Source organism: Streptacidiphilus monticola (genome assembly GCF_042658505.1).
GTDB classification, from domain to species: Bacteria; Actinomycetota; Actinomycetes; order Streptomycetales; family Streptomycetaceae; genus Streptacidiphilus; species Streptacidiphilus monticola.
The window spans coordinates 1-41,893 of sequence record NZ_JBHSQJ010000173.1; the positions used below are offsets into that span (position 1 = coordinate 1).

The 41,893-nt window shown below is 70.8% G+C and carries 29 protein-coding genes and 1 tRNA gene; 17 read left to right on the forward strand and 13 right to left on the reverse strand.

Going from position 1 to position 41,893, the window contains the following annotated elements; all coding sequences use genetic code 11:
• Nucleotides 1-77: 77 nt before the first annotated feature.
• Nucleotides 78-1,631 (reverse strand): APC family permease, encoded by a 1,554-nt coding sequence (locus ACFP3V_RS30360; protein WP_380590558.1) that lies wholly within the window; start codon nt 1,629-1,631, stop codon nt 78-80.
• 136 nt (nt 1,632-1,767) lie between these two features.
• Here ACFP3V_RS30360 and ACFP3V_RS30365 point away from each other — a divergent pair, with 136 nt between their 5' ends.
• Nucleotides 1,768-2,367 (forward strand): TetR/AcrR family transcriptional regulator, encoded by a 600-nt coding sequence (locus ACFP3V_RS30365; RefSeq protein ID WP_380590561.1) that lies wholly within the window; start codon nt 1,768-1,770, stop codon nt 2,365-2,367.
• Nucleotides 2,368-2,468: 101 nt separating this feature from the next.
• Nucleotides 2,469-4,217 carry a malto-oligosyltrehalose trehalohydrolase gene (gene treZ, locus ACFP3V_RS30370; RefSeq protein ID WP_380590564.1) on the forward strand — a complete coding sequence of 583 codons (1,749 nt, stop codon included), beginning with the start codon at nt 2,469-2,471 and terminating at the stop codon, nt 4,215-4,217.
• A gap of 135 nt (nt 4,218-4,352) precedes the next feature.
• Here treZ and coaE read toward each other — a convergent pair whose 3' ends face one another.
• The 3 genes from coaE to rpsA all read right to left on the reverse strand — a co-directional run bounded on the left by coaE (nt 4,353) and on the right by rpsA (nt 8,868).
• Nucleotides 4,353-4,952: a dephospho-CoA kinase gene (gene coaE, locus ACFP3V_RS30375; protein ID WP_380590567.1), complete on the reverse strand. Its 600-nt coding sequence runs from the start codon at nt 4,950-4,952 to the stop codon at nt 4,353-4,355.
• Between the two features lie 5 nt (nt 4,953-4,957).
• On the reverse strand, nt 4,958-7,051 hold the full coding sequence (locus ACFP3V_RS30380) for an MMPL family transporter (RefSeq protein WP_380590570.1): 2,094 nt from the start codon (nt 7,049-7,051) through the stop codon (nt 4,958-4,960).
• Nucleotides 7,052-7,380: 329 nt separating this feature from the next.
• Entirely contained in the window at nt 7,381-8,868 is a 1,488-nt protein-coding gene (gene rpsA / locus ACFP3V_RS30385) for a 30S ribosomal protein S1 (protein WP_380590573.1), read from the reverse strand.
• A gap of 324 nt (nt 8,869-9,192) precedes the next feature.
• Here rpsA and ACFP3V_RS30390 point away from each other — a divergent pair, with 324 nt between their 5' ends.
• Nucleotides 9,193-10,035 (forward strand): class I SAM-dependent methyltransferase, encoded by an 843-nt coding sequence (locus ACFP3V_RS30390; RefSeq protein WP_380590576.1) that lies wholly within the window; start codon nt 9,193-9,195, stop codon nt 10,033-10,035.
• On the opposite strand, the gene ACFP3V_RS30395 is transcribed toward ACFP3V_RS30390, so the two are convergent.
• Both ACFP3V_RS30395 and polA read right to left on the reverse strand, forming a co-directional pair.
• On the reverse strand, nt 10,028-10,747 hold the full coding sequence (locus ACFP3V_RS30395; protein ID WP_380590579.1) for a hypothetical protein: 720 nt from the start codon (nt 10,745-10,747) through the stop codon (nt 10,028-10,030). The two genes, ACFP3V_RS30390 and ACFP3V_RS30395, sit on opposite strands and share 8 nt — an antisense overlap.
• Nucleotides 10,748-10,892: 145 nt before the next feature.
• Nucleotides 10,893-13,640: a DNA polymerase I gene (gene polA / locus ACFP3V_RS30400; protein WP_380590582.1), complete on the reverse strand. Its 2,748-nt coding sequence runs from the start codon at nt 13,638-13,640 to the stop codon at nt 10,893-10,895.
• Between the two features lie 144 nt (nt 13,641-13,784).
• Between polA and ACFP3V_RS30405 the strand changes: the two genes are divergently transcribed.
• From ACFP3V_RS30405 to ACFP3V_RS30430, 6 genes are all read left to right on the forward strand, one after another.
• The gene (locus ACFP3V_RS30405) at nt 13,785-14,225 is read left to right on the forward strand and encodes a PaaI family thioesterase (RefSeq protein ID WP_380590585.1); all 441 of its coding nucleotides are present in this window, start codon (nt 13,785-13,787) and stop codon (nt 14,223-14,225) included.
• A gap of 968 nt (nt 14,226-15,193) precedes the next feature.
• A complete protein-coding gene (locus ACFP3V_RS30410; RefSeq protein WP_380590587.1) occupies nt 15,194-16,423 on the forward strand; it encodes a branched-chain amino acid ABC transporter substrate-binding protein in 1,230 nt (409 codons plus the stop codon).
• A 108-nt stretch (nt 16,424-16,531) separates the two neighbouring features.
• On the forward strand, nt 16,532-17,461 hold the full coding sequence (locus ACFP3V_RS30415) for a branched-chain amino acid ABC transporter permease (protein ID WP_380590590.1): 930 nt from the start codon (nt 16,532-16,534) through the stop codon (nt 17,459-17,461).
• A gap of 4 nt (nt 17,462-17,465) precedes the next feature.
• Nucleotides 17,466-19,241, forward strand: coding sequence for a branched-chain amino acid ABC transporter permease (locus tag ACFP3V_RS30420; protein WP_380590593.1), 1,776 nt, complete (start codon nt 17,466-17,468; stop codon nt 19,239-19,241).
• A gap of 9 nt (nt 19,242-19,250) precedes the next feature.
• Nucleotides 19,251-20,063 (forward strand): ABC transporter ATP-binding protein, encoded by an 813-nt coding sequence (locus tag ACFP3V_RS30425; RefSeq protein ID WP_380590596.1) that lies wholly within the window; start codon nt 19,251-19,253, stop codon nt 20,061-20,063.
• Complete coding sequence (locus ACFP3V_RS30430; RefSeq protein ID WP_380590599.1) at nt 20,060-20,776, forward strand: ABC transporter ATP-binding protein; 717 nt, start codon at nt 20,060-20,062, stop codon at nt 20,774-20,776. The genes ACFP3V_RS30425 and ACFP3V_RS30430 overlap by 4 nt, the downstream gene beginning before the upstream one ends.
• 83 nt (nt 20,777-20,859) lie before the next feature.
• On the opposite strand, the gene ACFP3V_RS30435 is transcribed toward ACFP3V_RS30430, so the two are convergent.
• Nucleotides 20,860-21,507, reverse strand: a complete 648-nt coding sequence (locus ACFP3V_RS30435) for an ANTAR domain-containing response regulator (RefSeq protein ID WP_380590602.1) — start codon at nt 21,505-21,507, stop codon at nt 20,860-20,862.
• A gap of 92 nt (nt 21,508-21,599) precedes the next feature.
• On the opposite strand from ACFP3V_RS30435, the gene ACFP3V_RS30440 reads away from it, so the two are divergent.
• The 3 genes from ACFP3V_RS30440 to ACFP3V_RS30450 all read left to right on the forward strand — a co-directional run bounded on the left by ACFP3V_RS30440 (nt 21,600) and on the right by ACFP3V_RS30450 (nt 24,375).
• Nucleotides 21,600-21,682 (forward strand) — tRNA-Leu (locus tag ACFP3V_RS30440).
• A gap of 93 nt (nt 21,683-21,775) precedes the next feature.
• Nucleotides 21,776-22,540, forward strand: coding sequence for a helix-turn-helix domain-containing protein (locus ACFP3V_RS30445; protein ID WP_380590605.1), 765 nt, complete (start codon nt 21,776-21,778; stop codon nt 22,538-22,540).
• A 191-nt stretch (nt 22,541-22,731) separates the two neighbouring features.
• Nucleotides 22,732-24,375: an APC family permease gene (locus tag ACFP3V_RS30450; protein WP_380590608.1), complete on the forward strand. Its 1,644-nt coding sequence runs from the start codon at nt 22,732-22,734 to the stop codon at nt 24,373-24,375.
• Nucleotides 24,376-24,552: 177 nt separating this feature from the next.
• Here the strand turns inward: ACFP3V_RS30450 and pyk are convergent, their stop codons facing one another.
• A complete protein-coding gene (pyk, locus tag ACFP3V_RS30455) occupies nt 24,553-25,995 on the reverse strand; it encodes a pyruvate kinase (RefSeq protein ID WP_380590611.1) in 1,443 nt (480 codons plus the stop codon).
• A gap of 203 nt (nt 25,996-26,198) precedes the next feature.
• Between pyk and ACFP3V_RS30460 the strand changes: the two genes are divergently transcribed.
• From ACFP3V_RS30460 to ACFP3V_RS30470, 3 genes are all read left to right on the forward strand, one after another.
• The gene (locus ACFP3V_RS30460) at nt 26,199-27,386 is read left to right on the forward strand and encodes an EfeM/EfeO family lipoprotein (protein ID WP_380590613.1); all 1,188 of its coding nucleotides are present in this window, start codon (nt 26,199-26,201) and stop codon (nt 27,384-27,386) included.
• A gap of 2 nt (nt 27,387-27,388) precedes the next feature.
• A complete protein-coding gene (gene efeB, locus ACFP3V_RS30465; RefSeq protein ID WP_380590654.1) occupies nt 27,389-28,612 on the forward strand; it encodes an iron uptake transporter deferrochelatase/peroxidase subunit in 1,224 nt (407 codons plus the stop codon).
• 104 nt (nt 28,613-28,716) lie between these two features.
• Nucleotides 28,717-30,534, forward strand: a complete 1,818-nt coding sequence (locus ACFP3V_RS30470) for a phospholipase C (RefSeq protein WP_380590616.1) — start codon at nt 28,717-28,719, stop codon at nt 30,532-30,534.
• A 361-nt stretch (nt 30,535-30,895) separates the two neighbouring features.
• Here ACFP3V_RS30470 and ACFP3V_RS30475 read toward each other — a convergent pair whose 3' ends face one another.
• The 5 genes from ACFP3V_RS30475 to ACFP3V_RS30495 all read right to left on the reverse strand — a co-directional run bounded on the left by ACFP3V_RS30475 (nt 30,896) and on the right by ACFP3V_RS30495 (nt 39,878).
• Nucleotides 30,896-32,359, reverse strand: a complete 1,464-nt coding sequence (locus ACFP3V_RS30475; protein ID WP_380590619.1) for a glutamate synthase subunit beta — start codon at nt 32,357-32,359, stop codon at nt 30,896-30,898.
• The gene (gene gltB / locus ACFP3V_RS30480) at nt 32,352-36,935 is read right to left on the reverse strand and encodes a glutamate synthase large subunit (RefSeq protein WP_380590622.1); all 4,584 of its coding nucleotides are present in this window, start codon (nt 36,933-36,935) and stop codon (nt 32,352-32,354) included. The genes ACFP3V_RS30475 and gltB overlap by 8 nt, the downstream gene beginning before the upstream one ends.
• 374 nt (nt 36,936-37,309) lie before the next feature.
• The gene (locus ACFP3V_RS30485) at nt 37,310-38,032 is read right to left on the reverse strand and encodes a VIT1/CCC1 transporter family protein (RefSeq protein ID WP_380590657.1); all 723 of its coding nucleotides are present in this window, start codon (nt 38,030-38,032) and stop codon (nt 37,310-37,312) included.
• 104 nt (nt 38,033-38,136) lie between these two features.
• Nucleotides 38,137-38,829, reverse strand: coding sequence for an ABC transporter ATP-binding protein (locus ACFP3V_RS30490; protein WP_380590625.1), 693 nt, complete (start codon nt 38,827-38,829; stop codon nt 38,137-38,139).
• Nucleotides 38,826-39,878: an FtsX-like permease family protein gene (locus ACFP3V_RS30495; protein ID WP_380590628.1), complete on the reverse strand. Its 1,053-nt coding sequence runs from the start codon at nt 39,876-39,878 to the stop codon at nt 38,826-38,828. The genes ACFP3V_RS30490 and ACFP3V_RS30495 overlap by 4 nt, the downstream gene beginning before the upstream one ends.
• Before the next feature lie 159 nt (nt 39,879-40,037).
• Between ACFP3V_RS30495 and ACFP3V_RS30500 the strand changes: the two genes are divergently transcribed.
• Both ACFP3V_RS30500 and ACFP3V_RS30505 read left to right on the forward strand, forming a co-directional pair.
• Nucleotides 40,038-41,186, forward strand: coding sequence for a sensor histidine kinase (locus ACFP3V_RS30500; protein WP_380590631.1), 1,149 nt, complete (start codon nt 40,038-40,040; stop codon nt 41,184-41,186).
• Nucleotides 41,183-41,818: a response regulator gene (locus ACFP3V_RS30505; RefSeq protein ID WP_380590634.1), complete on the forward strand. Its 636-nt coding sequence runs from the start codon at nt 41,183-41,185 to the stop codon at nt 41,816-41,818. Before ACFP3V_RS30500 ends, ACFP3V_RS30505 begins: the two co-directional genes overlap by 4 nt.
• Nucleotides 41,819-41,893 lie beyond the last annotated feature (75 nt).

Genomic DNA, 41,893 nt, shown 5'->3' on the forward strand with positions numbered 1-41,893 from the left:
GGGGCGCCTCCCGCCGTGGGGGCACCCCCGGCCGAAGGCCGGGGGTGGGTGCGGGATCCTCGCGCCCCTGAGGGCGCCTACCGGCGCCCGCGGCGGCCCGACGCGTAGAAGGCGCAGCCGACCAGCAGGAAGGCGAGCAGCGGCACCACCTGCGAGAGGGTGTACTGCAGCCGCTCGCCGGCGAAACTGGTGGGCAGCGAGTCCGCGGGGTTGCCCGCCGTGCCGAACCAGCCGACGCCGAGGCCCGGCCAGATCAAGTCCGCGACGGTGAACGCGACCAGACCCGTCGTCAGGACCGTCACCGCCCACGCACCCGCCGTCCCGCCGGGGACCCGGTAGGGCCGGGGGGCGTCGGGGAACTTCCGTCGCAGGACCACCAGCGCCGGGAAGGTCACCACGTAGGAGACGAACGTCGTCGAGATCGCCAGTCCGAGTCCGGCGGCGAAGTACTTCTCGCTGTTGCCGTGCGTCAGGTTGAGCGCCGCGACCATCAGCAGCGAGGCCAGCACTCCCGAGAGGACGTTGACCCGCACCGGCGTGCCGCGCTTCTCGTCGATGACGCCGAGCCAGGCGGGACCCGCGCCGTCCGCGCAGGCGACGGCCTGGCCGCGGTCGCCGCCCATGGCCCAGCTGACGCCGCTGGTGAGCAGGCCGACGATCAGGCCGAGGGCCGCGATCGCGCCGAGCACGCTGCCCGCGCCGGTCAGCGTCACGGTGCCGTCGGCCGCGACGTTGCCGCCGTAGACCGTGAAGACGGCCTTGCAGGCGTCGATGAACCCGCCGAGGCTGCCGATCTGCCTGGCCGGGAGCACGAAGAGGATGCCGAGCACCGGTCCGCCGTAGAGCACGAAGGACGCGAGACCCGAGCGCAGGATGGACAGCGGGATGTCCCGGCGCGGGTCGCGCATCTCCTCCGCCGCCGCGCTGGGGAGTTCGAAGCCGACGTAGTTGAAGATCAGCACGGGGACCAGGCCGACGAACCCGGCATAGGTGGGCGTGAAGTCGTGGGCCGTCAGCCCGTGCACGCCGTGCCGGGCGGCGTAGACGGCCACCGACACCAGGAAGAAGCCGAGCAGCACGATCCGGGCGACGGCACCGGCGATGGGGACCCACTTGCCGAGCCGCACGGCGAGCAGCACGGCCAGCACCCCGGCCCAGATGAAGGCGAGCCCGGCGACGTAGCGCCACAGCCCGGGCAGCGGGGTGAAGAACTGCTCCCAGGTGGCCAGTGCGATCACGCACAGCGTGCCGCCGACCCACACGGGATTGGAGATCCAGTACAGGACCTGGTTGAGTCCGGCGACGAAGCGGCCGAAGGCGAGCCGGGTCCACACGTACGGGCCGCCCTGGACCGGGAACGCGGAGCCGAGTTCGGACACCAGCAGGCCGTAGGGGAGGAAGAAGACCAGGGCCAGGATCACCATCCAGCTCAGTCCCTGCGGCCCCTGGGCGGCGACCGACCCGATGGTGTCGAGTCCGACGACGGTGCAGATCAGGAAGAACAGCAGGTCGGTGCGGCGCAGATCCTTGCGCAGCCGGCCGCGTTGCTCGCTCCAGCCGCCGTCGAGGCCGGGCCCTTCGGGGGCCGGCGCGGGGACCGGGGCGGAGGCGTGGGTGGGGGTTTCGGCCATGCGCGACTCTCCTTCGAGCGGCGGACGACTATTAACTGAACATGCAGTTAGTAGTGGGCACTGTGGCCCCGGCCACACCGGCCTGTCAATACTCCGGGCGCACTCCGGGCAGGGGCAGCCGGATAGTCTTGCCGCCGTGGCGAGAGTGCGGTTGACCGTGGAGGCGCGGCGCGAGGAGATCCTGCGCGCGGCGGTGTCCCAGATCGAGGCCCGCGGCCTGGCCGCGTTGCGGATCGCGGACGTGGCACAGGAGTTGGGCGTCAGCAACGCCCTGGTCGTCTACCACTTCGCCAGCAAGGAGAAGCTGGTCGCCGCCGCCTACGCGCACGCCGCCGAGGCCGACCTGGCCCACCTGCGCGCGCTGCTCGCCGCCCCGGACAGCGCCCTGGCCCGGCTGCGCGCCGCCGTCCGCTGGTACGCCCCCACCGGCGAGGCCAAGGGCTGGCGCCTGTGGATCGAGGGCTGGGCGGCCGCCCTGCGCGATGCCGAGCTGCGCGAGGTCGCGGCGGAACTGGACCGGGCCTGGAAGCAGGCCATCGCCGAGGTCATCGAAGCGGGCGTCGCCGCGGGCGAGTTCAGCGTCGCCGACCCCGCCGAGGCGGCCTGGCGGCTCACCGCCCTGCTGGACGGCCTGGCCGTCCAGGCCACCGCCTACCCCGGCAACCTCCCCGGCGCCCGGCTGGCCGAGTGGGTGGACGCGGCCCTGGAGCGGGAACTCGGCCTGGACCCCCGGTAGTGCAACCGGAGGGCCGCAGGCCCGCGGACGGTACCGGGGCAGCGCGGCCGGGTAGGTAGACAGACCGGTACACCTGCCGATGACCGCCGGGAGCCCCTGACATGACGTCAACCGTCCAGCCGCCGCACCGCTTCTCCGTCTGGGCGCCCCATGCCCGGGAGCGGGTGGACGTCGTCGTGGACAGCACCGTCCACACCATGGCCCGCGATCCGGACCGCACCGGCTGGTGGCTGGCGGACCTGCCCGCCGTCCGTCCGGACGCCCGCTACGGCTTCCGCCTGGACGGCGAGGAGACGCTGCTGCCCGATCCACGCAGCCGCCGCCAGCCGGACGGCCCTGACGGCGCGTCACAGCTCGTCGACCACCGGGCCTTCCGCTGGACCGACCACGACTGGCCCGGACGCCCGCTGCCCGGAGCCGTGCTCTACGAACTGCACGTCGGCACCTTCACCCCCGGGCGCACCTTCGACGCAGCCGCCGAGCGCCTGCCCCACCTGCTGGAACTGGGGGTCACCCACGTCGAGTTGATGCCCGTCTGCCCCTTCCCCGGGCGCCACGGCTGGGGCTACGACGGCGTCGCCCCCTGGGCCGTGCACGAGCCCTACGGCGGCCCCGAAGGCCTCAAGCGCTTCGTCGACACCGCGCACGCGCTCGGGATCGGCGTCGTCCTCGACGTCGTGCACAACCATCTGGGGCCGTCGGGCAACTACCTGCCCCGCTTCGGGCCGTACTTCACCGACCGCCACCACACCCCCTGGGGCGCGGCGATCAACCTGGACGACCACGGCTCCGACGAGGTCCGCGCCTACTTCCTCGGCAGCGCGCTGGCCTGGCTGCGCGACTACCACCTGGACGGGCTGCGCCTGGACGCCGTGCACGCGCTGGCGGACATGCGGGCCAAGCCCTTCCTGGAGGAGCTGGCCGAGTCGGTGGACCGGCTCGCCGCCCGGATCGGCCGCCCGCTGTTCCTGATCGCCGAGTCCGACCTCAACGACCCACGCACGATCACCTCACGGGAGTCGGGCGGTCTCGGCCTCGCCGGCCAGTGGAGCGACGACTTCCACCACGCCCTGCACGCCGCCTTCACCGGCGAGTCCGGCTCCTACTACGGCGACTTCGCGGTGGCCCCGCTCGCCGCCGTCGCCAAGACGCTGACCGAGGGCTTCTTCCACAACGGCACCTGGTCCACGGTCCGCGGCCGCCACCACGGCCGCCCCCTCGACCCGGCGCGCACCCCGCTGCACCGGCTGCTCGGCTACACCCAGACCCACGACCAGATCGGCAACCGCGCCCAGGGCGACCGCCTGTCGGCGGCCCTCTCCCCCGCCCAACTGGCAGGCGCGGCCGCGCTGGTGGCCGTGTCGCCGTTCACCCCGATGCTCTTCATGGGCGAGGAGTGGGGCGCGTCCACCCCCTGGCAGTACTTCACGGACCATCAGGACCCGGCGCTGGCCCAGGCGGTGCGGGAGGGGCGCCGCCGGGAGTTCGCCACGGCGCCGGACGTCGAGGTTCCGGACCCGCAGGACCCGGCGACGGTGGAGCGCTCGACGCTGCGGTGGGACGAGCGCGAACGGGAGCCCCACGCCTCCCTGCTGGAGTGGCACCGCCTGCTGTTGCGGCTGCGCCGCGAGCACGCCTCCGGCCCGGCGGAGGTCGTCTTCGACGAGGACGAACGCTGGATCACGGTCCGCCGCGGACGCCTCCAGGCGGCGCTGAACCTCGCCCCGCAACCCCGCAAGGTTCCTGCGGCGCCCGGCCACCCGCTGGCCGCCTACCCCGAACCCCCAGCCCGCGCCGAGGACTCGCTTCTCCTCCCCCCGCACGGAGTGGCACTGCTGCTGACCGCCTGAGTTGCACCTCCCCCAGGGGCGCGGGGAACGGCGCGGCCGGCCCAACCCCCGGGGAGGTCCGACCCGCAGACGGGGACGGACCTCCCTGGGTGGTGGGCCGGTCGCGCACGTCCTCGCGCCCCTGGCGGGGGGCGGCTAGCGCGCCGCGCGGAGGCTCAGCTCGTGCCAGAGGGAGTCGACCTGTCGATCCAAGGCGTCCAGCGGGCCGTCGTTGTCGATGACGTAGTCCGCCACCGCGAGCCGCTGCTCGCGCGTGGCCTGGGCGGCCATCCTCGCGCGGGCCTCGTCCTCGGTCATGCCGCGGATCCCGACCAGCCGCCGTACCCGCGTCTCGTCCGAGGCGTCGACGACCACCACCACCTCGTAAAGACCCTGGAGGCCGTTCTCCACCAGCAGCGGCACGTCGTTGACCACGACCGCCTCCGGCCCGGCGGCCGCCTGGAGTTCCGCACTCCGCTGCCGCACCAGGGGGTGGACGATCCCGTTCAGCACCGCCAGCTTGTCCGCGTCGCCGAAGACGATCGCGCCGAGCGCCGGGCGGTCCAGTGAACCGTCGGGCCGCAGCACGCCCTCACCGAACGCCGCCACGACCTCCGCGAGACCTCGCGTTCCCGGTTCCACGACCTCCCGCGCGATCAGGTCAGAGTCGATGATCACCGCGCCGTGCTCCGCCAGCCGGCGGGAGACCTCGCTCTTGCCCGCGCCGATCCCGCCGGTCAACCCCACTGTCAGCATGCGCGTCAGGCTACTGGAACGTCCGACGCCGGCCGCGTGCGCGGTCGCGGCAGCTTCACCAGCTGCACCGGGGGCCTGATGATCGGCGGCAGCGTCACGTGCTCGCTCAGCCCGATCCGCCGGTGCAGCCGGGCCAGCCAGCCCGGCGCCCACCAGTTGCCCGCCCCGAACAGCGACATGGCCGCGGGCACCAGCAGCATCCGCACCAGCGTCGCGTCCACGAAGACGGCCACCGACAGGGCGATGCCGATCTCCTTGATCTGCAGCATCGACCCCGACGAGAAGCCCGCGAACACGATGACCATCAGCAGCGCCGCCGAGGTGATGATGCGTCCGCTGCGCTGCACCCCCAACTGCACGGCGGGACGGCAGGCGTGGCCCTCGTCGTGCAGTTCCTTGATCCGGGACAGCAGGAAGACCTCGTAGTCCATGGAGAGCCCGAAGGCGAACGCCACCACCAGGACCGGGATCCACGACTCCAGGCCACCGGTCGGCGTGAACCCGAGCACCGAGCTGAACCACCCGTACTGGAACACCAGCGTCAGCACGCCCAGCGCCGAGCCGATCGACAGCAGGTTCATCACCAGCGCCTTGACCGGCACCACCAACGACCCGGTCATCATGAACAGGAGCAGGAAGGTGGCGGCGACCATCAGGCCGAGCGCCCACGGTCCGCGGGTGAGCACCTCGTGCTTGAAGTCCACCACCTCGGCCGCGCTGCCGGTCACCCATGTCGTCAACCCGCCCCGGTCGGCGCGCAGTTCGTCGACCACGTGCTGCGCGGTCGTCCCCTGCGAGCTGCCGTCCACGGAGACCGACACGGTGCTCAGCCCGCCCCCTGCCGCGGCCGCCTCCGCCGAGGAGACGCCAGGGAGCCTGGTGACCTGCTGGGCGTAGCCGTCGGCCTGCGCGAGGGTGCCCTGGACCACCACCGTGACGTCCGCGGACTGCTGCGCGGGAAACTTCTTGTCGATCGCGTCCGCCACCGCGCGGCTGCTGAAGGAGGTGGGCAACTGCTGCGACGTCGCACTCTGGGCATGCGCGCCGATGAACGGCGCGGCCAGGGCGACCAGTACCGCGGTCACGGCCAGGGCGACCGGAAGTGCGCGCTTCTGCACTCGTTTGACGGTCCGTGAGAAGACGCCGTCGTCGCTGACGCCGCGCTTGGGCGGCTTGAGCCGGTGCCCGACCACCCCGAGCAGCGCGGGCACCAGGGTGAGCCCGGAGAGCACGGTGATCACCACGACGCTGACGCCGGCCGCGCCCACCGCCCGGAAGATGGGGCTGACGAAGACGAAAAGCCCGGACAGCGCGGCGGCCACGGTCAGCGCGGAGAAGGCGATGGTGCGCCCGGCCGTCGCGCTGGTCCGTTCGATGGCCTGCTCGACCGTCGCACCCTGCGCCCGCTCCTCCCGGAAGCGGTTGACGACCAGCAGGGCGTAGTCGATGGACAGTCCGAGCCCCAGGACCGTCGTGATCGGCAGCACGCTGGTGTCCATCGGCATGATCCGGGAGAAGCCGAGCAGCGCCAGCAGCGCACCCGCGACCGAGCCGACCGCGCCGATCAGCGGCAGCCCCGCGGCCAGGAAGCCGCCGAAGATCAGCACCATCACGACCAGGGTCAGCGGCAGGGTCAGGTACTCGCCGCGCTCGGTGTCGGACCGGGTCTGCTGCTGCACCTGCGAGTCGAGCACCATCTCGCCGCCGAGGTGCACCGCCGTGCCCTTCGCGTCGTCGGCGATGGCCTGGAGCTTCGCCTCCACTTGGCTCAGCGCCGAGTCCTTGCTCAGCTGCACCTCGACCAGCCCGGCCGTGCCGTCGGTGGACCGCAGTGCGGTGCCGCCCGCGCTGTAGGGCCCGGCGACGCTCGCGACGCCGTCGGTCCTCTCCAGGCCCGTGACGGCCTTGGTGACGGCCTGCTGCACCTGCGCGCTGTTCAGCGACTGGCCGTCGACCAGGGCGACGACCGTGTGCGCGGAGGGGTTGACCGAGGCCAACAGCGCGCTGCCGGTGGCGGATTCGGAACCGGCCGCCCGCGCGGAGGGGGCGGCCGTGTCGAAGACCTTGGTACCGAAGACCAGTCCGATGGCGATGAACAAGGCCCAGAGGCCGAGAACGACGCGTCGGTGGCGGAAACAGAACCTGCCTACAGCGGCGAAGGGTCCGCCGACGCGCGTAGAGAAGCGGTGCATGTACGGGCCTTGCGTCAGGTGGTGCAGCGGTGCATTCGAGAACCAACTGTGACCTGAAATCGCCGTGATCGGAAGGTTTCGGACTTATGTCCTACGCCATATCAAGAACTGCCTTACCCGGGAACTTCCGACGAGACGTCAACTACCAGCACTGATACGGACATGTATGACAAAAGGCCCCCTCCCCGTGATTCCCGGAGGGGGCCTTTCTCAGTCAGCTCTCACACTGCGTGAGTTCAGCTCTGGCCGCCGGCCAGCTTCTCGCGCAGGGCGGCGAGGGCCTCGTCGGTCGCCAGGGCGCCCGAGGTCTCGTCGCTGCTGGAGGAGTACGAGCCACCGGACACGGCCTCGGCAGCCTGGGCGTCGCCCTCGGCCGCAGCCTGGGCGTCGGCCTCGCGGCTCTTGATGACCTGGGCCTGGTGCTGCTCGAAGCGGGCCTGCGCCTCGGCGTACTGGCGCTCCCACTCCTCACGCTGCTTCTCGTAGCCGGGCAGCCAGTCGTTCGCCTCGGGGTCGAAGCCCTCCGGGTAGATGTAGTTGCCCTGGTCGTCGTAGGAGGCAGCCATGCCGTACAGGGTCGGGTCGAACTCGACGGCGGACGGGTCCGCGCCGAAGGACTCGTTGGCCTGCTTCAGCGAGAGGCTGATGCGACGACGCTCGAGGTCGATGTCGATGACCTTGACGAAGATCTCGTCGCCGACCTGGACGACCTGCTCCGGGATCTCGACGTGGCGCTCGGCCAGCTCGGAGATGTGGACCAGGCCCTCGATGCCCTCGTCCACGCGGACGAACGCACCGAACGGAACCAGCTTGGTGACCTTACCCGGGACGACCTGACCGATCTGGTGGGTCCGGGCGAACTGCTGCCACGGGTCCTCCTGGGTCGCCTTCAGCGACAGGGAGACGCGCTCGCGGTCCATGTCGACGTCGAGGACCTCGACCGTGACCTCCTGGCCGACCTCGACGACCTCGGACGGGTGGTCGATGTGCTTCCAGGACAGCTCGGAGACGTGGACCAGACCGTCGACGCCACCCAGGTCCACGAAGGCACCGAAGTTGACGATCGAGGAGACCACACCGGAGCGGACCTGACCCTTCTGCAGGGTCGTGAGGAAGGTCTGACGGACCTCGGACTGGGTCTGCTCGAGCCAGGCACGGCGGGACAGGACCACGTTGTTGCGGTTCTTGTCCAGCTCGATGATCTTGGCCTCGAGCTCCTTGCCGACGTACGGCTGCAGGTCGCGGACGCGACGCATCTCGACCAGGGAGGCCGGGAGGAAGCCGCGGAGGCCGATGTCGAGGATGAGACCACCCTTGACGACCTCGATGACGGTACCGGTGACGATGCCGTCCTCGTCCTTGATCTTCTCGATCGTGCCCCAGGCGCGCTCGTACTGGGCGCGCTTCTTGGACAGGATCAGGCGACCCTCCTTGTCCTCCTTCTGGAGGACCAGGGCCTCGATGCTGTCGCCGACGGCGACGACCTCGTGCGGGTCGACGTCGTGCTTGATGGACAGCTCGCGGGACGGGATGACGCCCTCGGTCTTGTAACCGATGTCGAGGAGCACCTCGTCACGGTCAACCTTCACGATGGTGCCTTCGACGATGTCACCATCGTTGAAGTACTTGATGGTCTCGTCGATCGCGGCGAGGAAGGCCTCGGCGTCGCCGATGTCGTTGACCGCAACCTGCGGAGTGGTGATGGCCTCGGTGCTGCTCGTCATTAGGAAAGGGGCTCCGGTACGGACATGAAGTCGTAGGTACTACCACGCCGGGGGCCCGTGTCGCTCCACCAAGGACCGGACAGCAGAAGCGGCACGCCAAGCGGGCCGACTGCGGCTGTGGGGTCTTCAACAGATGCGAGCGCGACCTGCTCCGTCCGAGGCGCGCAGGCCCGCAGCGCAACTTGTAGCATACGGGGACTGCCATGCCCGGTCAATGCGGTATTCCGGCGCCCGAACGGGACAAATGCCCCAGCCCGACCCGCCGCCCGGACCGTCTCCGGCGACCCTCGAAGGCCACGGCCAACAGGTTACGCTACCGCCGAGATGATCGATGACGAGACCCCCGGCACCGCCGACGACGACGCCGAGGCGGTGCGCCGGCCGGCCGGTACCGGCGAGACCGTGCGGGCCAACCGCGGCTGGTGGGACCGCAACGCGGACGAGTACCAGCAGGAGCACGGTGCCTTCCTCGGCGACGACCGCTTCACCTGGTGCCCCGAGGGCCTGGACGAGGGCGACGCCCAACTGCTCGGCCCGACCGCGGAGCTGCGCGGCAAACGGATCCTGGAGATCGGCGCGGGGGCCGCGCAGTGCTCGCGCTGGCTCGCGGCTCAGGGCGCGCTGCCGGTGGCGCTGGACCTGTCGCACCGTCAACTCCAGCACGCGCGGCGCATCGACGAGGCCAGGGGTGGGGTGCCGGTCCCCCTGGTGGAGGCGGACGCGACCGTGCTGCCGTTCCGGGACGGCAGCTTCGACCTGGTCTGCTCCGCCTACGGGGCGGTCCCCTTCGTCGCGGACTCGGCGCGGCTGATGCGGGAGGCGGCCCGGGTGCTGCGGCCGGGCGGGCGCTGGGTCTTCTCGGTCACCCACCCGATCCGCTGGGCCTTCCCCGACGAGCCGGGCCCCGAAGGGCTGACGGCCTCCTCCTCGTACTTCGACCGGACCCCTTATGTGGAGCAGGACGAGGACGGCCGGGCCGTCTACGTCGAGCACCACCGCACCCTGGGCGACCGCGTGCGCGAGCTGTCGGCGGCGGGTTTCGCCCTGCTCGACGTCGTCGAGCCGGAGTGGCCCTCGTGGCTGACGCAGGAGTGGGGCGGCTGGTCCCCACTGCGCGGCGCGCACTTCCCCGGGACGGCGATCTTCGTGTCGGTGCGGGTCAGCTGAGCGTGGCCGGGGTGGACGAGCCGCTGCCGTTGAGCGTCTGGTCCGCCTTGGTCACGGCCTGCTGGTAGAAGGCGTTCGCCTGCTGCGACGAGGTGCTGCCGACCTGGATGAAGGTGAACAGCATCGCCGCGTTCTGCAGCTTGGTCAGCGCGACGTACCCGTTGATCGCGACGCCCTGGTAGCTGCCGTCCATCCGCTTGGCCGTGGAGGCCACACCGCCGCCGGCGTTGACGGGGGTGAGCGTGAGGGTCACCCGGACCTGGCCGGAGGTGATGGTCAGGCGGCTGCAGTCCTGCAGCGCGTGGGCGGCCTTGGTGTAGGCGGCGTCCAGAGTGGCGGCCGGACCTGCGCCGAGGTGTTCCTCCACGAAGGGGCCGTTGTCGCTGGCCTGGAAGGAGGCGTCGGCCTTGGTCAGCCCGCTCGCCCCGCCGAGGTTCTGCATCTCGGTGCAGCCCTGGACGGTGCTCGGCGACGAGGTGTCGCTGGGCGCGGGCGAGTACGGCGACTGCAGGTCGCCCGCGGTGAGCAGGGCGGACTGCAGTTGCTGCTGGCTGATCACGGCCGGACTGGACGAGGCGGCCGAGGTGGAGCTGCCGATCACGGCGTTGTTCGTGGACCCGCCGCTGCTGCAGGCGGCCCCGACGAGACCGAGGGCGACGACGGTGGCGCCGGCTGCTGCCGCGCGGACCGTCCGGTGCTGACGAAGGCTCATACGGGCCTCCTTCGACGGAGGTGGTTCGCCTATCGACGATTCTCCGCCCCGGCCCCTTCCGGGGCGCGAGGAGCGCGTGACCAGCTCACCACCCGCACACGGGCCGGACCTCTGGGGGTGGTGGGCTGGGTCCGCCACTCACAGCTCAGTGCCCCGCGATCTCCCAGTTCGGGCCGGCCCCCACCGACACGTCCAAGGGCGCGCGCAGCGGGTACGCGGACGCCATCTCCTCACGGACGATCCTCTCCACCCGCTCGCGCTCGCCGGGGGCCACCTCCAGCACGATCTCGTCGTGCACCTGGAGCAGCATCCGGGACCGCAGGCCCGCCCCGCGGATCGCCTCGTCGACCTTCAGCATCGCGATCTTGACGATGTCCGCCGCCGAGCCCTGGATGGGGGCGTTCAGCGCCATCCGCTCAGCCATCTCCCGCCGTTGGCGGTTGTCGCTGGTCAGGTCGGGCAGGTAGCGGCGGCGGCCGAGCAGGGTCTCGGTGTAGCCGGTCACGCGGGCCTCGTCCACCACCCGCTGCAGGTAGTCCCGGACGCCGCCGAAGCGCTCGAAATAGGTGTCCATCAGCCGCCGGGCCTCGCCTGCGTCGATGCCCAGCTGCTGCGACAGGCCGAACGCCGAGAGCCCGTAGGCCAGGCCGTAGGACATGGCCTTGACCTTGCGCCGCATCTCCGCGTCCACGCGCTCCGGCTGGACGCCGAAGACGTAGGAGCCGACGGTCGTGTGCAGGTCCTCGCCGCTGGTGAAGGCGGCGATCAGGCCCGCGTCCTCGGACAGGTGGGCCATGACACGCAGTTCGATCTGGCTGTAGTCGGCCGTCAGCAGCGTCTCGTAGCCCTCGCCCACCATGAAGGCGCGGCGGATCATGCGGCCCTCGTCGGTGCGGATCGGGATGTTCTGCAGGTTGGGGTCCTGGGAGCTCAACCTGCCGGTGGCGGCGACCATCTGATTGAACGTCGTGTGGATCCGGCCGTCCGGGGCGACCGTCTTGATCAGGCCCTCGACGGTGGTGCGCAGCCGCGTCTGGTCGCGGTGGCGCAGCAGGATGACCGGCAGCTCGTGCGTGGTCTGGGCGGCCAGCCAGGTGAGCGCGTCGGCGTCCGTGGTGTAACCGGTCTTGATCTTCTTGGTCTTGGGCAGGCCCAGCTCGTTGAAGAGGATCTCCTGCAGCTGCTTGGGCGAGCCGAGGTTGAACTCGTGGCCCACCGCGTGGTGGGCCTCCTTCACGGCCTGCTGCACGGCGGCGCCGAACTGGATCTCCAGCTGGGCCAGCCACTCCCGGTCGGCCGCGATGCCGGTGCGCTCCATCCGCGCGAGCAGTGCGGCGAGGGGGAGTTCGACGTCCCGCATCAGGGTGAGCGCGCTGCCGTCCGTGGCGAGCCGCTGCTCGAAGGCCTCGCTCAGGTCGAGCACCGTGCGCGCGGAGAGCATCAGGTGCTCGGCGGCGGCCTGGGCCTCCTCGTCCGCGTCCTCGCCGAACGCGAGCTGGCCGGAGGCGGCCGCGCCGGAGGTGTCCAGGCTGCGGCCCAGGTACTCCTCGGCGAGCACGTCGAGGCCGAAGGTGCGGCGGCCGGGCTTCTCGAGGTAGGCGGCGAGCGCGGTGTCGGAGACGATGCCGTCCACCGACCAGCCGTGCTCGGCGAAGGCCCGCTGCACCTGCTTGGCGATGTGCAGGGCCTTGGGCCGCCGCGGGTCGGCCAGCCAGGCGGCGAAGGCCCGCTCGTCCTTCTCGGGCAGGATGACCGGATCGATCCAGACCGCTTCGCCCGTGCCGGTGGCCAGCGCCACGGCGTTGACGACGCCGCTGCCGAGCGCCCAGCTGTAGTCGGCGGCCAGGCCCACCAGGCCCGCGCCGCTCGCGTGTTGGGCCAGCCAGTCGCTCAGGCCGCCCTCCTCGGTGAGCCGCGTGCCGGAGATCTCGACGGCGGGCCCCTCGGCGACGACGACGCCGGTCTCACCGCCCGCGCCCGGGTCCACCGCGAACAGCCGGTCCCGCAGCTGCTGGTTGCGGAACTCCAGAGCGTCCAGCAGCAGCACGGTGGCCTGCGTGTCGTAGGGCTGACGCACCAGCTCCTCAAGGGAGTTGACGGGCAGTTCGACGGTGCGGACCAGCTGGGTGAGCTCGTGGTTGCGCTTGACGTCCTCAAGGCCGGCCCGGAGCTTCTCGCCGATCTTGCCCTTCACCTCGTCGGCGTGGGCGACCAGTTCGTCGAAGGAACCGTACTGGGCGATCCACTTCGCGGCCGTCTTCTCGCCGACGCCGGGGATGCCGGGCAGGTTGTCCGAGGGGTCGCCACGCAGCGCCGCGAGGTCGGGGTACTGGGCGGGGGTGACTCCGTACTTGTCGAAGACGGCCTGCGGCGTGTACCGCGTCATCTCCGAGACGCCCTTGCTCGGATAGAGCACGGTGGTGTTCTCGTCGACGAGTTGGAGCGAGTCCCGGTCGCCGGTGAGGATGAGGACCTCGAAGCCCTCGGCGACGGCGCGGGTGGCCAGCGTGGCGATGATGTCGTCCGCCTCGTACTCGGCGGAGCGCAGGTGCGGCACACGCATCGCGTCGAGGATCTCGCCCACCAGCTCGACCTGGCCGCGGAAGCCGTCCGGGGAGGCGGAGCGGGTGGCCTTGTACTCGGGGTAGATGTCGGCCCGGAAGGTCTTGCGCGAGACGTCGAAGGCGACGGCGAAGTGGGTGGGCTGCTCGTCGCGGAGGATGTTGGCCAGCATCGAGGTGAAGCCGTAGACCGCGTTGGTGGGCTGGCCGGTGCTGGTGTTGAAGTTCTCCACCGGGAAGGCGTAGAAGGCCCGGTAGGCCATGGAGTGGCCGTCGAGCAGCAGCAGCCGCGGCCGCCCGCTGCCCTTGGTCGTGTCCTTCGTGCCTGCCATCAGTGCCACCCGTCTCCTCTTGCCTGGCTGGTCTCCCGGGGTCACCGAAATCCTATGGCTCGGGACCGACAAGTCGGGCCCGCCGGGCCGCCACGTACGATCGCCGCAGAGTTGTGATCACGAGACGACGATGTCGGGAGCACCATGACCGAGTTGAAGGTCCCGCAGGACGTACTGGACCACTTCGCCAAGTTCGGCGTGACCGCCGAGACGTTCTCCGGCGGGCACCTGGGCGAGAAGCTCGGCATCACGATCGTCGAGGCCTCCCCGGAGCGGGTGGTCGGCACCATGCCGGTGGAGGGCAACCAGCAGCCCTACGGCCTGCTCCACGGCGGCGCCTCCGCCGCGCTCGCCGAGACCCTCGGCTCCGTCGGCGCGATGCTGCACGCCGGCCCCGGCCGCTACGCGGTCGGCGTGGACCTCAACGCAACCCACCACCGCTCGGCCACCTCGGGCCTGGTCACCGGCGTGGCCACGGCCGTCTTCCGCGGCCGCACCGCCGCCACCTACGAGATCGCGGTCACCGACGACCAGGGCAAGCGGATCACCAGCTGCCGCCTCACCTGCGCGCTGCGCGACGTCTGAGCGGCTGCCGGCCCCCTCGCGCGGGCGTTTGGCGCACCTGCGGCGGGGGCAGAGCGCTGCCGTCGGGAGGTGCACAGCGATGACCGGACGGAGACGCCCGCAGCCGCCCCCGCCGGAGCCGCCCTCCGGCGGGGTGAGCGGCCTGGAGCTGACGTCCGGTCAGGAGTCCCAAGCGGCGTCGGAGGCGCCGATCCCCCTGGTGGTGCACGAGTCCGGTCCGAGCCGGTGGGAGCGCCGGGCGGCCGCGCGTTGGCGCGCCGTTCCGCGGCGGCGCCGACGGTGGCTGCTGCTGTCGGCGGCCGGCTCGCTGCTCGCGGTCCTGGCCGGGGCGCTGACGTGGGACGCGACGCGGCCCCGGCCGCAGCCGCCCGCCCCATGGCCCGGACAGGTGGTGGCCGCCTCGTACCTGGGCACCTACGGCTCACTCGCCCCCGAGGGTCCGCGGTTCGCCCTGCTGCTGCAATTGACCGACCGGGACACACGGCCGGTAACGGTCACAGGCGTGACTCAGCCTTACCCGGGAATGACGTTTTCTCTCATTCCCGGACTCCCCGTGACACTGAGACCCGGGGTGGCACAGGTTCTCCGCATACACCCGAAAGTCGACGACTGTTCGAGGGTGCCGACGGAAGACGTCCTACCATTTATCGACGTAACATTCCGTAACACACGCGCAATCCAGACGGTGAGCGAAATCCCGGGCGACCGGTACGCACACGACCTCCACCGGGCCCTCACCACCCTGTGCCCACCGGGCCATCCGCGCTGACCGGCGGAGTTTGCAGATAAGCAGCCCGTGGGCAGCCTCAAATCTTCCTCAGGTCATAACAACCGCATCACACAATCGCGGCGGTCTCTGCCGAGCGCGCCGACAGGGGAATACAGTCACCGCCAGTCACCGCGCTATCGGTACGTCAGGTCGGGGCCTGCGCGCGGTTCGACCCTCGATCCAGAGGAAAGGACTGAACGTGCGTAATCGTTCTCTGCTCGCCGTCTCCGCCATTGCCGTGACCGGCGCGCTCACCCTCACCGCCTGCGGCTCCCGTGCGAGCAGCAGCAACGGGAGCGGCGGCAGCGGCTCCAACACCACCGTCACCATCGGCGTCGACGCGCCGCTGACCGGTTCGCTCTCGGCCCTCGGCCTGGGCATCAAGAACTCGGTGGACCTCGCCGTCCGTACGGCCAACAGCACCAAGGAGGTCCCCGGGGTCACCTTCAAGATCGAGGCGCTCGACGACAAGAAGTCGCCGCAGCAGGGCCAGCAGAACGCCACCACCCTGGTCGCCGACCAGAACGTCGTCGGCGTCGTCGGCCCCCTCAACTCCGGTGTGGCCGTGGGCATGCAGAAGATCTTCAACGACGCCAACCTCGTCGAGATCTCCCCCGCCAACACCAACCCGCAGCTCACCCAGGGCCCCGACTGGGCCACGGGCAAGAAGGTGCGCCAGTTCAAGTCCTACTTCCGCACCGCCACCACGGACGCGATCCAGGGCCCCTTCGCCGCGCAGTACGCGTACAACGACCTGGGCAAGAAGAAGGTCTTCCTGGTCGACAACAAGCTCACCTACGGCGTCGGCCTGGTCAGCACCTTCAAGGGCGAGTTCACCAAGCTCGGCGGCAAGGTCGTCGGTGAGGACCACGTCACCAGCGGCGCCAACGACTTCTCCTCCACGGTCACCGCGATCAAGAGCTCCGGCGCCGACTTCGTCTACTTCGGCGGCGAGTACCCGGACTCCGGCCCGCTGACCAAGCAGCTCAAGGCCGCCGGCGTCAACATCCCGCTGATCGGCGGCGACGGCATGTACGACCCGACGTACATCCAGCTCGCCGGCAAGGCCGCCGAGGGTGACTTCGCCACCTCCGTCGGCGCCCCGGTCGAGACCCTCGACTCGGCCAAGAAGTTCATCGCCGACTACAAGGCCGCGGGCTACTCCGACCCGTACGCGGCCTACGGCGGCTACTCCTACGACTCGGCCTGGGCGATCATCGAGGCCGTCAAGGCCGTCGTCGCCAAGAACGGCGGCAAGACCCCGAGCCGCTCCGACGTCGAGGCCGCCGTCCAGAACGTCAACTTCCAGGGCGTGACCGGCACCGTCTCCTTCGACGAGTTCGGCGACGCCACCAACAAGCAGCTCACCGTCTACGGCGTCAAGGGTGGCAAGTGGACCACCGTCAAGACCGGCACCTTCTCCGGCTGATCTGACACCCCGTAACTCCCGCCGCGCGGGGGCGCGCCGAGAACCCTGCGCCCCTGCGCGGCTCCACATCCGGGCCCGACCGGAGCCCCTACACCACGGAGGCCTGCGGTGCACGAACTGCCGCAAAACCTGGCCAACGGCCTATTCCTCGGCGCCACCTACGGACTGATCGCCGTCGGCTACACGATGGTCTACGGCATCGTCCAGCTCATCAACTTCGCCCACGGCGAGATCTTCATGACCGGCGCCTTCGGAGCGCTCACCGTCTACCTGGGCCTCGGCTCCGGTACCTCGCTCTGGGTCGCCCTGCCCCTCATGCTGCTCGGTGGCATCATCACCGCCACCGCCATCGCCGTCATCGCCGAGCGCTTCGCCTACCGGCCGCTGCGCAACGCACCGCGCCTGGCCCCCCTGATCACCGCCATCGGGCTCTCCATCGTCCTGCAGCAACTCGTCTGGGGCTTCTACCCCAAGGCCAAGTCGCCGCGGGTCTTCCCCCAGTTCGGCGGCGGCCCGTACCACCTGGGCTCCGTGCTGATCCAGCCCGCGGACATCTTCGTCGTCGTCGCGGCCCTGGTCTCCATGCTCTTCCTGGCCTACTTCGTTCGCTCCACCCGCACCGGCCGCGCCATGCAGGCCACCGCGCAGGACCCGGACACCGCCAAGCTCATGGGCATCGACACCGACCGCGTCATCGTCATCGCCTTCGCCCTCGGCGCCACCTTCGCCGCCGTCGCCGGAGTCGCCCACGGCCTGCGCTACGGCCAGATCGACCCCTTCATGGGCTTCCTCAACGGCCTCTACGCCTTCACCGCGGCCGTCCTCGGCGGCATCGGCAACATCTACGGCGCCATGCTCGGCGGCGTCGTCCTCGGCCTCGCGCAGACCCTGGCCGCCGCCTACATCAAGAACATCCCCGGCATGGAGCAGTTCGGCAGCAACAGCTGGTCCACCGTCTGGGCCTTCGTCATCCTCATCCTGGTGCTCATGGTCAGGCCGCAGGGCCTGCTGGGCGAACGCGTCGCGGACAGGGCGTGACCACATGACCGACACCCTCGCCACCCCCACCACCTCCCCGGCGGTCCGCCCCGCGATCCCGCTGCCGGCGACGGCCGCACGCGCGATCACCCTCACCGGCGGTGTCCTCACCGCGGTGAGCGCCTTCCTGTCCTGGACCTACAGCAGCGACTTCCCCGGTGACCTCACCGTCACCGGCTACCCGGGCGGGCTGCAGTGGCTCACCTTCGCGGCCGGTCTGCTGGTCGCCGGCGGAGCGGCCGCCGGTCTCGCCCTCGGCGGAAAGCCGGTCCTGCGCGGCCGCGCCGACGGCGCCACCGTCATCCTCGCCCTCGGCGCGCTGGCCACCACCTGGTACACCCTCATCGCCATCGCCGCCGAACTCGGCGGCCTGGCCAACCTCACGGCCGGCGGCTGGATCGCGGGCATCGCCACCGTCATCGCCCTCATCGGCGCGCTCGGCCTGCCCCGCGACAGCGCCCCCGAGGGCAACGCCGTCCAGCGCGTGCTCCGCTACCCCGGCAGCCGCCCCGCTGTCCACGCCAAGTCCCTTCCGGCGCCGGTCGAATGGCTCCTGGTGGTGGTGCTGCTGGTCGTCGCGCTCGCGCTGTTCACCTACGGCATCGACACCTCGTACGGCGAGCTCTTCGTCGGCTTCCTGATCGTCGTCGCCTTCGGCATCTGGGCGCTCAACCGCTCCGGAATCGGCACCCTGATCAGGGACCTGATCAGCCGTCACCGGGCACTCGCCGCCATCGGCGCCTTCGTCGCCGCCGCGATCTTCCCGTTCACCCAGAGCAACGACGCCAACGCCACCCTGGGCGTCAACATCCTGATCTTCGGCGCCACCGCTCTCGGCCTCAACGTCGTCGTCGGACTCGCCGGCCTGCTCGACCTCGGGTACGTCGCCTTCCTCGGCGTCGGCGCCTACACCGCCGCCCTGGTATCCGGAGCCGCGACCTCCTCGATCCACGTCCAGTTCCCGTTCTGGGCAGCCGCGTTGACCGGCGCCGCCGTCTCCGGCATCGCCGGCGTCCTGCTCGGCGCACCCACGCTCCGCGTCCGCGGCGACTACCTCGCGATCGTCACCCTCGGCTTCGGTGAGATCTTCCGCATCGTCGTGCAGAACCTGGACGGCACCTCCGGCCCGAAGATCACCAACGGCCCCGACGGCATCGTCAACATCCCCGACCTCAACATCCTCGGCTTCGACATGGGCAAGGCCCACGACATCGGCGGGATCACCCTCGGGCGCTTCGCCAACTACTTCGAGCTGATGCTGGTCATCATGGCGATCATCGTGCTGGTCTTCAGCCGCAGCGCCAACTCCCGCATCGGACGCGCCTGGATCGCCATCCGCGAGGACGAGATCGCCGCCACCGCCATGGGCATCAACGGCTTCCGCTTCAAGCTCCTCGCCTTCGCCCTCGGCGCCACCCTGGCCGGCCTCGCCGGAAGCGTCATGGCCCACGTGAACTTCTCCGTGGTCCCCGACCCCTTCGTCTTCGCCGGCTCCACCCCGCCCAACTCCGCCTTCCTGCTCGCCGCGGTCGTCATCGGCGGCATGGGCACGGTCGCCGGACCCATCGTCGGCGCCTCCCTGTTCTACCTGCTGCAGGCCAAGCTGACCTTCCTGCAGAGCAACCAGCTGCTCTTCTTCGGCCTCGCGCTGATCCTCTTCATGCGCTTCCGCCCCGAGGGCATCATCGCCAGCCGGCGCCGGCAGCTGGAGTTCCACGAGACCGAGGCCCTGCCCAACGAGACCGTCGGCCCCGACGCACTGTCCAAGACGGGGGCGTGACACACCATCATGAGCATCTCCGAGACCACCGCCGCCCCCACCGCCAGCGGCACCGCCCTGCTCGAAGCCCGCGACGTCATCATGCGCTTCGGCGGCCTCACCGCCGTCAACAACGTCTCGCTGACCGTCAACCAGGGCGAGATCATCGGCCTGATCGGCCCCAACGGCGCCGGCAAGACCACCTTCTTCAACTGCCTGACCGGCCTCTACGTCCCCACCGAGGGCCAGGTCAGCTACCGCGGCCAGATCCTGCCGCCCAAGCCCTTCAAGGTCACCCAGGCCGGCATGGCCCGCACCTTCCAGAACATCCGTCTCTTCCACAACATGACGGTCCTGGAGAACGTCCTCGTCGGCCGGCACACCCGCACCAAGGAAGGCATCATCTCCGCCATCCTGCGCGGCCCCGGCTACCGCCGCGAGGAGGCCGAGTCCCGCGCCAAGGCCATGGAGTACCTGGAGTTCGTCGGACTCGCCGGCAAGGCCGAGCACCTCGCCCGGAACCTCCCCTACGGCGAGCAGCGCAAGCTGGAGATCGCCCGCGCCCTCGCCAGCGAGCCCGGCCTGCTGCTGCTGGACGAGCCCACCGCCGGCATGAACCCCCAGGAGACCCGCGCCACCGAGGAGTTGGTCTTCGCCATCCGCGACCGCGGCGTGGCCGTGCTCGTCATCGAGCACGACATGCGGTTCATCTTCAACCTCTGCGACCGCGTCGCGGTCCTCGTCCAGGGCCAGAAGCTGGTCGAGGGCGACGCCGCCACCGTCCAGGGCGACGAACGCGTCATCGCCGCCTACCTCGGTACCCCCTACGAGGAGAACCAGTGACCCCCCTTCTCGAGGTCAAGGACCTCCGCGTCTCCTACGGCAAGATCGAGGCCGTCAAGGGCATCTCGTTCTCCATCGAGCAGGGCGAGGTCGTCACCCTGATCGGCACCAACGGCGCCGGCAAGACCACCACCCTGCGCACCCTTTCCGGACTGCTGCGGCCGACCGCCGGCACCATCACCTTCGACGGCAAGCGGATCGACGGCCGCCCCGCCCACGACATCGTGAGCCTCGGCCTCGCCCACTCCCCCGAGGGCCGGCGCATCTTCGCCCGGATGACCATCGAGGAGAACCTGCTCCTCGGCGCCTTCCTCCGGAAGGACGCGGCAGGGATCCAGTCCGACGTGCAGCGCGCCTACGACCTGTTCCCGATCCTCGGCGAGCGCAGGAAGCAGGCGGCGGGCACGCTCTCCGGCGGCGAGCAGCAGATGCTGGCCATGGGACGGGCGCTGATGTCCCAGCCCAAGCTGCTGATGCTGGACGAGCCCAGCATGGGCCTGTCCCCGATCATGATGCAGAAGATCATGGCCACCATCGCGGAACTGAAGGCGGCCGGGACCACGATCCTGCTCGTCGAGCAGAACGCGCAGGCGGCCCTCTCCCTGGCCGACCAGGGCCACGTGATGGAGGTCGGGCGGGTCGTCCTCAGCGGCACGGGCCAGGACCTGCTGGTGGACGAGTCCGTCCGGAAGGCGTACCTGGGCGAGGACTGACGCCACGCCCTGCTGCCCAGACCTGACGTCACGTCAAAGGGCCCCGACCGCTTCGGCGGTCGGGGNTTTGCAGACTGTGGCCGCTACTTCTCCTCGGCGGCCTTCTTCTTGGCGTCCTGCGCCTGGCCCTCCTCGATGACCGCCTCGGCGACGGCCTTCATCGTCATCCGGCGGTCCATGGAGGTCTTCTGGATCCACCGGAACGCGGCCGGCTCGGACAGCCCGAACTTGGTCTGCAGCACGCTCTTCGCCCGGTCGACCAGCTTGCGGGTCTCCAGGCGGAGGTTGAGGTCGGCGATCTCGTCCTCGAGCGCCCGCATCTCGCTGTACCGGCTGACGGCCATCTCGATGGCGGGGACGAGGTCTGCCTTGTTGAACGGCTTCACGATGTACGCCATCGCCCCCGCGTCGCGGGCGCGGTCCACGAGCTCGCGCTGCGAGAAGGCGGTCAGCATGAGGACGGGCGCGATGTGCGCCTCGTGGATCTGCTCGGCGGCGGAGAGCCCGTCCAGGACGGGCATCTTCACGTCCAGGATGACCAGGTCCGGCTTCAGCTCCGTGGCCAGCTTCACCGCCGTCTCGCCGTCCCCGGCCTCGCCGACGACGGTGTAGCCCTCCTCCTCGAGCATCTCCTTGAGGTCGAGGCGGATCAGCGCCTCGTCCTCGGCGATGACCACTCGAGTCGTCTGCGGCGGTACATGCTGCTCGGGCTGCTCATCGGCGGCGGTCACGATGCTCCTGGTTGCTGCGGGGGCGTTCGGATGAAAGCCTACCTAGCTGCACGTCTGCCGTCCTACACGGTATGGTTCTTCTCGCGCAGCAAGCCGGGTTGGTGGAACGGCATACACGGATGTCTCAAACACATCTGCCCGAGAGGGCTTGCGGGTTCGAATCCCGCACCCGGCACCCGTATTCCTGACGATCAAGGGCTTCGCTCAATTGAGCGAAGCCCTTGTGCTTTGCTCCCGCGCGACAGCACCAGCCGACCACAGTCGAGCCATGAGCCAGCCGGAAACACACACGCTCGTCCTGGCCGCCTGCCGCGCCGGGAAGCCCTATCCGATCATCTCCGCCGAATACGGGGTGCCGCGCGGCACCATCGGCTACTGGGTCCATCAGGACCGGCGCAGCCGGGGGGAGTCCGCGCCGCCCAGACCCTCCGCCTGCCCCCGCTGCGACGGAACTCCCCTGGCCCATGAGGCGTACTCCTATCTGCTCGGCCTCTATCTGGGCGACGGCCACATCGTCTCGAAGCCCAAGCAGCACCACCTGTCGGTGACTCTCGACGACGCCTGGCCGGGAATCATCGACGCGACCGAGACGGCCATGCGCACCGTCATGCCGGCCTACCGGACGGGGCGCGCCCAGCGGACGGGCTGCACCGTCGTCAAGTCCTACTCCGTGCACTGGACGTGCCTGTTCCCCCAGCACGGGCCCGGCCTCAAGAGCAGCCGCCGGATCGCGCTGCAGCCGTGGCAGCACCAGATCGTCGGGGCGCACCCGTGGGCCCTGCTGCGCGGCCTCATCCACTCCGACGGCTGCCGCGTCACCAACTGGACCGTCCAGCGGGGCAAGCGCTACGAGTACCCGCGGTACCTCTTCACCAACAAGTCCGACGACATCCGGCAGATCTTCTGCGATGCCCTGGACGCCGTCGGGGTGGCCTGGCGTGTAACACGCCGGGCGGGCTGCGCCTATAACATCTCCGTGGCGCGGCGCGATTCCGTGGCCTTGATGGATGCTCAGATCGGGCCCAAGTATTGAAAGTTGAGCCCCGGGGCCGCAATTCTCAAATAAACCTCAAGACATGAGCACCCCTCCCCACCTGCGGCGACGTCGTATGAAAATCGGGTGTGTTAGGTGTCTATTCAGCAACGAAATCTATGCATGCAGCGAAACGCTGCTTAATCTGGGGCAACTCTTCGCAGGACCCTCACCCACACGGAGGCCCACCCATGGCTCGTGTCGATCAGCTTGCCCCTCCCACCAGTTCAACCGGCTCAGGCCGCTCACTGCGGCGGGAGGTCGGGCTCATCGGCCTGATGTGGGCCTCGGTCGGATCGATCATCGGCTCGGGCTGGCTCTACGGCGCCCAGAAGGCCGTCGTCGTCGCCGGGCCCGCCGCCGTCATCTCCTGGATCATCGGCGCGTTCGCGATCGTGCTGCTCGCCCTGGTCCACGCCGAGCTCGGCGGCATGTTCCCGGTCGCGGGCGGCACCGCCCGCTACCCGCACTACGCCTTCGGCGGTCTCGCCGGCATGTCCTTCGGCTGGTTCTCCTGGCTGCAGGCCGCCACCGTCGCGCCCATCGAGGTCGAGGCGATGATCGGCTACGCCGGGCACTGGTCCTGGGCGGACGGCTTCCTCAACGCCGACCAGACGCTGACCACCTCGGGCTTCATCGTCGCGACGATACTGATGGCCGTCTTCGTCGCCGTGAACTTCCTGGGCGTCAGGATCCTCGCGCACACCAACAGCGCGGCCACCTGGTGGAAGATCTTCGTTCCGCTGGTCGCCATCTTCGTGATCTCGGCGACCCACTTCCACAGCTCGAACTTCACCTCGCACGGCTTCGCGCCGTTCGGTTCCAAGGGTGTCCTGGCCGCGATCAGCACCAGCGGCATCATCTTCGCCCTCCTCGGCTTCGAGCAGGCGATCCAGCTGGCGGGCGAGAGCCGCAACCCGAAGCGCGACATCCCGCGGGCCGTCCTCGGGTCCGTCGCCATCGGCGCCGCCATCTACCTGATGCTGCAGATCTCCTACATCGGCGCGCTGCCCGGCTCCTCCTTCGTGCACGGATGGGCGCACCTGGCCTACAAGGGCATCGAGGGGCCGTGGGCGGGTCTGGCCAACCTGGTCGGCCTGGGCTTCCTGGCCAAGGTGCTGTTCCTGGACGCGATCATCTCCCCCGGTGGCACCGGCCTGATCTACACCACCTCGACCTCCAGGATCTCGTACGGCCTGAGCCGCAACGGCTACGCGCCTCGCCTCTTCGAGAGCACGGACCGCAACGACGTTCCGTGGTTCGGTCTGCTGATGTCCTTCGTCGTCGGCGTGATCTGCTTCCTGCCGTTCCCGAGCTGGCAGCAGCTGGTCTCCTTCATCACCTCCGCCAGCGTGCTGATGTACGCGGGCGCCCCGCTCGCCTACGGCGCGCTGCGCAAGCAGCTGCCGCACCGTGAGCGTCCGTACCGGCTGCCGTTCGGCCAGGTGATCGCCCCGGTGTCGTTCGTCATCGCGAGCCTGATCATCTACTGGTCCGGCTGGGACACGCTGTGGCGCCTGGGCGTCGCCATCGTCATCGGCTACGCCTTCCTCGGCGGCTACGCGGCCTACGCCATCGCCAAGGGCAAGCCGAACGCGCCGCGCATGGACTGGAAGGCGGCGCAGTGGCTGCCGGTCTACCTGGTCGGTCTCGGCGTGATCTCGTACCTGGGCGGCTTCGGCGGCGACGGCACGATCCCGCTGTGGTGGGACATGGGCCTGATCGCGGTGTTCTCGCTGGTCGTCTACTACTGGGCCGTCGCGGTGTCGCTGCGCGGCGCGGACATCGAGCGGAACATCGAGGACGTCGAGGTCGTGGACGAGGGCGGCCACTGACCCTCGGCGCTGACGGAACGTCACGGCACGCCGGCGAGGTACGGCGAAGCCGGTGAACGCCGGCGAGGTACGGCGAATGACCGGCGAAGTCCGGCGGCGTCCGGTGAAAGACCGGGAGGGTGCGGGATCAAGGACGATCCCGCACCCTCCTTCTTCTCTGCGGCTCCTGGCGGAGCGTCAGCGGAAGTTCCGCGGGTGGTCGTCCTGGCCCACGTGGTGGACGCGGACCAGGTTGGTGGAGCCGGCCAGGCCGGGCGGGGAGCCGGCGGTGATGACCACGATGTCGCCGATCTCGCAGCGGCCGATGGCCAGCAGCGCGGCGTCGACCTGGGCGACCATCTCGTCGGTGGTCTCGACGAACGGTCCCAGGAACGTTTCGACACCCCAGCTGAGCGCCAACTGGCTGCGCACCGCGGGCTCGTAGGTGAAGGCGAGCACGGGGATGGGCGAGCGGTAGCGGGCCAGGCGCTTGGCGGTGTCGCCGGACTGGGTGAAGGCGACGAGGTACTTGGCCCCGAGGAAGTCGCCGATCTCCGCCGCCGCCCGGGCCACGGCGCCGCCCTGGGTGCGGGGCTTGCTGGACTCGGTGAGCGGGGGCAGGCCCTCGGCGAGGGTCTCCTCCTCGGCCGCGGCGACGATGCGGCTCATGGTCCGCACGGTCTCGACGGGGAACTTGCCGACGCTGGTCTCGCCGGAGAGCATCACCGCGTCCGTCCCGTCCAGGACGGCGTTGGCGACGTCGGAGGCCTCGGCGCGGGTGGGCCGGGAGGCGTTGATCATCGAGTCCAGCATCTGGGTGGCGACGATGACCGGCTTGGCGTTGCGACGGCAGAGGGCGATGGCGCGCTTCTGCACCATGGGAACGCTCTCAAGGGGCATCTCGACGCCGAGGTCGCCGCGGGCGACCATGACGCCGTCGAAGGCGTCGACGATCTCCGCGAGGTTGTCCACCGCCTGCGGCTTCTCGATCTTGGCGATGACCGGGACGAAACGTCCCTCCTCGCTCATGATGCGGTGGACGTCCTTGACGTCCTCGGCGGTGCGGACGAAGGAGAGGGCGATCAGGTCGGCCCCGATGCGGAGGGCCCAGCGCAGGTCGGCGACGTCCTTGTCGCTGAGCGCGGGGACGGAGACGGCGACGCCGGGGAGGTTGAGCCCCTTGTGGTCGGAGACCATGCCGCCTTCGGTGACCGTGCAGTGGACGCGGGGGCCGTCGACGCTGACGACCTGGAGGCCCACCCGGCCGTCGTCGACGAGGATGCGCTCGCCGGGGGTGACGTCCTCGTGGAGTCCCTTGTAGGTGGTGCCGCACAGGTGACGGTCGCCGGGGACGTCCTCGGTGGTGATGGTGAAGCTGTCCCCGCGCTCCAGGAGGACGGGGCCCTCGGCGAAGGTGTCGAGGCGGATCTTGGGGCCCTGCAGGTCGACGAGGATGCCGACGCTGCGGCGGGCCTCGTCGGAGGCCTTGCGGACCCGGCGGTAGCGGTCCTCGTGCTCGGCGTAGGAGCCGTGGCTGAGGTTGAGGCGGGCCACGTCCATCCCGGCGTCGACCAGTGCCTTGATCTGGTCGTAGGAGTCGGTGGCTGGCCCGAGGGTACAGACGATTTTTGCTCGGCGCATGGCACGAGCGTAGGCGCTACCGAGCGGTAGCTGCGGCGCTCCTACGTTTCGTCAGATGGCTTGCGGGGAAAGGACGGTGGAACTTTTGTGGAGTCGGCGGGCATCTTTCGGACACCGCCGTACAGATGAACGCGGATCGAACTCTGAGTGGATTCTCCGGCCGCCCCTGGAGGGGCGGGTGAGGTATGCCTAACATCGGCCGGGTGATTCAGGTACGACGGCGCAGCGTGTGGAGCGCGGCCCTGGTCGCGCTGGTGGCCGCGACGGCGGGCGGGGTGGCCTGGGGCCTCTCCGGCTCCCCGGCCCGGAGCGCGGCCCAGGCCCCGACTCCCGTGGACTATCCGGGACTTCCGCACACCCCGGTCAACGTGTCGGAGGGCGGCTGCGGCGCCGGCTGGTCTTCGGGACGCACCGGCCTGCAGGTGTTCGACCTCCGGGACAGCAGCACCGGCAACGCCGACGTGCAGTTGCTGGAGCCGTCGAGCGGGCGCGTCGTCGGCGAGGTGGAGGGGCTGGCGGCGGGCACGTCCCGGCCGCTGCTGGTCCGGCTGGCTGCGGGCCGGTACGCGTTCCGCTGCCTGCTGACGGACACGGACGCGGTGACCGGGCCGGCGGTCCCGGTGTCGGGGCCGGGCTCGCAGTCGGAAGGGGCTTCGGGCACCCCGGGGGTGGTCCCGGTGACGCAGCAGGACCTGATACCGGCGGCCCAGGCGTACCAGAAGTGGGTGGCCGCCCAACTGCCCGCGCTGCTCGCGCAGGTGACGGCGCTGCAGTCGGACGTGGCGGCGGGCGACCTGGGGCGGGCCCGAGCCGACTGGCTCACCGCGCACCTGTCGTACGAGCGGCTGGGCGCGGCGTACGGCGCGTTCGGGGACGCGGATGCCGCGATCAACGCGGCAGGACACGACGGTACGGGCTTCCACCGCCTGGAGTACGGCCTGTGGCACGGCGAGTCGGCAGCCTCCCTGGGCGCACCGGCCGCCCGGCTGGTCCAGGACGTACGCGCGCTGCAACGCTCGTGGAGCGCGGTGCAGTTCGACCCGCAGCTGCTCGGGGTGCGGGCGCACGAGATCGTGGAGAACACCATCGAGTTCGAGCTGACCGGCCGCACCGACGAAGGCAGCGGCAGCAACCTGCGGACGGCGCAGGCCAATCTGGAGGGGACGGCGGAGGTGCTGGCGCTGCTGCGTCCCCTGCTCGCCTCACGCCTCCCGCTCGGCCCGGTGGACGCGGCCCTGTCGGCGGCCCGCGCCGAGCTGCGGTCGCTGGGCGGGGTGCCCCTGTCGCAGGTGACGCGCGCTCAGCGGGAGCTGCTGAACGCCCGCTTCGGCGCGTTGGTGGAGGAGTTGGCACCGGTCGCGGCCGTGTGCGACGAGAGGCGGACGTCGTGAACCTGCGTGATTTGGACCGGCGTGCGGTGCTGCGGGGGACGCTGGCCGCGGGCACGGCGCTGCCGCTGGCCGCGTCGGCTTCGGCTTCGGCTTCGGCCGCCTCCCCGGCTACGGCGGCTGCGTCGGCTGCGGCCTCGTTCCACGGCGTGCACCAGCCGGGCATCCTCAGCGAGAAGCAACGCTGCGCCGCCTTCGTCGCCTTCGACGTCACCGCCTCGGATCGGGCTGGACTCACCGCTCTGTTCCGGACGTTGACGGACCGGCTGCGCTTCCTGAGCACCGGCGGCGTCCCGGAGCCGCTGGGCATCGGCGCGCCGCCGGCGGACTCGGGCGTGCTGGGTCCCGAGGTCCCGGCCGGACAGTTGACCGCGCTCGTCGCGGTCGGGGCCTCGCTCTTCGACGACCGCTTCGGGCTGGCCGCCCGGCGGCCGCTGCGGCTGACGGCGATGCCGGCCTTCCCCGACGACGACCTGGACCCCGACTGGTGCCACGGCGACCTCCTGCTGCAGCTGGAGGCCCCGGACGTGGATGTGCTGGCCCACGCGCTGCGGGACGTGGCCCGGCACACCCGGGGGGCGATGCAGGTGCGCTGGCGCATCGACGGCTTCGCCTCGCCGCCCCGGCCGCGAGGAACTCCCCGCAACCTCATGGGCTTCCGGGACGGCACGGCCAACCCGGACACCGGTGACGCCCGGTTGATGGACCGGCTGGTGTGGATCGGCGCCGGGTCCGGGGAGCCGGCCTGGACGGTGGGCGGGTCCTATCTCGCGGTGCGGCTGATCCGGATGCTGGTGGAGTTCTGGGACCGGGTCGGCCTCAACGAGCAGGAGCGGATGTTCGGCCGCCAGAAGGACTCGGGCGCCCCGCTGGACGGGCAGCGGGAGACGGACACACCGCGCTACTCGGCCGACCCGACAGGCGACGTGATCCCGCTGGACTCGCACATCCGGCTGGCCAACCCGCGCACGGCGGCGACGGAGCAGCAGCGGCTGCTGCGCCGGGGCTTCAACTACGACCGGGGCACGGACGCGAACGGCAACCTGGACATGGGGCTGGTCTTCTGCGCCTTCCAGCAGGATCTGGAGCGTCAGTTCGCCACCGTGCAGCGGCGGTTGGCGGGCGAGCCGCTGACGGACTACATCACGCCGTTCGGAGGCGGGTACTTCCTGGCCCTGCCCGGGGTGAGAGACAGGCAGGAATGGTACGGGCGTGCGCTACTCGCATAGATGCTTCCACCCTGTGTTCATCCTCCCGCCATGCGGCTCGCGTTGGATGCCTGCGGCTCCCCTGAGTTCGGGGAGTCTCAGCAGGCCTGAAGGGGTGCACGACGATGGTTGAGAAGCAGGGTGCCCGGCGCGGCCGCCGTTGGGCGGCGCTGGTCGGCGCGGCGGCGCTGGCCTCGGCGGCGGGCATGGCTCCCGCCTGGGCGCACGGCGGCGGGCAGCCGACGCCGGGCAAGGTACACACGCAGACGCCGATCAAGCACCTGGTGGTGCTCTTCCAGGAGAACGTCTCCTTCGACCACTACTTCGGCACCTACCCGACCGCGCTGAACACGGACGGGACGGCGTTCACCGCGCAGCACGACACGCCGAAGCACATCAACAACCTGGTCAACTCGGGTCTGCTGGTCCAGAACCCGAACCTGTACGCGCCGAAGCGGCTCAGCCCGAGCCAGGCGCTGACCTGCGACCAGAACCACAACTACAGCCCGGAGCAGTACGCCGCCAACGGCGGCAAGATGGACAAGTTCGTCCAGTACACGTCCAAGGACACCTGCTCGGGCGGCCTGTTCGGGGCGCCGGGCCTGACCATGGACTACTACGACGGCAACACCGTCACCGCGCTGTGGAACTACGCGCAGAACTACACGTTGAACGACAACTCGTTCAGCGACGTGTACGGCCCCTCCACCCCCGGTGCGCTGAACCTGATCTCCGGTCAGACGCACGGCGTGGTCTCGGTGACCGGCAACGGCTCGACCGAGAACCCGACGCAGACCACGACGCCGGACTCGTACACGGTCCACTCGCCGAACGCGCAGGGCGTCGGCACGGTCACCGCCGACCCGGACCCGGCGTACGACGACTGCTCGGACAGCAACCACACCAGCGCCAACGCGCTCGCGGCGATGCAGGGCCGGAACATCGGTGACCTGCTCAACGACCGCCACGTGACCTGGGGTTGGTTCCAGGGCGGCTTCCGTCCCACCAAGCCCTACACGGGCACGGGCTACGCGGTGTGCGGCGCGACCCACACCAACCTCGGCGGCGCGACGGTGGCGGACTACAGCCCGCACCACAACCCGTTCGAGTACTACAAGTCCACGTCCAACCCGCACCACACCGCCCCGTCGTCGGTGGCCGAGATCGGCAACAACGGCCCGGCGAACCACGAGTACGACCTGACCGACTTCGACGCGGCGCTGGCGGCGGGCAACCTCCCGGCGGTCAGCTTCCTGAAGGCCGGCGAGTACCAGGACGGCCACGCGGCCTACTCGGACCCGATCGACGAGCAGCACTTCCTGGTCAAGGAGATCAACGCCCTGGAGTCCTCCCCCGAGTGGAACTCCACGGCGGTCGTCATCGCCTACGACGACTCGGACGGCTGGTACGACCACGTCTACCACGACCCGACCAACGGCTCGCAGGACCAGACCGTGTCCAACGGCGTGTCCTACGACTCCCCCGCCTGCCAGGGCGCGGCCGCGGCCGGCGGCTACGCCGACCGCTGCGGCCCCGGCCCGCGCCAGCCGCTGCTGGTCATCTCGCCGTACGCCAAGGTGAACCACGTCGACCACACGTTCACGACGCAGACGTCGATCCTGAAGTTCATCGAGGACAACTGGCGCACCGGCCGCATCGGCGACTCGTCCTTCGACGCCACGGCGGGCTCGCTGCGGAACGCGTTCGACTTCGGCCACCCGAACCGCAAGAAGGTACTCCTCAACTCCAACGGCTCGGTTTCCGCGGTCGGCGTCCTGCCGGCGAGCGTGGCCGGTGACACCCCGTCAGCCGTGACCTTCTCCAACTCGTCCGCGACCGCGGACAGCTCCACGAGCCAGACCTGGATCGCGGTCGGCCTCGGCGCGGCGGTCGCCGCCGCCGGCGCCGTCAACTGGACCATGCGCCGCCGCCGCGCCCTGTAGGGGCGGGACGGCGCGAGCAACACCCCGTTGAGGGAGTAACCAGGCACCTCCTCACGCGGGCGAGGACACGGCGCGAACAGCCCACCTCTCGGGGAGGTCCGACCCCATGTGGGGGATGGACCTCCCCGAGAGGTGGTTCGCCGCACCGGTTCTCGCCCCGCCCAGGGAGTGCCTGGTTGCTCCCTCAGTGGCATGCCCGCGCCGGAGGCACCTCTCGCCCGAAGGCCGGGGTCCTCGTGCCCCCGGAGGTGCGAACGCACGTCGGCACCTGCCTCTTACCTTGGTCGGGGACAAGAGGCAGGTGCCAGGGGTGCTCCGCGTGAGTCCAGCGGCTCTGGTGGATTCGCGGTTGAGCAGCCCGTCAGACCGTCAGCGGACGGTCCGTCGGGCGGATCGGGGCCGGCAGCGTCGAGGGACGGCCGGAGAGGTAGGAGTCCACCGCCTTGGCCGCGGAGCGGCCCTCCGCGATGGCCCAGACGATCAGCGACTGGCCGCGTCCGGCGTCACCGGCCACGAAGACTCCGTCGACGTTCGTGGCGAACTTCCCGTCGCGGGCAACGTTACCGCGTGCGTCGAGTTCGACGCCCAGCTGCTCCAGCAGGCCGTTCTTCTGGTCCGTGCCGGTGAAGCCCATGGCCAGGGTGACCAGCTGCGCCGGGATGGCCCGCTCCGTGCCGGGGATCGGCTCGAAGCGGCCGTCCCGGAAGACGACCTCGACCAGGTGCAGCTGCTGGACGTTGCCGTCCTCGTCGCCGGTGAAGTGGGTGGTGTTGACGGAGTAGACCCGCTCGCCGCCCTCCTCGTGGGCGGAGGTCACCTTGAACACCATCGGCATGGTGGGCCAGGGCTGGCCCGCCGGGCGCTCCTCGCTCGGGCGGGGCATGATCTCCAGCTGGGTCACGGAGGCCGCGCCCTGCCGGTGGGCGGTGCCGACGCAGTCGGCGCCGGTGTCGCCGCCGCCGATGACGACGACGTGCTTGCCCTTGGCCGAGATCGGGGAGTCGACGTAGTCGCCCTCCTGGACCTTGTTGGCCAGCGGCAGGTACTCCATCGCCTGGTGGATGCCCTTGAGCTCGCGGCCCGGCACGTTGAGGTCGCGCGCCGTGGTCGCGCCCGCCGCGATCACGATGGCGTCGAAGCGCTCGCGCAGCTGCTTGCCGCTGACGTCCACCCCGGCCTCGACGCCGGTGCGGAACCGGGTGCCCTCCGCGCGCATCTGCTCGACGCGGCGGTTGACGTGGCGCTTCTCCATCTTGAACTCGGGGATGCCGTACCGCAGCAGACCGCCGATGCGGTCCGCGCGCTCGTACACCACCACGGTGTGCCCGGCCCGGGTCAGCTGCTGGGCGGCGGCCAGGCCCGAGGGGCCGGAGCCGATGACCGCAACGGTCTTGCCGGACAGGCGGTCCGGGATCTGCGGCGCGACGGCGCCGTTGTCCCAGGCCTTGTCGATGATGGTGACCTCGACGTTCTTGATGGTCACGGCGTCCTGGTTGATGCCGAGCACGCACGCCGACTCGCACGGAGCGGGGCACAGCCGCCCGGTGAACTCCGGGAAGTTGTTGGTGGCGTGCAGCCGCTCGATCGCGCCGGACCAGTCGTCCCGGTAGGCCAGGTCGTTCCACTCGGGGATCAGGTTCCCCAGCGGACAGCCGTTGTGGCAGAAGGGGATGCCGCAGTCCATGCAGCGGCCGGCCTGCTTGGTGATGATCGGAAGGAGGCTGCGCTCGACGTAGACCTCGTTCCAGTCGCGGACGCGCTCCTCGACCGGCCGCCGCTCGGCGAGCTGCTTGGGCGTGGTGAGGAAGCCCTTCGGGTCAGCCATTGGCCGCCTCCATCATCTTCGCGGTGGTCTCGGACTCGGAGAGCCCGTCTCGCTCGGCGGCTTCCTTGGCGGCGAGCACTGCCTTGTAGTCGGTCGGCATGATCTTGGAGAAGCGGGAGACGCCGCTGCCCCAGTCGGCCAGCAGCTCGGCGGCCACGGTCGAGCCGGTCTCCTCGTAGTGCTGCTGCACGGTCTCGCGCAGCCACTCGCGGTCGGCCGCGTCGGGGGCCTCGATGCCCACCATGCCGCCGTTGACGTTGGCCGGGCGCAGGTCGAGCACGTAGGCGATGCCGCCGCTCATGCCCGCCGCCAGGTTGCGTCCGGTCTCGCCGAGGATGACGACCCGGCCGCCGGTCATGTACTCCAGGCCGTGGTCGCCCACGCCCTCGACGACCAGCGTCGCACCGGAGTTGCGGACCGCGAAGCGCTCGCCGGCCTTGCCGCGCAGGTGGACCCGTCCACTCGTCGCGCCGTAACCGATGGTGTTGCCGGCGATGACGTGGTTCTGCGCGTCGGCGCCGATGGCGGAGGCGTCGCGGGACGGCCGCACGATCACGACGCCGCCCGAAAGGCCCTTGCCGACATAGTCGTTGGCGTCGCCCTCGAGCCGCAGGGTGATGCCGGACGGGAGGAAGGCGCCGAAGGACTGGCCCGCCGAACCCGTCAGGGTGATGTCGATGGTGCCCTCGGGCAGGCCCGCGCTCTTGTAACGCTTCGTCACCTCGTGGCCCAGCATGGTGCCGACGGTGCGGTTGACGTTGCGCACGGGGAGCTGGATGCGGACGGCCTCGCCGCGCTCCAGCGCGTCCGCGGACAGCTCGATCAGCTGGTTGTCCAGGGCCTTGTCCAGGCCGTGGTCCTGCTCGACGACCCGGTGCAGCGGGGTGCCCTCGGGCAGCGCGGGCACGTGCAGCAGCGGGGCGATGTCGAGTCCGTTGGCCTTCCAGTGGTCCACCGCGCGCTCGGCGTCGATGTACTCGGCGTGGCCGACGGCCTCCTCGATGGAGCGGAAGCCCAGCTCGGCCAGGAGCTCGCGGACCTCCTCGGCGATGAACTCGAAGAAGTTCACCACGAACTCCGGCTTGCCGCTGAAGCGTTCGCGCAGCACCGGGTTCTGCGTGGCGACGCCGACGGGGCAGGTGTCCAGGTGGCAGACGCGCATCATGATGCAGCCGGAGACCACCAGCGGGGCGGTCGCGAAGCCGAACTCCTCCGCGCCGAGCAGCGCGGCGATGACGACGTCGCGGCCGGTCTTGAGCTGGCCGTCGGTCTGCACCACGATCCGGTCACGCAGGCCGTTGAGCAGCAGGGTCTGCTGGGTCTCGGCGAGGCCGAGCTCCCAGGGGCCGCCCGCGTGCTTGAGCGAGGTGAGCGGGGAGGCGCCGGTGCCGCCGTCGTGGCCGGAGACCAGCACGACGTCCGCGTGGGCCTTGGACACGCCGGCCGCGACCGTGCCGACGCCGACCTCGGAGACCAGCTTCACGTGGATGCGGGCCTGCGGGTTGGCGTTCTTGAGGTCGTGGATCAGCTGCGCCAGGTCCTCGATGGAGTAGATGTCGTGGTGCGGCGGCGGGGAGATCAGGCCGACCCCCGGGGTGGAGTGCCGGGTCTTGGCGACCCACGGGTAGACCTTGTGGCCGGGGAGCTGGCCGCCCTCGCCGGGCTTGGCGCCCTGGGCCATCTTGATCTGGATGTCGTCCGCGTTGACCAGGTACTCGCTGGTGACGCCGAAGCGGCCGGAGGCGACCTGCTTGATCGCCGAGCGGCGCTCGGGGTCGTAGAGGCGCTCCGGGTCCTCGCCGCCCTCACCGGTGTTGGACTTGCCGCCCAGCCGGTTCATGGCGATGGCGAGGGTCTCGTGGGCCTCCAGCGAGATCGAGCCGTACGACATGGCGCCGGTGGAGAAGCGCTTGACGATCTCGCTGACCGGCTCCACCTCCTCCAGCGGCACCGGCGGGCGCACGCCCTTCTTCAGCTCGAACAGGCCGCGCAGCGTCATCAGACGCTCGGACTGCTCGTTCACGCGGGCGGTGTACTGCTTGAAGATGTCGTACCGCTTGGTGCGGGTGGAGTGCTGGAGGCGGAAGACCGTCTCCGGGTCGAACAGGTGCGGCTCGCCCTCGCGGCGCCACTGGTACTCGCCGCCGATCTCCAGACGCCGGTGGGCGTTCTGGATGCCGGAGGCGGGGTAGGCCTGGGCGTGCCGGGCGGCGGTCTCCTTGGCGATCTCGTCGAGACCGATGCCGCCCAACTTGGTGGTGGTGCCCGCGAAGTAACGGTCCACCAGCTCCTGGCTGAGGCCGATGGCCTCGAAGACCTGGGCGCCGCGGTAGGAGGCGACGGTGGAGATGCCCATCTTGGACATCACCTTCAGCACGCCCTTGCCCAGCGCCTTGATCAGGTTGCGGATGGCCTTCTCCGGCTCGACGCCGGTGATGAAGGTGCCCTGCGCGACCAGGTCCTCGACGGACTCCATGGCCAGGTAAGGGTTGACCGCTCCGGCGCCGAAGCCGATGAGCAGCGCGACGTGGTGGACCTCGCGCACGTCCCCGGCCTCGACGATCAGGCCGACCTTGGTCCGCTGCTTGGTGCGGATCAGGTGGTGGTGCACCGCGGAGGTGAGCAGCAGCGACGGGATCGGCGCGTGCTCGGCGTCGGAGTGGCGGTCCGACAGGACGATGAGGCGGGCGCCGTCGGCGATGGCCTCGTCGGCCTCGGCGGCGATCTCCTCCAGGCGCTTGGCGAGCGCGGCACCGCCACCGGAAACCTTGTAGAGCCCGGAGAGCGTGACCGCCTTCAGGCCCGGCAGGTCGCCGTCCGCGTTGATGTGCACCAGCTTGGCCAGCTCGTCGTTGTCGATGACCGGGAAGGGCACGACGACGGAGCGACAGGAGGCGGCCTCGGCGTGCAGCAGGTTGCCCTCGGGGCCGAGGTTGGAGGACAGGGAGGTGACCAGCTCCTCCCGGATCGCGTCCAGCGGCGGGTTGGTGACCTGCGCGAACAGCTGGGTGAAGTAGTCGAACAGCAGCCGCGGCTTGGCGGACAGGGCGGCGATCGGCGAGTCGGTGCCCATCGAGCCCAGGGCCTCGGCCCCGGTCTTCGCCATGGGGGCGAGGATGACCCGCAGCTCCTCCTCGGTGTAGCCGAAGGTCTGCTGACGGCGCGTCACCGAGGCGTGGGTGTGCGCGATGTGCTCGCGCTCGGGCAGCGCGTCGAGCGTGATGGAGCCGGCGTGCAGCCACTCCTGGTACGGGTGCTCGGCGGCGAGGGCGGACTTGATCTCCTCGTCGTCGACGATGCGGTGCTCGGCGGTGTCGACCAGGAACATCCGGCCCGGCTGCAGCCGGCCCTTGCGGACGACCTTCTCCTGGGGGATGTCCAGGACGCCGACCTCGGAGGCGAGCACGACCAGACCGTCCTCGGTCACCCAGTACCGGGCGGGGCGCAGGCCGTTGCGGTCGAGGACCGCGCCGATCTGGGTGCCGTCGGTGAAGGTGACGCAGGCGGGGCCGTCCCAGGGCTCGATCAGGTTCGAGTGGAACTGGTAGAAGGCGCGCCGGGCCGGGTCCATGGTGGCGTGGTTCTCCCACGCCTCCGGGATCATCATCAGCACCGCGTGCGGCAGCGAGCGGCCGCCGAGGTGGAGCAGCTCCAGCACCTCGTCGAAGGAGGCGGTGTCGGAGTGGTCCGGGGTGCAGATCGGGAAGATCCGCTCGAGGTCGCCCGGGATCAGGTCGGTGGCCAGCTGGGACTCGCGGGCCCGCATCCAGTTCCGGTTGCCCTTGACGGTGTTGATCTCACCGTTGTGGGCGACGAAGCGGTAGGGGTGCGCCAGCGGCCAGCTCGGGAAGGTGTTGGTGGAGAACCGGGAGTGCACGAGCGCGATCGCCGAGGCGAAGGAGCGGTCGGACAGGTCCGGGAAGAAGGGCTCCAGCTGACCGGTCGTCAGCATGCCCTTGTAGACCAGGGTGCGAGCGGACAGCGACGGGAAGTAGACGCCGGCCTCGCGCTCGGCGCGCTTGCGCAGCACGAAGGCGATCCGGTCCAGCTCCAGCCCGGTCTTCTGTCCGGCGGCGTCCGCCACGAAGAGCTGGCGGAAGCGCGGCATGACCGAGCGGGCGGTGGTGCCCAGCAGGTCCGGGGTGACCGGGACCTCGCGCCAGCCGAGGACCCGCAGGCCCTCCTCGGCGGCGAGGGTCTCGATCTGCGAGACGGCCGCCGCGGCGGCGGCGTCCTCGTCCGGGAGGAAGGCGATGCCGACCGCGTACGCGCCCTGGGCGGGGAGCTCGAAGGCGACCTGGGCGCGCAGGAACGCGTCCGGGATCTGGGTGAGGATGCCCGCTCCGTCGCCGGAGTCGGGCTCGGAGCCGGTGGCGCCCCGGTGCTCGAGGTTCCGCAGGACGGTGAGGCCCTGCTCGACGATGCGGTGCTCGGCGGCACCGTTCAGAGAGGCCACGAAGCCGACGCCGCAGGCGTCATGTTCAAGGCTGGGGTCGTACATGCCCTGGGGGGCGGGACGCCCGTCCGCAAGCGCCGCGTAGGGACGGGGCGCGGGACGCGAGGACGCAGGCAGCATGGGCTCTCCCGTCGTCGTGATCAGCATGGTCTGTGTTCACATGCGCATCTGGGACGACGCTGGCCCGTCATGCGATTTCGTGCAGGTTACATGATGCCTAACATTCCACAAGGTGGATTTTCGAGTCCATGATGTGGACCGCAGGCGGTGCGAACCCAGGGTGCAGGCCGGACCGGGCATCCGCGACGTCTCACCGCCAGAGTCGGGGCGTGCGAGCGTCCTCGCAAGTCTGCCCGAATACCCCTGCCCTGAAACAGAGGGTTCACATGGCTGCACGGTGTGAGTAACACCACCCTTGCCTCCGGCCCCGTCAAGCGCCAATCTGTCGCAGGCTCCCAGGTCAGGGTGACAGTCCGGCAATGGCGCAGGACGGGTCAGCCGACGTGGGAGCCGATCAGATGGCCGAGGAGGAAGGTGATCCCGGCCGCCGCACCGCCGAGGGCGAGCTGCCGAAGACCGCTGAACCACCAGCTGCGCGCGGTCACCTTGCTGACCACGGCCCCGCACAGGAACAGGCCGACCAGCGCCAGCGCCAGGGCCGGCAGCAGCGAGGTCGCACCGAGCAGGTAGGGCAGCAGCGGAAGCAGTGCGCCCAGGCCGAAGGCCGTGAACGAGGAGACCGCCGCCACCAGCGGGTTCGGCAGGTCGTGCGGGTCGATCCCCATCTCCTCGCGGGCGTGCACCTCCAGCGCCTGCTCCGGGTCGCGGGTCAGCTGCTGCGCCACCTCGAAGGCGAGCCGGGGCTCGACCCCGCGCTCGACGTAGAGCTGGGCCAGCTCCGCCAGCTCCTCCTGGGGGTTGCGCTTGAGCTCCAGCCGCTCGATCTCCAACTCGGCCTGCACCAGCTCCCGTTGGGAGGCGACCGAGGTGTACTCGCCGGCCGCCATGGAGAAGGCACCGGCGGCGAGGCCGGCCAGACCGGTCAGCACCACGACGCTGCTGCTCGCGGCGCCGCCGACGACGCCGGACATCAGGGCGAAGTTGGACACCAGCCCGTCCATGGCGCCGAACACGGCGGGGCGGAGCCAGCCGCCGTTCACGTCGCGGTGGGTGTGTGCGTAGGCTTCGGCGGTCTCGGCTATGTCCTGGGCGCTCATCATCGTGGTCACATACCCGAAACTAGTGCGCCCGGGGATTTCATTCCAGCAAGCCAGTACTGCCTAACCTACCCTTTGACCTGCGAAGTTAGGTATTCCTTTCCTTATTCGGAGACGGCGGCAGCGAGGGCCGTGAGCTTTCCATCGGCCATTTCGTAAATGCTGTCCGCAGACGGCAGCAGCGACCGGTCGTGGGTGACCAGGACGGTCGCCGTGCGGTGCTCGTGGGTCACCTCGACCAGCAGTCGCATCACGTCCGCGCCGCGCTCGTGGTCGAGGGCGGACGTCGGCTCGTCCACCAGCAGCACGGCCGGTCCGGAGAAGAGCGCACGGGCCAGGTTGACCCGCTGGCGCTCGCCGCCGGACAGCTGGTGGGGACGGCGCCGCCGCTGCGCTCCGGTCAGGCCGACCCGCTCGAGCAGCGCCTCGGCGCGCGCCCGGGCCTCGCGGGGCCTGCGGCCGCGGAGATGGGCCATGGCCAGCAGCTGCTCCACCGCCGTGAGCGACGGGACCAGATTGGCCTGCTGGAAGACGATCCCGACGGACTCCCGCCGCAGCTCCGTCCGTTGACGCTCACTCAGGCCGCCTGTGTCCCGGCCGGCGATCACCACCCGGCCCGCGTCGGGACGCAGCAGCGTCGCGGCGACGGCGAGCAGGCTGGACTTGCCCGAGCCCGACGGGCCGACGACAGCCGCGAGTTCGCCCCGGGCGACCTCCACCCCGACGCGGTCCAGGGCGGTGAGGCGGCGGTCACCGTCCGGGTAGCTGAGGACGACATCGGCGAGGGCGAGGCTCATCGGGCTGCTCCGAGGGCGGTCAGGGGGTCGACGGAGGTGATCCTGCGGACGGCGAGCCCGGCCCCGAGCAGGCCGAGGAGCACCAGGGCGGCGAAGGGGACGGCGGCGGTGCCCGCGCCCAGCGTGAACGGCAGCCCGCCCGAGCGCGCCGCCGCTCCGGCGGCGAAGCCGAGCGCCGCGCCCAGGGCGCTGCCGCCGAGCAGCAGCACCAGGGCCTGGCCCAGGGCGTCGCGGACCAGGTAGCCGGTGGCGGCGCCGACGGCCTTGAGCACGGCGATGTCGGGGCCGCGCTGGATCGTCCAGACGGTGAAGAAGGCGCCGACGACCAGGGCGCTGACGGCGAAGAGGAAGCCCTGGATCATGCGGAGGCTGCCCTGCTCGGCGGAGTAGCCGTCGATGGCGGAGAGGGCGTCGGCGCGGGGCAGGGTGTGCGTGCCGGTGGCGGCGTCCAGCGCCCGGGCGTCGACGGGACCGAGGACGGCGAGGACGGTGGGGCGGCTCTGACCGGTGAGCTGCCGCCAGGTGGCGAAGTCCGTCCAGACCGTGGGCGCGTGGGCGTAGGAGCGCTCGTCCACGAGGGCGGCGACGGTGAGCGGCCGGCCCGCGAGCTGGACCCGGTCGCCGAGGCGGAGGTGCCGCTCCCGGGCGGTCCGGACGCCGACCGCGAGTTGCCCGGCGGTGGGCGCGCGGCCCTCACGCACGGGCGGCAGCAGGTCCGGTTCGGCGCCGAACAGGCTGACGGCGAGCGCGCCCTGAGTGTCCGTCAACCGGTTCATGGCCGCGCCGAGCGGCTGGGCGGACGCCGCCGACTGCCAACGGGCCTGCTGCTGGAGGCTGAGGGAGCTGCTGCTGAAGGCGGGCGGGCCGCCGCTGTCGCCGAAGACGAGCTGCCGGGCGGGGAGCTTCGCGACGGCGGCCGAGGCGGCGTCGGAGAGGCCGCCGGTCAGCCCGAAGAGGAAGACCACGAGCGTCGTGATCAGGGTGACCACCACGCCGATCAGGGCGAAGCGGCCCCGGGCGAAGCGGAGGTCGCGCAGGGCGAGGTACACGGGAGGGAACTCCTGAGGTCGAGGCCGACGGCGGGACGTACTCCACCGTCGCCGGTCGCGGGCTGCCTGCCATCAGGGAGAGGAGTGGTTCCCGCATCAACCGAAAGGTGGATGTGGACAACTGCGGAACGCCTGGTCGGGGCACGTAGGGTCGAGGGCATGAGCCGCACCGTCGAACCCCCCGAGCACGCCGCCGAGACGCGCGCCCTGCGCGTTGTCCGGCTGGCGCTGCACGTGCTGTTCTACGTGCTGCTCGCCATCGGCCTGGCCACCGGGTCGGGCAGCGCCCTGGGCTGGGGGCTGGGCGCCGCACTCGCCGTCACCTATGCCGTCGGCGGTCTCGCGGGGCGGCGGCTGCCGGTGCCCGCCGGGCTCTGGCTGGCCCTGCTCTGCCTGCTCTGGATCCTGCTGGTGCTGGCCGAGCCGAGCACCGGGTACGTCGCCTTCCCGCTCTACTTCCTCTGCCTGCACCTACTGCCCCGCCGCTGGTCCGTCCCCGGCGTCGGTCTGCTGACCGCCGCGGTCGTCGCCGCTCAGGCGCAGACGGGCGGCGGGCTCACCGCCGCCAAGGTGATCGGCCCCTGCGCCGGCGCGCTGGTGGCCCTCCTCACCGCCTACGGCTACCAGGCGCTGTATCGGGAGAGCGGCCGCCGCCAGCGCCTGATCGAGGACCTGATACGCACCCGGGACGAGCTGGCCGCGTCCCAGCGCGAGGCCGGCCGGCTGGCGGAGCGCCAGCGCCTGTCCCGCGAGATCCACGACACCCTGGCCCAGGGCCTGTCCAGCATCGTGCTGCTGGCCCGCACCGCCTCCCCGGCCGACTACCCGTCCCGCCTGCGCGAGATCGAGGAGACGGCCGCCGCGAACCTCGCCGAGGCCCGGCGCTTCGTCGCGGACCTGCGTCCGGTGCAGCTGGAGAACGTCAGCCTGACCGAGGCGCTGCGCCGCCTCGCCGCGGGTGCCGATGTCGAGTTCCGCCTGGAGGGCGAGCCCGTGCCGCTGCCGGTGGAGGCGGAGGTGGCGCTGCTTCGGCTGGCGCAGGAGGCGCTGGCCAACGTCCGCCGCCACGCGAAGGCGGAGCGGACCGCGGTGACCCTGGCCTACCAGGACGACGAGGTGACCCTCGACGTCTTCGACGACGGCGTGGGCTTCGACCCGCAACTCGTGCGCCCGGGTGAGCACTTCGGGCTGCACGGGATGCGCCAGCGGATCGGTGAGCTGGGCGGCGGTGTGAGCGTCGAGTCGGCCCCGGGCGAGGGCACGGTCGTGGCCGCGTCCCTGCCCGTCGCCGCCCGGGAGGTCTCGTGATCCGTGTGCTGCTGGTGGACGACCACCCCGTGGTCCGCAAGGGACTGCGCGCGTTGCTGGACGAACTCCCCGGCGTGGAGCCGGTGGGCGAGGCCGCCGACGGCGCGGCGGCCCTGCGCCTGCTCGCGGAGCGGGAGGCGGACGTCGTGCTGATGGACCTTCAGATGGGCCCCGCCGACTCGACGATGAACGGCGTCGAGGCGACCCGCCGGATCGCGGCGCTGCCCGATCCGCCCCGGGTGCTGGTGCTCACCACCTACAGCACGGACGCCGACATCCTCGCCGCGGTGGAGGCCGGCGCCACGGGCTACCTGCTCAAGGACGCCCCGCCGGAGGACCTCGCGGCCGCCATCACGGCGACGGCCAGGGGCGAGACGGTCCTCGCCCCGCCCGTGGCGGCCCGCCTGCTGGGGCGCGTGCGCGCGCGGCACCCCGCCCTGTCGCCGCGTGAGCAGGAGGTACTGGGGCTGATCGCGGAGGGCCTGAGCAACCGTCAGATCAGCCGCCGGCTGATGATCAGCGAGGCCACCGTGAAGACCCACCTGGTCCACCTGTACGACAAGCTGGGCGTCACCAACCGCTCCGCCGCCATCGCCGCCGCCCTGCAGACCGGCCTCATCCGCGCCCGTTAGGGGCCGTCCGGCGGATGGTTCGGGCGGCTCCGCAGGGGACCTGCGTCGTTCCTCCCCGCCTTCCCCGGCCTTCGG

What these genes read in the sequence shown, in the direction of transcription:
- ACFP3V_RS30360 (WP_380590558.1), bottom strand. Translation starts at nt 1,631, where the DNA reads ATGGCCGAAACCCCCACCCACGCCTCCGCCCCGGTCCCCGCGCCGGCC.
- treZ (WP_380590564.1), top strand. Translation starts at nt 2,469, where the DNA reads ATGACGTCAACCGTCCAGCCGCCGCACCGCTTCTCCGTCTGGGCGCCC.
- coaE (WP_380590567.1), bottom strand. Translation starts at nt 4,952, where the DNA reads ATGCTGACAGTGGGGTTGACCGGCGGGATCGGCGCGGGCAAGAGCGAG.
- rpsA (WP_380590573.1), bottom strand. Translation starts at nt 8,868, where the DNA reads ATGACGAGCAGCACCGAGGCCATCACCACTCCGCAGGTTGCGGTCAAC.
- ACFP3V_RS30390 (WP_380590576.1), top strand. Translation starts at nt 9,193, where the DNA reads ATGATCGATGACGAGACCCCCGGCACCGCCGACGACGACGCCGAGGCG.
- ACFP3V_RS30395 (WP_380590579.1), bottom strand. Translation starts at nt 10,747, where the DNA reads ATGAGCCTTCGTCAGCACCGGACGGTCCGCGCGGCAGCAGCCGGCGCC.
- polA (WP_380590582.1), bottom strand. Translation starts at nt 13,640, where the DNA reads ATGGCAGGCACGAAGGACACGACCAAGGGCAGCGGGCGGCCGCGGCTG.
- ACFP3V_RS30405 (WP_380590585.1), top strand. Translation starts at nt 13,785, where the DNA reads ATGACCGAGTTGAAGGTCCCGCAGGACGTACTGGACCACTTCGCCAAG.
- ACFP3V_RS30420 (WP_380590593.1), top strand. Translation starts at nt 17,466, where the DNA reads ATGACCGACACCCTCGCCACCCCCACCACCTCCCCGGCGGTCCGCCCC.
- ACFP3V_RS30425 (WP_380590596.1), top strand. Translation starts at nt 19,251, where the DNA reads ATGAGCATCTCCGAGACCACCGCCGCCCCCACCGCCAGCGGCACCGCC.
- ACFP3V_RS30445 (WP_380590605.1), top strand. Translation starts at nt 21,776, where the DNA reads ATGAGCCAGCCGGAAACACACACGCTCGTCCTGGCCGCCTGCCGCGCC.
- ACFP3V_RS30450 (WP_380590608.1), top strand. Translation starts at nt 22,732, where the DNA reads ATGGCTCGTGTCGATCAGCTTGCCCCTCCCACCAGTTCAACCGGCTCA.
- pyk (WP_380590611.1), bottom strand. Translation starts at nt 25,995, where the DNA reads ATGCGCCGAGCAAAAATCGTCTGTACCCTCGGGCCAGCCACCGACTCC.
- ACFP3V_RS30470 (WP_380590616.1), top strand. Translation starts at nt 28,717, where the DNA reads ATGGTTGAGAAGCAGGGTGCCCGGCGCGGCCGCCGTTGGGCGGCGCTG.
- ACFP3V_RS30475 (WP_380590619.1), bottom strand. Translation starts at nt 32,359, where the DNA reads ATGGCTGACCCGAAGGGCTTCCTCACCACGCCCAAGCAGCTCGCCGAG.
- gltB (WP_380590622.1), bottom strand. Translation starts at nt 36,935, where the DNA reads ATGCTGCCTGCGTCCTCGCGTCCCGCGCCCCGTCCCTACGCGGCGCTT.
- ACFP3V_RS30485 (WP_380590657.1), bottom strand. Translation starts at nt 38,032, where the DNA reads ATGAGCGCCCAGGACATAGCCGAGACCGCCGAAGCCTACGCACACACC.
- ACFP3V_RS30490 (WP_380590625.1), bottom strand. Translation starts at nt 38,829, where the DNA reads ATGAGCCTCGCCCTCGCCGATGTCGTCCTCAGCTACCCGGACGGTGAC.
- ACFP3V_RS30500 (WP_380590631.1), top strand. Translation starts at nt 40,038, where the DNA reads ATGAGCCGCACCGTCGAACCCCCCGAGCACGCCGCCGAGACGCGCGCC.